This is a genomic window from Hymenobacter psoromatis (assembly GCF_020012125.1).
In the GTDB taxonomy this organism is placed as follows: Bacteria; Bacteroidota; Bacteroidia; order Cytophagales; family Hymenobacteraceae; genus Hymenobacter; species Hymenobacter psoromatis.
In genome coordinates this window covers 3,725,511-3,783,181 of the sequence record NZ_JAIFAG010000001.1, presented here as the reverse complement: position 1 = coordinate 3,783,181, position 57,671 = coordinate 3,725,511, and the positions used below count along the sequence as shown (strand labels likewise).

41 protein-coding genes, 1 pseudogene and 1 riboswitch (2 of these 43 cut by a window edge) are annotated in these 57,671 nt (G+C 60.9%); of the genes and pseudogenes, 13 read left to right on the top strand and 29 right to left on the bottom strand.

Annotated features, from left to right (window positions below):
* The 7 genes from rpoB to rpsJ all read left to right on the top strand — a co-directional run.
* On the top strand, positions 1 to 97 hold the end of the coding sequence (gene rpoB, locus LC531_RS16265; RefSeq protein ID WP_223653977.1) for a DNA-directed RNA polymerase subunit beta. 3,770 nt of this gene lie to the left of the window's left edge; the window shows 97 of its 3,867 coding nt (coding positions 3,771-3,867); the start codon falls outside the window, past its left edge; the stop codon is at positions 95 to 97.
* A 348-nt stretch (positions 98 to 445) separates the two neighbouring features.
* Positions 446 to 4,804 (top strand): DNA-directed RNA polymerase subunit beta', encoded by a 4,359-nt coding sequence (rpoC, locus tag LC531_RS16260; protein ID WP_223652113.1) that lies wholly within the window; start codon positions 446 to 448, stop codon positions 4,802 to 4,804.
* A 348-nt stretch (positions 4,805 to 5,152) separates the two neighbouring features.
* Complete coding sequence (locus LC531_RS16255) at positions 5,153 to 5,479, top strand: DUF3467 domain-containing protein (protein ID WP_223652111.1); 327 nt, start codon at positions 5,153 to 5,155, stop codon at positions 5,477 to 5,479.
* 137 nt (positions 5,480 to 5,616) lie between these two features.
* The gene (gene rpsL / locus LC531_RS16250) at positions 5,617 to 6,048 is read left to right on the top strand and encodes a 30S ribosomal protein S12 (RefSeq protein ID WP_068340417.1); all 432 of its coding nucleotides are present in this window, start codon (positions 5,617 to 5,619) and stop codon (positions 6,046 to 6,048) included.
* Positions 6,049 to 6,144: 96 nt separating this feature from the next.
* Positions 6,145 to 6,612: a 30S ribosomal protein S7 gene (rpsG, locus tag LC531_RS16245; protein ID WP_133656894.1), complete on the top strand. Its 468-nt coding sequence runs from the start codon at positions 6,145 to 6,147 to the stop codon at positions 6,610 to 6,612.
* A gap of 101 nt (positions 6,613 to 6,713) precedes the next feature.
* Positions 6,714 to 8,852 (top strand): elongation factor G, encoded by a 2,139-nt coding sequence (fusA, locus tag LC531_RS16240; protein ID WP_223652109.1) that lies wholly within the window; start codon positions 6,714 to 6,716, stop codon positions 8,850 to 8,852.
* A 47-nt stretch (positions 8,853 to 8,899) separates the two neighbouring features.
* Positions 8,900 to 9,205, top strand: a complete 306-nt coding sequence (rpsJ, locus tag LC531_RS16235; RefSeq protein ID WP_068340426.1) for a 30S ribosomal protein S10 — start codon at positions 8,900 to 8,902, stop codon at positions 9,203 to 9,205.
* A 64-nt stretch (positions 9,206 to 9,269) separates the two neighbouring features.
* On the opposite strand, the gene LC531_RS16230 is transcribed toward rpsJ, so the two are convergent.
* The 6 genes from LC531_RS16230 to LC531_RS16205 all read right to left on the bottom strand — a co-directional run bounded on the left by LC531_RS16230 (position 9,270) and on the right by LC531_RS16205 (position 17,813).
* On the bottom strand, positions 9,270 to 11,621 hold the full coding sequence (locus LC531_RS16230; protein ID WP_223652107.1) for a T9SS type A sorting domain-containing protein: 2,352 nt from the start codon (positions 11,619 to 11,621) through the stop codon (positions 9,270 to 9,272).
* A 247-nt stretch (positions 11,622 to 11,868) separates the two neighbouring features.
* Complete coding sequence (locus tag LC531_RS16225) at positions 11,869 to 12,840, bottom strand: hypothetical protein (RefSeq protein ID WP_223652105.1); 972 nt, start codon at positions 12,838 to 12,840, stop codon at positions 11,869 to 11,871.
* Between the two features lie 68 nt (positions 12,841 to 12,908).
* Positions 12,909 to 14,624, bottom strand: a complete 1,716-nt coding sequence (locus tag LC531_RS16220; protein WP_223652103.1) for a hypothetical protein — start codon at positions 14,622 to 14,624, stop codon at positions 12,909 to 12,911.
* Entirely contained in the window at positions 14,621 to 15,199 is a 579-nt protein-coding gene (locus LC531_RS16215) for an RNA polymerase sigma factor (RefSeq protein WP_223652101.1), read from the bottom strand. Before LC531_RS16215 ends, LC531_RS16220 begins: the two co-directional genes overlap by 4 nt.
* 218 nt (positions 15,200 to 15,417) lie before the next feature.
* Positions 15,418 to 17,196 carry a hypothetical protein gene (locus LC531_RS16210; protein ID WP_223652099.1) on the bottom strand — a complete coding sequence of 593 codons (1,779 nt, stop codon included), beginning with the start codon at positions 17,194 to 17,196 and terminating at the stop codon, positions 15,418 to 15,420.
* Between the two features lie 242 nt (positions 17,197 to 17,438).
* Positions 17,439 to 17,813, bottom strand: a complete 375-nt coding sequence (locus LC531_RS16205) for a winged helix-turn-helix transcriptional regulator (protein WP_223652098.1) — start codon at positions 17,811 to 17,813, stop codon at positions 17,439 to 17,441.
* 235 nt (positions 17,814 to 18,048) lie between these two features.
* Here LC531_RS16205 and LC531_RS16200 point away from each other — a divergent pair, with 235 nt between their 5' ends.
* The gene (locus tag LC531_RS16200; protein WP_223652096.1) at positions 18,049 to 18,645 is read left to right on the top strand and encodes an FMN-dependent NADH-azoreductase; all 597 of its coding nucleotides are present in this window, start codon (positions 18,049 to 18,051) and stop codon (positions 18,643 to 18,645) included.
* 132 nt (positions 18,646 to 18,777) lie between these two features.
* Here the strand turns inward: LC531_RS16200 and LC531_RS16195 are convergent, their stop codons facing one another.
* The 6 genes from LC531_RS16195 to LC531_RS16170 all read right to left on the bottom strand — a co-directional run bounded on the left by LC531_RS16195 (position 18,778) and on the right by LC531_RS16170 (position 25,662).
* Positions 18,778 to 21,060 carry a DUF4175 domain-containing protein gene (locus LC531_RS16195; protein ID WP_223652094.1) on the bottom strand — a complete coding sequence of 761 codons (2,283 nt, stop codon included), beginning with the start codon at positions 21,058 to 21,060 and terminating at the stop codon, positions 18,778 to 18,780.
* Positions 21,057 to 22,625, bottom strand: coding sequence for a BatA domain-containing protein (locus LC531_RS16190; protein ID WP_223652093.1), 1,569 nt, complete (start codon positions 22,623 to 22,625; stop codon positions 21,057 to 21,059). The genes LC531_RS16195 and LC531_RS16190 overlap by 4 nt, the downstream gene beginning before the upstream one ends.
* Before the next feature lie 126 nt (positions 22,626 to 22,751).
* Complete coding sequence (locus LC531_RS16185) at positions 22,752 to 23,627, bottom strand: DUF58 domain-containing protein (RefSeq protein ID WP_223652091.1); 876 nt, start codon at positions 23,625 to 23,627, stop codon at positions 22,752 to 22,754.
* Between the two features lie 118 nt (positions 23,628 to 23,745).
* Positions 23,746 to 24,723, bottom strand: coding sequence for an AAA family ATPase (locus LC531_RS16180; RefSeq protein ID WP_223652089.1), 978 nt, complete (start codon positions 24,721 to 24,723; stop codon positions 23,746 to 23,748).
* Positions 24,724 to 24,849: 126 nt separating this feature from the next.
* Positions 24,850 to 25,470, bottom strand: coding sequence for a DUF4159 domain-containing protein (locus LC531_RS16175; RefSeq protein ID WP_223652087.1), 621 nt, complete (start codon positions 25,468 to 25,470; stop codon positions 24,850 to 24,852).
* Positions 25,471 to 25,518: 48 nt separating this feature from the next.
* Positions 25,519 to 25,662 carry a hypothetical protein gene (locus LC531_RS16170; protein WP_223652085.1) on the bottom strand — a complete coding sequence of 48 codons (144 nt, stop codon included), beginning with the start codon at positions 25,660 to 25,662 and terminating at the stop codon, positions 25,519 to 25,521.
* Positions 25,663 to 25,667: 5 nt separating this feature from the next.
* Here LC531_RS16170 and LC531_RS16165 point away from each other — a divergent pair, with 5 nt between their 5' ends.
* Positions 25,668 to 26,297, top strand: coding sequence for a porin family protein (locus LC531_RS16165; RefSeq protein WP_223652083.1), 630 nt, complete (start codon positions 25,668 to 25,670; stop codon positions 26,295 to 26,297).
* Positions 26,298 to 26,371: 74 nt separating this feature from the next.
* On the opposite strand, the gene LC531_RS16160 is transcribed toward LC531_RS16165, so the two are convergent.
* From LC531_RS16160 to LC531_RS16100, 13 genes are all read right to left on the bottom strand, one after another.
* A complete protein-coding gene (locus LC531_RS16160; protein WP_223652080.1) occupies positions 26,372 to 27,697 on the bottom strand; it encodes a TldD/PmbA family protein in 1,326 nt (441 codons plus the stop codon).
* Between the two features lie 29 nt (positions 27,698 to 27,726).
* Positions 27,727 to 29,376, bottom strand: a complete 1,650-nt coding sequence (locus LC531_RS16155) for a TldD/PmbA family protein (RefSeq protein ID WP_223652078.1) — start codon at positions 29,374 to 29,376, stop codon at positions 27,727 to 27,729.
* 180 nt (positions 29,377 to 29,556) lie between these two features.
* Positions 29,557 to 30,891: a TldD/PmbA family protein gene (locus LC531_RS16150; RefSeq protein ID WP_223652076.1), complete on the bottom strand. Its 1,335-nt coding sequence runs from the start codon at positions 30,889 to 30,891 to the stop codon at positions 29,557 to 29,559.
* Positions 30,892 to 30,997: 106 nt separating this feature from the next.
* Positions 30,998 to 32,650: a TldD/PmbA family protein gene (locus LC531_RS16145; RefSeq protein WP_223652073.1), complete on the bottom strand. Its 1,653-nt coding sequence runs from the start codon at positions 32,648 to 32,650 to the stop codon at positions 30,998 to 31,000.
* Between the two features lie 74 nt (positions 32,651 to 32,724).
* Entirely contained in the window at positions 32,725 to 34,377 is a 1,653-nt protein-coding gene (locus tag LC531_RS16140; protein ID WP_223652071.1) for a TldD/PmbA family protein, read from the bottom strand.
* Positions 34,378 to 34,573: 196 nt separating this feature from the next.
* Positions 34,574 to 34,861 carry a T9SS type A sorting domain-containing protein gene (locus tag LC531_RS16135; RefSeq protein WP_223652068.1) on the bottom strand — a complete coding sequence of 96 codons (288 nt, stop codon included), beginning with the start codon at positions 34,859 to 34,861 and terminating at the stop codon, positions 34,574 to 34,576.
* Between the two features lie 76 nt (positions 34,862 to 34,937).
* Positions 34,938 to 35,633, bottom strand: coding sequence for a hypothetical protein (locus tag LC531_RS16130; protein ID WP_223652066.1), 696 nt, complete (start codon positions 35,631 to 35,633; stop codon positions 34,938 to 34,940).
* A 1,073-nt stretch (positions 35,634 to 36,706) separates the two neighbouring features.
* Entirely contained in the window at positions 36,707 to 37,276 is a 570-nt protein-coding gene (locus tag LC531_RS16125) for a hypothetical protein (RefSeq protein WP_223652063.1), read from the bottom strand.
* Between the two features lie 225 nt (positions 37,277 to 37,501).
* Entirely contained in the window at positions 37,502 to 37,711 is a 210-nt protein-coding gene (locus LC531_RS16120; RefSeq protein WP_223652061.1) for a hypothetical protein, read from the bottom strand.
* Positions 37,712 to 38,286: 575 nt separating this feature from the next.
* Positions 38,287 to 39,444, bottom strand: a complete 1,158-nt coding sequence (locus LC531_RS16115; RefSeq protein ID WP_223652053.1) for a DUF3103 family protein — start codon at positions 39,442 to 39,444, stop codon at positions 38,287 to 38,289.
* A 350-nt stretch (positions 39,445 to 39,794) separates the two neighbouring features.
* A complete protein-coding gene (locus tag LC531_RS16110) occupies positions 39,795 to 40,529 on the bottom strand; it encodes a LytR/AlgR family response regulator transcription factor (RefSeq protein WP_223652051.1) in 735 nt (244 codons plus the stop codon).
* A gap of 130 nt (positions 40,530 to 40,659) precedes the next feature.
* Complete coding sequence (locus LC531_RS16105) at positions 40,660 to 41,709, bottom strand: sensor histidine kinase (RefSeq protein ID WP_223652049.1); 1,050 nt, start codon at positions 41,707 to 41,709, stop codon at positions 40,660 to 40,662.
* 19 nt (positions 41,710 to 41,728) lie between these two features.
* Positions 41,729 to 42,451 (bottom strand): hypothetical protein, encoded by a 723-nt coding sequence (locus LC531_RS16100; protein WP_223652047.1) that lies wholly within the window; start codon positions 42,449 to 42,451, stop codon positions 41,729 to 41,731.
* 229 nt (positions 42,452 to 42,680) lie between these two features.
* On the opposite strand from LC531_RS16100, the gene LC531_RS16095 reads away from it, so the two are divergent.
* Positions 42,681 to 43,565, top strand: coding sequence for a DUF5694 domain-containing protein (locus tag LC531_RS16095; RefSeq protein WP_223652044.1), 885 nt, complete (start codon positions 42,681 to 42,683; stop codon positions 43,563 to 43,565).
* Between the two features lie 125 nt (positions 43,566 to 43,690).
* Here LC531_RS16095 and LC531_RS16090 read toward each other — a convergent pair whose 3' ends face one another.
* The 4 genes and pseudogenes from LC531_RS16090 to LC531_RS16075 form a co-directional block, all read right to left on the bottom strand.
* Entirely contained in the window at positions 43,691 to 47,026 is a 3,336-nt protein-coding gene (locus tag LC531_RS16090; protein ID WP_223652042.1) for a S41 family peptidase, read from the bottom strand.
* A gap of 162 nt (positions 47,027 to 47,188) precedes the next feature.
* Complete coding sequence (locus tag LC531_RS16085; RefSeq protein WP_223652040.1) at positions 47,189 to 47,989, bottom strand: AraC family transcriptional regulator; 801 nt, start codon at positions 47,987 to 47,989, stop codon at positions 47,189 to 47,191.
* Positions 47,990 to 48,092: 103 nt separating this feature from the next.
* A pseudogene (locus LC531_RS16080) lies at positions 48,093 to 49,130 on the bottom strand (SDR family oxidoreductase).
* A 199-nt stretch (positions 49,131 to 49,329) separates the two neighbouring features.
* The gene (locus LC531_RS16075) at positions 49,330 to 52,437 is read right to left on the bottom strand and encodes a T9SS-dependent choice-of-anchor J family protein (RefSeq protein ID WP_223652038.1); all 3,108 of its coding nucleotides are present in this window, start codon (positions 52,435 to 52,437) and stop codon (positions 49,330 to 49,332) included.
* A gap of 257 nt (positions 52,438 to 52,694) precedes the next feature.
* On the opposite strand from LC531_RS16075, the gene LC531_RS16070 reads away from it, so the two are divergent.
* From LC531_RS16070 to metH, 3 genes are all read left to right on the top strand, one after another.
* Positions 52,695 to 53,963: an OmpP1/FadL family transporter gene (locus LC531_RS16070; protein WP_223652036.1), complete on the top strand. Its 1,269-nt coding sequence runs from the start codon at positions 52,695 to 52,697 to the stop codon at positions 53,961 to 53,963.
* Between the two features lie 24 nt (positions 53,964 to 53,987).
* The gene (locus tag LC531_RS16065) at positions 53,988 to 55,385 is read left to right on the top strand and encodes an SGNH/GDSL hydrolase family protein (RefSeq protein ID WP_223652034.1); all 1,398 of its coding nucleotides are present in this window, start codon (positions 53,988 to 53,990) and stop codon (positions 55,383 to 55,385) included.
* 215 nt (positions 55,386 to 55,600) lie between these two features.
* Positions 55,601 to 55,710, top strand: a riboswitch (SAM riboswitch).
* Between the two features lie 73 nt (positions 55,711 to 55,783).
* Positions 55,784 to 57,671, top strand: partial view of a methionine synthase gene (gene metH / locus LC531_RS16060; RefSeq protein WP_223652032.1) — the start only. 1,907 nt of this gene lie beyond the right edge of the window; 1,888 of the gene's 3,795 nt are visible here — the first part of the coding sequence; its start codon is at positions 55,784 to 55,786; its stop codon lies beyond the right edge, outside the window.

Below are 57,671 nucleotides of genomic sequence, written 5' to 3'. Positions count from 1 at the left end.
GAAAGGTGATGTGCTGCCCAAGCCCAATATTCCCGAGTCGTTCAACGTGCTTATCCACGAATTGCGTGGTTTAGCACTAGAGATTTCGCTGGATTAAGTTGGTTAGTTGAGGCCGCTGGCTGCTGGAATATATTCGGCGGCCGGCGGCTTAAGCTAGGTTTCTAGTAAGCATTTGCTATTCAGCTAAATAAGTGCACCAGACCTGGCAGCGATTACCAAACCAGAAGAATAGTAGTTTATCCCTTTAGCCCAACCTCACGACACCCCTACTCCGAGACAGGTCAGGGTAGCATAAGGTGGGACGGCTTATATTATATAAAGTAGCAAAGACCTAGCGAAAACCTACTGCGCGGCGTACCTGTCTGACCCGCAGAGCACTTTTTGTAGTGTCGAACTGTTAGAGGAAATTCTAGCAGGTTAAAAATAACCGCTAAAACCATCGTCAATGGCTTTTGCAAAAAATAAGAAATTAGTACAGGACTTTTCTAAGGTCACTATCTCGCTCGCCTCGCCCGAAGCAATTCTGGAGCGTAGCACTGGTGAAGTAGTGAAACCCGAAACAATTAACTATCGCACGTACAAGCCCGAGATGGGTGGCCTGTTCTGCGAGCGGATTTTCGGGCCGGTAAAGGACTGGGAATGCCACTGCGGTAAATACAAGCGCATCCGCTACAAGGGCATCATCTGCGACCGTTGCGGCGTGGAGGTGACTGAGAAGAAGGTGCGCCGTGAGCGCATGGGCCACATCGAATTGGTGGTGCCCGTAGCCCACATCTGGTACTTTAAGAGCCTGCCGAATAAAATCGGCTACTTGCTGGGAATGCCCACTAAAAAGCTCGACCAGATTATTTACTATGAGCGCTACGTGGTGGTGCAGCCCGGCGTGCAGGGCGAAGAAGGTGTGCAACAGCTCGACTTCCTCACCGAAGACGAGTACCTGGACATCATCGACAAGCTGCCCCGCGAAAACCAGATGCTGCCCAACGATGACCCGCAAAAGTTCATCGCCAAAATGGGAGCCGACGCGCTGCAAATGCTGCTGGAGCGCATCAACCTCGATGAGTTGAGCTACTCGCTCCGCGACTCGGCCGCGCACGAAACTTCGCAGCAGCGTAAGGCTGAGGCGCTGAAGCGTTTGCGCGTGGTAGAAGCGTTCCGCGATGCGGCGACCCGCGTGGAAAATCGCCCCGAGTGGATGGTTATCCGCATGGTACCCGTGATTCCGCCGGAGCTACGCCCGCTGGTGCCGCTGGATGGCGGCCGCTTCGCTACCTCGGACTTGAATGACTTGTATCGTCGCGTTATCATTCGTAATAACCGCCTCAAGCGCCTGATTGAAATCAAAGCGCCGGAAGTGATTTTGCGCAATGAGAAGCGCATGCTACAAGAAGCCGTGGATTCGCTCTTCGACAACTCGCGCAAGGTAAATGCCGTGCGCGCCGAAGGCAACCGGGCCCTCAAGTCGCTGTCTGACATGCTGAAAGGCAAGCAGGGCCGCTTCCGCCAGAACCTGTTGGGTAAGCGCGTGGACTACTCGGGCCGTTCGGTTATCGTAGTAGGCCCCGAGTTGAAGCTGCACGAGTGCGGCTTGCCCAAGAACATGGCGGCCGAGCTGTTTAAGCCGTTCATTATCCGCAAGCTTATTGAGCGCGGGATTGTGAAGACGGTGAAATCGGCCAAGAAAATTGTGGACCGCAAGGATGCCGTGGTATGGGATATTCTGGAGAACGTGCTGAAGGGCCACCCCGTGCTTCTCAACCGGGCGCCTACCCTCCACCGTTTGGGTATCCAGGCGTTCCAGCCGCGCCTCATCGAGGGCAAGGCTATCCAACTGCACCCACTTGTTTGTACGGCTTTTAACGCTGACTTCGACGGTGACCAGATGGCCGTGCACGTGCCCCTCGGGCCGGCCGCTATTCTGGAGGCTTCGATGCTGATGCTGGCCTCGCACAACATCTTGAACCCGGCCAACGGCGCGCCAATTGCGGTGCCGTCGCAGGATATGGTGCTTGGGCTGTACTACGTGACCAAGGGTAAGCGCTCGACTGAGGACGAGAAAATTCAGGGTGAGGGCCGCGTATTCTACTCCGATGAGGAGGTAGTAATCGCCCTTAACGAGAAGCAGCTTTCTAAGCACGCTTACATCAAGGTGCGCACGATGGTGCGCGACGAGAACGACGACTTGGTGCAGAAGACTATCGAGACCGTTGCCGGCCGCGTACTCTTCAACCAGCTCATTCCGGCCGAAGTCGGCTTTGTGGACGAACTGCTGACCAAGAAAAAGCTTCAGCAGATTATCTCGCTGGTGTTCAAGCGCACCGGCATGGCCCGCACCGCGCAGTTCCTGGACGACATCAAGACTCTTGGCTTCCAGTCGGCCTACAAAGGCGGCTTGAGTATGGGTCTGGGTGATATCCAGATTCCGAAGGAGAAGGATATTCTCATCAAGCAGGCGCAGGCCGACGTAGCTGCCGTAATGCAGAACTACCAGATGGGTCTGATTACGAACAACGAGCGCTACAACCAGGTAATTGACATCTGGACCCGTATCAACTCGCAGATTACGGAGACACTCATGGGCCGCCTTGAAAAGGAGGACCAGGGTTTCAACTCCATTTACATGATGATGCACTCGGGCGCTCGCGGTTCGCGGGAGCAGATTCGCCAGCTCGGCGGGATGCGCGGCCTGATGGCCAAGCCACAGAAGTCGCTGCAAGGCTCGGTAGGCGAGATTATTGAGAACCCGATTCTGTCGAACTTCAAAGAAGGTCTGGATGTAATCGAGTACTTTATCTCGACGCACGGTGCCCGTAAAGGTCTGGCTGACACGGCTATGAAGACGGCTGACGCTGGCTATCTAACCCGTCGTCTGGTGGACGTATCGCAGGACGTTATCGTGAACGAGCCGGATTGCGGCACGTTGCGCGGTACCGAAACCTTCGCCCTCAAGGATAACGAGGATATTGTGGAGCCGCTCTCCGAGCGTATCCTTGGCCGCACGGCCGTGCACGATATCATAGACCCGCTAACCGAAGAGCTGATTCTGACCGCTGGCCAGCAAATCACGGAGGAAATTACCCGCCGCATTGATGCGACCAGCATTGAGTCGGTGGAGATTCGCTCGGTGCTGACTTGCGAAAGCAAGCGCGGCATTTGCGCCAAGTGCTACGGCCGTAACCTGGCGACTGGCCGCATGGTACAGAAGGGCGAGGCCGTGGGCGTTATCGCGGCGCAGTCTATCGGCGAGCCCGGTACGCAGCTGACGCTCCGTACGTTCCACGTGGGCGGTACGGCCTCTAATATTGCTGTGGAAGCTAATATCCGCGCCAAGTTCTCAGGCGTAGTTGAATTCGAGGATATTCGGGCCGTAGCTGGGGTCAACTCCGAAGGTGGAAAAACCAACGTGGTGATGGGCCGCTCGGGTGAGATTCGGATTGTGGAGAAAGGCACCGGTAAGGTGTTCATTTCCAATCACGTTCCCTACGGCTCATTCCTACTGGTAAAAGAAGGCCAAGAGGTAGAGAAAGGAGTGGAGCTGGTTAATTGGGACCCGTACAACGCTGTTATTCTGGCTGAGTTCGACGGTACTATTCAGTACGATGCCCTCACTGAAGGCATTACTTACCGCGAGGAAACCGACGAACAGACGGGCTTCCGCGAGAAGGTAATCGTAGAGTCGAAAGACAAAGCGCAGAACCCGTCGGTACTGTTGCACCCCGCAAAGGGTGCGGATGCCGATTCGCAGAAATCGTACAATATGCCGGTAGGCGCGCACTTGAACGTCGAAAACGGCGTGAAAGTGAAGGCTGGCCACATCTTGGCCAAGATTCCGCGGGCCGTGGGCAAAACCCGTGATATCACAGGCGGCCTACCCCGTGTAGTGGAACTGTTCGAGGCGCGTAACCCGTCGAACCCGGCCGTCGTGTCGGAAATTGATGGGGTAGTGACCTACGGCTCGGTAAAGCGTGGCAACCGTGAAATCTTCGTAGAGTCGAAAGACGGTGTAAAGCGCAAGTATATGGTGCCGCTGTCGAAGTTTATCCTCGTGCAGGACAACGACTTCGTGCGGGCCGGCTCGCCGCTCTCCGACGGTGCCATTACCCCGAGCGATATCCTGAACATTCAGGGTCCCAGCTCGGTGCAGCAGTACCTCGTGAACGAGATTCAGGAAGTGTACCGCTTGCAGGGCGTGAAAATCAACGACAAGCACATTGAAGTCATTGTTCGCCAGATGATGCAGAAGGTGCTCGTAATGGACGCCGGCGACACTAGTTTCCTCGAAAACCAACTCGTGGACAAAGTACTGCTGATGGAGGAAAACGACGTGGTAATTGATATGAAAGTCGTAATGGATGCTGGCGATTCGTCAGAGCTACGGCCCGGTCAGATTATCTCTTCCCGCAAGCTGCGCGACGAAAACTCGTCGCTTCGCCGCCGTGACCTCAAGCTTGCCGAAGTGCGCGACGCGCAGCCGGCTGTTTCGCGGCCTACCCTCCAGGGTATCACGCAAGCTTCGCTGGGCACGGCCTCGTTCATCTCGGCCGCTTCCTTCCAGGAAACGACTAAGGTGCTAAGCGAAGCCGCTATCCGCGGAAAGGCCGACGAACTGCTAGGCCTGAAGGAGAACGTGATTGTCGGTCACCTCATCCCGGCCGGCACCGGCCTGCGTGAATATCAGGGCATCGAGGTTTCCTCGAAGGAGGAGTATGCTACCCGCCAAGCCGCGCAAGCAGCCGAGCAGGCAGTTCCTACCCCAGCTAAACGCCCCAGCCGCGCCAAGCGTGAGACGACGGTGCAGGAATAACGATTGACGTAGGTTTGTAAAAGCAAAACCCCCGGTTGGCGTGCGCTGGCCAGGGGTTTTTGTTTGATTATCTCTAGTCAATAAAAAACCCAGTTGTCATGTCAAGTACTTGGTGGCTAAAGTTTTCGATTAGACTGACGATAAACGTTGTCGTATTTTTAGGGTTTGGTATACTATCTACCGCAACTGGTCTTTGGGCAGTAGAAGCGTTTAATAATTTTCAACCACAGAGGTATCACTTACAGACAGGAACTGCTTGTTTAATTATCTGTTTGATATGCGTGTTTATATGCTATGCAGCCATCTATTCTGTAGTGCGCCTGTGGCGGACACGCTTCAATAAATAATATGCAACCCAACCAACCCCTCAACCCTGACCCCAACGCCCTCAACATTGAGTTGAGCGAAGCCATTGCTGAAGGCGAGTACGCCAATCTGGCCCTGATTGCCCATAGTAGTAGCGAGTTCGTAGTGGACTTCATTCGCCTGCTACCGGGCGTGCCCAAGGCCAAGGTTAAGGCCCGCATTATCCTCACACCCGAGCACGCTAAGCGCCTGCTATCGGCGTTGGAAGAGAATATCCAGCGCTTCGAGCAGAGCTACGGCCCGATTAAGATGCACCAAGATGCACCGCAGTACCCGATGAACTTCGGCGGCGCGGTGGGGGAGGCGTAAGGCTCAGGATATGGCAGGGGGTAGGGCAGCACCAGAAGATTAACTTTTTCCGGAAGTTTGCTATTGCCAAACCAATTTCGTACCTTTGCAGGCCTGAAAATTTGGGAGCAAACGGCTCCTGTTCAACCAATCGCTAAATGCCAACCATCAACCAACTAGTACGGAAAGGCCGGGAAGCGTTGACTACCAAGTCAAAGTCGCCCGCTCTTGATTCGTGCCCGCAGCGTCGGGGCGTATGCACTCGCGTGTATACCACCACGCCTAAGAAGCCGAACTCGGCTATGCGCAAAGTGGCCCGTGTGCGCCTTACCAACGGTAAGGAAGTGAACGCATACATTCCCGGTGAAGGCCACAACCTCCAGGAGCACAGCATCGTGCTCATTCGCGGAGGCCGGGTAAAAGACCTGCCAGGCGTGCGCTACCACATCATCCGTGGTGCCCTCGACACGGCTGGGGTAAGCGGCCGCTTGCAGCGCCGCTCCAAGTACGGCGCCAAGCGCCCGAAGCCCGGTCAGCCCGCCGCAGCCGCTGGTAAAGGTGGCAAGGGCGCACCCGCTAAAAAGAAGTAATTTATTAGTTGTCAGTTGCTGAGTAAAAGGGGGGTAGGGCACCAGTTGCCCCGCACCTTTTTACTTGGCAGCTAACAACTGACAACTATATAAACCATGCGCAAGTCAAAACCCAAAAAGCGGATTCTCCTGCCGGACCCCAAGTTCAAGGAGACGCTCGTGACCCGTTTCGTCAACTACATGATGTATGACGGGAAGAAAAACCTGGCCTACACCATCTTCTACGATGCCGTAGAGCAGGTAGAAACCCGCACCAAGGAAAGCGGCCTCGAAATGTGGCGCAAAGCGTTGAACAACGTAATGCCGACCGTAGAGGTGAAGAGCCGTCGCGTAGGTGGCGCTACTTTCCAGGTGCCGATTGAGGTGCGCGCCGACCGCCGCATCGCCGTGGGCTCGAAGTGGCTGATTCAGTACGCGCGTCGCCGCGGCGAAAAAACCATGAAGGACAAGCTGGCCGGCGAAATCATCGCCGCTGCTAAAGGCGAAGGTGCTGCCGTCAAGAAGAAAGACGACACCCACCGCATGGCCGAGGCGAACAAAGCCTTCTCGCACTTCCGATTCTAATCAGGTGCGAATGAGCGAATGAGTGAATGGGTGAGTGGTTTCGGAAGCGGAACTGTTCAGCCGGTTCACTCATTCGCTTGTTCACTAAATCATTCACTGTAATGGCAGTCAACAAAGAGCTACAATACCTGCGCAATATTGGCATCATGGCCCACATTGACGCGGGCAAGACGACCACTTCGGAGCGTATTCTGTACTACACCGGCAAAACCCACAAGATTGGGGAGGTGCACGACGGAGCCGCGACGATGGACTGGATGGAGCAGGAGCAGGAGCGCGGTATTACCATTACCTCGGCGGCCACCACTACCTTTTGGAACTACCCAACGGATGCGCAGGGCAACTCGATTCCCGACACGCACCAGTATAAAATCAATCTCATTGACACCCCCGGTCACGTGGACTTTACGGTGGAAGTGGAGCGCTCGCTGCGCGTGCTTGATGGGGCCGTGGCCCTGTTCTGCGCCGTATCGGGGGTAGAGCCGCAGTCGGAAACGGTGTGGCGGCAGGCTGACAAGTACAGCGTGCCCCGCATCTGCTTTGTGAACAAGATGGACCGCGCTGGCGCGGACTTTTTCAAGGCTGTTGCTGAAATCAAGGATAAACTCGGTGCGAATCCAGTGCCGCTGCAAATCCCGATTGGCGCGGAGGATACCTTCAAGGGCGTGGTTGACCTCCTCACGGGCAAAGCCATTGTGTGGGACGACGCGACTGAGGGCAAGTCGTACAACGAAGTGCCAGTTCCCGAAGACCTCGTGGACACGGTAGCCGAGTGGCGCGAGAAGCTTATCGAGAGCGTAGCCGAGTACGACGATACTTTGATGGAGAAATTCTTCGAGGACCCGGAAAGCATTACCCGCGAAGAAATGATGGTCGTTATCCGCAAAGCGGTGATTGACATGAAGTTCTCGCCCGTATTGTGCGGCTCGGCCTTCAAGAATAAGGGTGTGCAGACGATGCTGGATGCCGTAATGGCCTACCTACCTTCGCCGCTTGATATGCCTGCCGTTATTGGTACTAACCCCGACACCGGGGCGGAAGTAGAGCGTCATCCCGATAATACGGAGCCGTTCACCGCGCTGGCATTCAAAATTGCAACCGACCCTTACGTGGGCCGCTTGTGCTTCTTCCGCTGCTATTCGGGCGTGCTGAATGGTGGTTCGTATGTACTGAACAACCGCACTGGTAAGAAGGAGCGGATTTCGCGCCTCATGCAGATGCACTCCAACAAGCAAAACCAAATCGACAGCATTCAGGCTGGCGATATTGCGGCGGGCGTTGGTTTCAAGGACATCAAGACCGGCGACACGCTGACTGACGAGAAGCATCCGGTGGTGCTGGAGTCGATGTCGTTCCCGGAGCCGGTAATCGGCTACGCGATTGAGCCTAAGACGCAGGCCGACGTGGATAAGATGGGTATGGCTATCGCCAAACTCATTGAGGAGGACCCTACCCTCCGCGTGAACACGGATGAAGAAACCGGCCAGACCGTATTGCGCGGTATGGGCGAGCTTCACCTAGAGATTATCATCGACCGGATGCGTCGTGAATTCAAGGTTGAAATTAACCAGGGTGCCCCGCAGGTAGCCTATAAGGAGATTCTGACCAAGAAAGTAGACCACCGCGAAACGTACAAGAAGCAGACTGGTGGCCGCGGTAAATTCGGCGACATCGTGTTTGAGTTGGGTCCGAAAGAGACCGAGCCCGAAAAGCCCGGCTTCGAGTTCGACAACGCCATCGTGGGCGGCGTAATCCCCCGCGAATTCATTCAGCCCATTCAAAAAGGCTTTGAGGAGGCGATGAAGCAGGGTCCGCTGGCCGGCTTCCCGATTGAAGGCATGAAAGTGCGCTTGTACCACGGCTCTTTCCACGACGTTGACTCGGACGCCCTGTCGTTTGAACTCGCCGCCCGTGGTGGTTTCCGCGAGGCTGCCCGCAAGGCTGGTCCGAGGTTGCTGGAACCCATCATGGCCGTCGAAGTAGTTTGCCCCGACGAGTACACCGGCCCGGTAACCGGCGATTTGAACCGTCGCCGTGGTCTGATGAAAGGCATGGATACCAAGGGCGGTGCCCAAGTTATCAAAGCTGACGTGCCCCTGTCGGAGCTGTTTGGCTACGTAACCGACTTGCGCACGCTGTCGTCGGGCCGCGCCTCGGCTTCGCTGACCTTCTCGCACTACGAAATGGTGCCGCAAAACATGGCGGATGCCATTATTGCCAAAGTAAAGGGTAGCAAATAGTTTTTTCTCAGCTTGTCATAACCTGAGGCAATCGGCCTCTTCCAACCATGAACCAGAAAATCAGAATCAAGCTGAAAAGCTACGACCACAACTTGGTCGATAAGTCGGCCGAGAAAATCGTGAAAGCGGTGAAGGCGACCGGTGCCATCGTGAGCGGCCCCATTCCGCTGCCTACGGAAAAAGAGAAGTACACCGTGCTGCGCTCGCCCCACGTGAACAAGAAGAGCCGGGAGCAATTCCAACTCTGCACTTACAAGCGTCTGGTGGACATTTTCTCGACCAGCAGCAAGACGGTGGACGCGCTGATGAAGCTGGAACTGCCCAGCGGCGTTGACGTGGAAATCAAAGTCTGAGGTTAGCCCAGAAGCTTGAAAGGCCCCGCCGGAATGTCCGGCGGGGCTTTTTAATGCTCTTAAGCTATTCCAGTACTACCGTGCGGGTGGCTACGCCGTCGGCGTACTCCACTCGCAGCAGGTACATGCCGGGGGGTAGGGCAGCTGTGTTGAGCGTTAGGTCTAGTCGGGAAGCGGGCTGGTTAAGTACTATTTCACCAAGGGTATTGAGTAGCAGTACTTGCTGGGGCCGGGCGGCGGCCGTAAGTGACAGGTGCAGCACGTCGTGCGCCGGTACGGGCCAAGCCTCCAGGCTGGCACTGCTACGCTTGGCTGGGGTGGTTGCCAAGGGAGTAGGGACCAGTAGCCGAACGAGCCCCGTCGCGGGCTGGCCACCGGCTGCTGAAAAGTAGCCACCCACTAAGGTGGTGCCATCGGGCTGAACGACCACGCTATTCACTTCATTGTAGCCATAGGCAGCGGAAGTGTTTGCAATGAATGTAGTTGAAAAAGAAGGGTCCAACTGGCCGTTAGCCTCCAGCCGCGCCAGTGCCGTGACGGGTGAGCTGAAGCTGGAGATGGAGCTTTGCCGCATGTGGCCACCTACCAGCAGCCGGCCGTTGCTCTGCGCTGCCACCGTGGCTACCCCCGATTCAGGGTCTGCGGGTCCTGGAATAGACTGAAAGGGGGTAGCAAATCCAGCTACGCTAGTGCCAGTTGCCGTGAGACGCCCTAGTACTTGGTTGGAGCTAAATACGCCGCTCGTTACGTAACCTCCCGCAGCGGGCACTTGAAAAACACCTTCCAAGTGAATATTGGTGGCAGGAGCTAATGGCGAGTAAGCAAAGGTTGGGTCGGGTGCGCCATTTGCTAGTAGGCGCTCAATAGTCTGGCTATAGGGGTAGTTGGTGGAGTTAGAAGCTGACACCGCACATACAATAGCGCCATTAGCCTGCACCAATCCGCTGTAAACAACCGGTTGGTTGGCTGGTGGCGAGAAGCTGGGGTCCACGCTGCCCGTAGCAGTGAGGCGAGTAAGGTTGGTCTTGCCCGCTACATCCGTTAAGCTTCCGCCTACCAGTATTTGCCCACTAGCTTGCTCGGCTAGTAGCCGAATGCCGCCTAGCGTAATGGCCGGGACAAAACTGGCGTCGGGCGTGCCGGTAGTAGTGAGCCGTGAAAAGAACGGCACATTGCTGCCGCCAATGTTAGAGGAGGCGGTGGAGCCAGCTAGCAGTAGTTGCCCATCGGCTTGAATAGCGGCGGCCGATAGGTCTAGGGTGGCGCTGGCAGGCTGCCGCCAAGAGAAGGACACGTCGGGCTGCCCAGTGGGCAGCAAGCGCGCTACGCAATCAGTTAGGTGGCCATCTACAGTGTTAAAAGCACCGGTGAGTACCAACTTGCCATCTGCTTGGCGCAAAATATTTTGCACGCGGCCAGGCTCTTGCAGCAGCGGAGCAAAGCTGGCGTCGAGCGCCCCGCTCGGCTGCAACAACGCCAGCGTGCGGCGCTGCCCATCAAAGTTGTGAAAGCTACCCCACGTCAGCAGGGTGCCGTTGGCCTGGCTGCGAATAGTAGCTAACGTGAAATCGGGCCCGCTGCCCGGCTGAAAGGTGGGGTCGAGGGCACCGCTGGGTAGCAGGCGCACGAGTTGGTCGCGAAAGGGATAATTGGTTATCGTGCCATTGGCGCTAGATGCATAAGTATCAAAAAGCGCCACGATTTGGCCACCAGGCTGCACGGCCAGGCGCGAGCAACTGCGGGGTAGCAGGCTGGCGTCGAGCGCGAAAGTTGGGTCGAGGGCACCCGTTGGCAAAAGGCGAAAAACGGCTTGCTTCCGGCCACCTACCACATTTATAGCTTCGCCTCCCACCAGCAGTGCCCCGTTTGCGTCGAGGGCAATGGTATTGAGGTAGAGTCGGTTGTTTGTGTACGCCGCAGGGTGGTAGCTGGCGTCGGTGCTGCCATCGGCATTGAGCCGCGCAAAAAAGAAAGCTTGGTTGCCATTTACCTGGCTTAAATCTCCGCACAAGATGATTTTGCCATCGGGCTGCAAAAGCATCTGTGGGTTTTGCGAAAATGTTTGCAGCGTTGTCGTGAAGCTGGGGTCACGAGAGCCATCGGGCAGCAGGCGGTATAGCTCGGCATTGCTGCTGTTAAAGGAGCCTAGCAGCAGCACGCGGCCGTCGGGCTGCGCCAGGGCCTGGGCCACGCCGGGGTAGGGGCCCAGCGGCGCGAGCGTGAACGTCGGGTCCAGCGTGCCATTGGCGTTGAGCCGGAAGAGGTTGTTGCGCTGCGTGGCCCCGGCCAAGTAGTTGCCCAGCACCAGCAGCTGGCCGTTGGCCAGCGGGTATACCTTACGGGCCTGCACCGCGGCTCCGCTCAGGTTTTGCTGAAAGCCGGCATCTATCGCACCTGTGGCATCGAGGCGAATCAAGTGGGCAATGGGCTAGCCATTTACCCGCGTGAAAGTGCCCGCCACCACATACTGGCCATCCGCTTGCCGGGCCGCGTCATTCACCGTAGCCTCCCGGTAAATGGCCGGAATGTGAAAGGCTGGGTCCAGCACCTGGGCCGGCAGCAGGCGCGGCAGCCCCAGCTACAAGGCCAGCAGCAGGGTAGGGTAACGCAAAAATATGGTCATAAGAAACAGCGTTGCTGAAAAACAGATTGCCAAAGGATTTTTATAATTGCCGGATAAACCGTACGGCATCGGTCTCACTCACAGCGAAGACGTTAGGCGTAAGACCTCTCCCACTTTGCACAATAAATTGCTGAGCGCCAAAGTATAACTGTCCACCAACAGACTGAAGGACAATAATCTGCATAGTCGCGCCCAGCGGTAGGGTAGCCTGCCAGTGCGTTTCGTCGTTGCTGGTGGGCACGAGGCGCAAAAGGCCAGTAGCCCCTACCGGCCGCACATACACTCGCGTTTCGCCAGCAGTCGTGGCTGGAGTAGCTATTGTTATGGTTGGTAGGTCAGGGGTGTCGTAGGCTGCCCAAGGGTGGGCAATGCTCCACCAGCCTACCGAGTCGGCCGGGATGGTAGCCCGGTAGAACTTCGTCATCGTTTGGACTGCCGGGTAGGCCGCCGAGGTTTGCCACCCTTGCAACGTGCCTTGCGTTACGGGCTGCTGCCAGAGCTGCTGCCGCTGCGTAGAATCCTGGCCGCTCAGCTTGGGTACCAGCAGTACGGGTAAGGAAGAAGCACTACTACTAGGGACAAGTCGCGTCGTGAGTTGCTGCACCTGAATATTGAATTCGCCACTTGAAATCAATAGATTTTGAGTCCCGTATGGACGGGTTGGCATATCGGCCAGCACCATATCCGGCACGGTGTATAGCTCCAGAACCCGCAATAAAGCTGAGTCGCGGGCCGGTGTGCCGTTAGGTAGGTTAAAGTAATTGGCCGGAAAAGTCAGTTTTGCACCTCCCCAAGTGTTAACAGTCTGGAAGTTTCCTAAATTAAAGCCATAATACTGAGGACGAGGACTGTAGCGGCGCGTAAACTCGGCTAGTGACAAGTCGGAAGTAGGCGGCGAAGGCGCTACTGGCGTGACGGGCGGCGTTGGCGGCTGGCAAGCTATAGGGTCGTCTTTGCGGCAGCTAGTTGCCAGCAGTAGCCCGGCCATGCCGAGCAAAAGAAAGCGTTTCATAGAAAAGTAAAAAAAGGAGGAAAAAAAGAGAGTAGCTCGAAATGAAGCTACCGGCCGGCCCTACTTCCCTAGCGGATATCCCAGGAAAAACCAGTCAGCAGGCCCAGGCTGAAGGGTTGGCGCGGTGAAAATCCCGCGCCCGGCCGCACGAACGGGCTGAGCACGTAGCGCCCGGTGGGCTGCACCACCCACTGCCAGCGCGAGGCCGGGCCGCCCACGCGGTAGCGCAAATCGAGCCCCAGGCTCAGGGCCAGGCTCCAGGGGCGGTAAAGGCTATCCGGGGCGGTATAGGTCTGCTGCTGGCAGCCGCAGTTGCTGCCCTCGGTGCTGCGGCCGCCCCGGTACCAGCCCACCTCGGCCCCGAGTAGCAGCGCCTTGGCCAGCCGGCCCCGCGGCGCACCCAGCGCGTAGCTCAGCTGCGCGGGCAGCGTCAAGAGTCGGTAGGTATCGCGCTGGTGAATGGGAGCCGAGCCAGAATCGGCGGGCTGTAAAGCCAGGCGGGTTGCGTATTCCTGATAGCCTACCCCCACGGCCAGCGCCCAGCGGCCCGACAGCACCCGCCGCGCCTGCACTTGCGCCCCCAGCCCGGCGGCGGGCCGCTCCAGGTGGGCAAAATCGGGGTAGCCGGTGGTAGTGACCGGGGCGGGGCCGATGGTGCGGTAGCTGAGCGTGGGCCCCGCCAGCGCCAGCAGGGACCAGCGCCGCACCGGGGGGTAGGGCATGCGCGGCGAGTCGGCCCCCGCCACCAAGGGCGCGGGCAGCCCCAGGCGCGGCATTAAGCCCAAAACAGTCCTAGCAAGCGTAAGAGAATCAACGGCTTGCCCAGAATGAGATAGGCTTGTGCTTGCCGCAGTTGTTACCTGGGAGCGCGAATTCTGTCCCGAAAGCAATGACTGACTGGTACTAGCTATTCTAACTATTCTAAAATTATCGGCGGAAGGTTTGCGCCGTTTAGCCGTCAGACGGGAATTTTGTGCCAGCAAAGATTTTTCCGAATCAAAAGCTACTTGGTGCCGGCCGTGGTGGGCAGCGCGCGGGGGTAGGGCACTGCGCGCGGGCCGGGGCTGGGCGGCAAGCCGCCGTGCCAATTGCCCACGCCGTGCAAACGGCCCCCGGCTGGTTGTTTCACTTGGCGACTGCTCCTCACGCAGAGGGGTAGGGAACTTGGTTCGGCGGCTACTGCCTGCCACTATTAATAGCTTCTGTTTCTGCGTGGCCTGCTGGCTCTGCGTAGCGCCCTGGCCGCGCCGCGCCAGGGAAGTAGCCCGGTCAGTTGGCCTGGCCGGACTGCCACTAGCTGCCCGGCTCGCCAGCGGGGAAGAAGGCAGCGTGGCTCCTACCCTGGCCGGGGAACTGGCAGTAGCGCGGGTTGAGGAAGAATTCTGATTAGATGAAAAGTTCTGATTATCAGTGTTTAATGAAGAAATTGCGCGCTGCGATTTGGTGCTGCCAGCGGTAGTGGTCTGGCTGCCAGCCGGAGTAGCCGGCCGGGTTTTCCCCATTATAGTACCAGCCGCCAGCGGTTGGCTGGCTGGCCGTGCCCGGCGCACGAGTAGCCCGGTAGTGGCCAGCAGCCCCAGCAGCACGGCCAGTAGCGGTAGCAGCCGGCGGGGCCGCCGCCACCAGGGCTGCGCCGCCACTGCCGCGGGCAGGCGCTGCCGAATGCCGGCCCAGGCATCCGGCGGCGGGGCCGCGCCGTAGTCGCCCAGGCGCTGCCGCAATGCGGTCAGCAATGGGTCGCTGGCGTCATCATCGGGGCGGTTAGGGGTGGGGTTTTCGTTCATGACGAGGACGAGGAGAGCTTGGAATGAGCCAGACCGATGCGGGAGGCAAGCAGCTGGCGGGCGCGAGCCAGCTGCGACTTGCTCGTGCCCTCCGAGATGCCCAGCAGCTGCCCGATTTCGGAATGCGAGTAGCCTTCAATGGCGTAGAGATTGAGCACGGCGCGGTAGCCGGGGGGTAGGGCCGCTAGGTGCCGGAGCAAATCGGCGACGGCAAGCTGGTCGAGGGCCGACGGGTCGGCGCTGGGTAGGTGGGCGGCGGAGCCGTCAAGGTCGGCGGCCCCGCCGCTGGTGGGGTGGCGCAGGCGGTGCTGCTCCACGGCGTGCAGGGCAGTGTGCACGGCAATGCGCCGCGCCCACGCTTCAAAGGGGCCATCGCCCCGGTACTGGTCGAGGCGGGTAAAGATTTTGACAAACGTGTTTTGCAGTGCGTCTTCCGCCTCCATCCGGCTGGGGCAGTAGCGCAGGCACACGCCCATCAGGCCATAGGCCAGCTGGTTGTAGAGTTGCAGCTGCGCCGCTTCCTCACCCCGGCGGCACGCCGCCAGTAAGGCTTCAGAAATGACAGCAACAGCCATACGCAATACTAATCGACGACTGGCCCGGTAGCGGCGGCGTTCGGGGGCTTGACCGGCCACCCGGCGCGGCGGTTGCATTAGCCTTAAAAAAATACCGATGACTTACGCTAAGTCATCGGTATAAAGCTAAAAGGATGGTGAAGCCGCTGGTGTTTTGAGCCCGCAGAAGCCGCTGAGGCTTGCGCAGAGGAAGCAGAAGCAGGCGGCGCTTTAGGCAGCTACAGCTTCTCTTCTAGCCACAAAAAGCCCGCTGCCAGCAAAAACAGCCCGAAAAACCAGCCCGCCGGCCACGGCTCTCGCACTAGGATGGTAGCCAGTGGCAGCTCCCTACCCCTGGCGGCGCGGGTAGCCAGCGCCAGCTCATTCTCCCGTAAAATAGGCCCGCGCCAGGCCGCTGAGTCGTACACGTAGAAGCTGTGCACCGTGCGGCCCGGCCCGCGCACCTGGTGCCAGCCCGCCGTGCTGGGCCAGTATTCGGCGGTGCTCCACTCGGGCAGGCGGGTGTCCTGGGCCAGGGCCAGGGCCACGGCGTGGCCGCCCGCCAGGGCTTGCGCCGTGGGCAGGGGGGTAGGGCGCGGCCCGGCCAGCCGCAGCGTGAGGGGCTGGCGCGGATGCGGCCAGCGGCTCAGCACCTGCCAGGTGGCGGCGGGCGCGGGCGGCGGCGTGGCGGCCGTCAGCAGCTGGCTCCAAAAGGAGACGTAGGCCGCCGACTGCCCCTGCAAGGCCCAGCGGAAGGTTTCGGGCACTACTGACACCACGACCGCGCCCAGGCCGTAGCGCCGGCCGGCCGCCACCAGCTCCCCGCCGGGCCCGGTGATGAGCGGCCGCAGCGCCGCCCCCGGCCGCAGCCGCGCCGGCAGCAGCGCCCGCACCGATGCCGGGGCATCAGGCCAGGCCAGCGGCTGGGCCGTGGCCCCGGCCACCGGCAGCGGCTGCACTACAAAGTCGGCGCGGGCGGGTACGGCCGCCGGCAGGGGGGTAGGGTCGGCGAGCAGCACCAGGCCCAGGCGGCCCTGCTGCACGGCGGCGCGCAGCGTCTGGCTTTCGCCGGGGGGTAGGGCGGCCAGGGTGGCGGCATCGGCCACCACCACGGCGTAGCGGGCCAGCAACGCCGGCGTGAGGTGGTCGAGCGGCTGCGGCGGCTGGTTCACGAATTCGGTCTGCACTAGGCTGCGGCTTACGGTGGTGCGCAGGGCCACGGCCCGGCCCTGGGCGACCAGGCTGTTTTTCAAAAATTTAAATTCGAAGCCCGGCACGGCGGCTAGCAGCAGCACGGCCGGCTTGGGCGTCGTGGTGATTTCCAACGGCAGCGGCTCCGTAGCCACGCTGCCCGCGCGGCGCAGCACCACGGCGTAGCGCGTCAGCCCGGCCACTCTGGGCTGGTAGCTGAGGTGAAAGCTACCCCCGGCCGCCAGCCGCACCGAGTCGCGCCCAGCGCCTTCGGCTTGCAGGCTAACCCAGGCGGGGCCGTCGCCTACCACCGCGCCTTCTACCTCAAAGCGCTGGCCCAGCGTGAGTTGCCGCGCCCAGTTAGCAGCCGCAAAGCCAACGTATTCCGGGCCAGCGTGGCGCACCACGGGCACCGCGCCCAGCGCCGGCAAATCGGCGGGGGGTAGGCCCGCGCCCAGCAGGTGCAGGCGGCGCAAGGCGGGGCGCTGCTCGGCCAGGGCCAGCAGGCTGCCCAGCGCCTTGGCGCGGGCGGGCGGCGGCGTGCCATAGGCCCAAACGGGCGTGCCCCGCCCCAACCGGCGCAGCAGTTGGCGCAGCGTATCGGGCTGGTAGCCAGGGGTGAGGACGATGGCTTCGGCGCGGGCGGCGGGCACCGACCGTTGGGGCGGGTAGGCCGTGAAGTATAGCGCCAGCGGGGCCGCCAGGCTGGCCAGCAGGCGCGGCACCAGCCGGCGGCGGTCGGCGCGCCGGGCGGCGATTGTGGCTAGCGCCAGGGCTAGTAAGCTGCAAGCCAGGGCAATGAGCAGGGGGTAGGAAACAGTCGGCAAGGAATCGAACGCAGAAATTCGCAGAAGTAGGTTATAAGTTTCTTTTTAAAAATTTCCTCGCAGAAGTTTGATGTTTATTTATAAAAATACATTTACTTATAAATTTTAATATCAGTCCAGAAACTACGCCTTTTAGAACCAGTAAGTACCTGGTGGCATAGTCCATTTATTGGCTCACTTAGTTGCACGCGATGCCACGGCTGCCGCCTCCGGGGGAATATCAGCCAGCGTTTCTTCCCGATTTACATTACCGGCGCGGCTCTTGGCGCAGCTTCCAGGGCTTCCAGGCGCTCCTGATGCTGCAGGCCCCACTCTTTTAAGACCGCGATAACGGGGTCGAGCGAGCGCGCATACGGCAAGGCGTGGTATTCTACCACCACGGGCGGGCCGGGATACACCGTGCGCGCGATGAACTGATGCGCTTCCAGGTCCTTTAACTCCTTGGCCAGCACTTTGGTAGAAATGCCGGGCACGCCCCGCTCCAGGCCGCGAAAATGCTGGGTGCCCGCCAGCAGCGCGACAATAATCTGGAGTTTCCACTTGCTGCTAACGACCAGCGAGGCGTGGCGCAAGGCTTGCATCGTGTGCGCGCATGAAGAGATTTCGGAGTTGGTCATGGGAGAGATGGGAGAAACACTGAGCGACCAAACCACCTGGTTACCAGCTGGTAATCAGGCTACCACCCGGTAATCTGCAGTTGGGGAAAGGCCCGAACAAACGGCTGGTTGGTTGCTTGAGGTAATCAGACTACCAAACCGCCTACCCGACCGCTTAGTTGGCGAGCCGCGGTGGAGGCCGGTAAGTCAAGCGGCAGTAGCTCGCCTGTCATTCCATCTTTTTACCCCTTATCTCATGCAGATTCTGCAAATAATTTCCAGCGCCCAGGGCACCAAGTCGCACAGCACGCAACTCAGCCAGGGTATCATCGACAAGCTCAAAAGCGCGCATTCTGGCAGCACGGTCGTCGTGCGGGACCTCGCCAAGGACCCGCTGCCCTACATGGAGGAAGCCCACCTACAGGCCTACTTCACGCCCGCCGAAGGCCGCTCGCCCGAGCAGCAGCAGGCCGTGCGCCATTCTGACGAAGCCATCGCGCAAATCATGGCGGCCGACACTCTCGTGATTGGGGTGCCGTTCTACAACTTCAGCATCCCCGCCTCGCTCAAGTCGTGGCTCGACCACCTGACGCGGGCGGGCATCACGTTCCGCTACACGCCCAACGGCCCGGAGGGGCTCATCACGGGCAAGAAAGTGTACGTGGCGGTGGCCAGCGGCGGTATCTACTCCGAAGGCCCGATGCAGCCCTACGATTTCGCCACGCCCTACCTGCGCTGGATGCTCGGTTTCCTGGGCCTCACCGACGTCACCGTGGCCCGCGCCGAAGGCGTGAAGCTACCCGAATTTCAGGCGACTGCCGTGCAAAAAGGCATTGACAGCGTAGCCGTATAAGCCAGGCGAACGGCTCGCAGACTGGTCCCAGTCGTTGCGCTCAGGTAAGAGGGTAGCGGCTGGGATTATTCGGTTTAAGCTCAGGGCCAGCAACTTCCCGCCGGGTGCCGGGTAGCAGGAAGTGGAAAACCCTCACCGCCCCAATTCCTCAAAGTAGCGGCGGGCCAGGCGGTCGGGCGTGGCCGCTGGCGCGGCCGTCGGCACGGGCGCGGGCAGCAAATCGGTGAGCGCGCGCTGAGCCGGCGCGAGGCAGCTGGCGCAGGGCACGCGGCCGGCGCGGGCGTCGGTGGCCAGCTGGCGTAGCGCCCGCAAAGCCGGCAGGTAGAGGCCGGGCTTTTGCAAAGCGGCTTGGGCAAGTGCCGCCCCGGCTTGCTCCAGCGCGGCGGCATCGGCGGGGCGGGCGGGCTGGCCGTGCTGGGTGGCCAGCCAGCGCAGGGCGGCCCGCACGGTGGGCTGCGTAGCTGGGGCCGCCACTGTTTCCCGGCGTTGCGGGGCCGTCGCGCCCTTCAGCTCGCCGGTGAGGCGCAGCGTGGCCTCGGGCAGGGGGGTAGGGGTAAGGCCGGCCTTCTTGACGTAGGCGCGGGTTTGCTGCTGCACCTGCTTGAGCAGCCGCAGGGCGCGGTACTCGAAGGGCCGGGCCGCCGCGGGCTGGCCGGTGCGCAGGCGCAGCTCGGCGGCCCACATCTCGTCGAGCACGGCGTGGAGCTTGGCCTTCACGGCGGGCTCCAGGAAGTCGGCGGTTTCAGCGTCGTCGTGCTTGTGGATGTAGGGGTCTGTCAGGGCGTCGGTGGCGGCGGTTTGCGAGGCATTGCGGCCGGCGGGCGCTTCGTGGTGGTCGTGGTCGTCATCGGCCTCGGTGGGGGGGGTAGGGACCTTAGCCTCAGCCGGCGCGTCGGCGGTCGGGGCGTCCGCCGTGGGAGACGCCGGCTCATCGGCGGTGGGCGGGCCGGCTGTCACGCCCAAGCCCTTTTCCGCTTCTTCCCCCAAAAACTTGCCGTAGCGCAGGCGCAGCGATTGCTGGTCGAAACCCAGCGCGTTGGCCCGGTTCGTAAACTCGGCGGCCGTCAGCTTGGGTTTCTCCGCAATCAGCTTTTCGGTATCGATAATTATCTGGCGCTCAGAGCGAAAGTAGGCCGGCGCGGTGTTCACGCCCAGGCCCATATCAATGGCGCTGGTGGCGGCGGCCGTGTCCTGCCACTGCACCAAAAAGGCATCGGAGCGCGCCGTTTGGCCGTTGTTATCGCGGGCTTGCAGGTAGAAATACAGCTCGTCGCCGTAGGTCAGCCCCAGCTTGGGCAGGTTTAGCAGGCTGCCCACCGTGGCCTCGCCCGGCTGGCCGCCCAGCGCCGCGCTCAGGTCGCGGCGCACCTCCCGGAACTTCACCGCCTCGCCCTGCCCCTGCGCCACGGTAATGACCAGCTCGGCGCGGGTCAGGCCGTAGTCGTCGCGCAGCGTGGCCTTTATCGGCACCTCGGGCCGGGTGCCTACTGCCGCAATAAGCGTATAGGGTTTAGGGGTTTGAATGCGAATAGTGGGTAGTTGGTCGGGCCGCACGTCGATGGCGTAGTCATCGGAAGTTTGCCCCGCGAAGCGCAGCCGGTACAGCGCCGAAGCACTCAACACCTGCTCAGCCATAAACTGCGCAGGCTGCCCCGCCACCGGCCGCAAAGTCAGTTTCTGGCTGCCTAATTCCAGCACCGGCGCGGCCCCGGCCGCCTTATTCACCCGCACCAGCCAGCGCACCCGCGACCCCTGCGGGCACTGAAACGAGGCCGCCGTCGGCACAAATGCCGGCCGCTGCGTGTAGGCCGGCGGCGTCACCAGCAGCTCGACTTTGGTAATGCGCGGCGCGGCCATCGGCACCGGCCGGCCCGCGTCGGGCGTGAAATGCAATGCCACCGCGGCTGCTGCCGCTGCCGCCGGTTGCCGCGCCGGCAGCCACCAAGCCACCGCGCCGCTAATCAATAATAAGCCACTGATTAGTAAAGAGCTTTTGAAAGAAACCGGCAGCAGTGGCGCTTGCGTCGCCGCCAGCTCACCGAGCCGCTGGCCCACCCGCTGCTGCTGCAGCTGCCCCAGAAATGGCAACTGCGCCGCCTCGTGCAGCAGCAGGCCAGCGCTGTCTTCCAGCTCCGAAAACAGCCGGTCGAGCTGCCGAGCCACGGTGGCCGGACCCAGCCGGCGCAGCGGCCACAGCTGCCAGGCGGCCACGGCCAGCACCGCCAGCGCGCCCACCAGCAGCCCCGGCTGGCCCGCCGGCCAGCGCGCCGCCAGCACACCCAGCAGCAACAGGCCCGCTAGCGTGGGAAGCGCTACCGCCGCCAGCCGCCGCCCCGCGTAGCTGCGCCCCGCCGCCCGCAAATGCTGCCGGGCGGCGCTCAAGTCCGTTGCTGTCTGATAAGCTACCTGCATCATGCTGAAAGAGAAGAAGTAGAAGCCGACCGCCGCAGCGCCAGCCAGCGCTCCAGGCCAAAGAGCACCGCCACCAGCAGCACCAGCCACGGCCGCAAATCAACGAAGCGATAGGCCACAGGCGGCGCGGCTGCTACGTTGGCCACCCGCACCGCCTGGGCTGGCAGCTGCGCCAGGTCGAGGCGGCGCTGGTCGTGCGCGGTCAGCGCAGAATCAACCCCCAAGCGGGTTTCGGGGGCCAGTAAATTCAGCAGCAGCGCCGGCAATTCAGGGCTATCGCCTAATTTACTCCAAGCCGGGTTCAGGCGCGTAGCCAATTGGTAAACCGCGCCGGCCGCCTGGGGCGTTTCGGAAAGAACGGCCCGGCCCCGGCCATCAGCCCAACGGATTTGGCCACCTATCGGCTTCTGGCTCCGCCGCAAGATGCGAATGGGCGCGGCGTCGGCAGTTTCGATGGTAGCCAGCGTAGCGGTGTCGGCTATGCCTGGCCCGGCGGCTTCCTGCCACAGGTGCAGGCCCCGCGGCACGCGGGCACGCCAGGCGGCCGGCACCGGGCTGTCGCTCAGCCAAAAAAGCCAGTCGGCGGCTTGGGCCGGGTCGGGGGGGGTAGGGCTGACGGTGAGCGCCAGCGGCCGGGCCAGGCCCGTCGCCGCCGCCCGCAGTGCCGCCCGCAGGTAGCGCGCATCATCGGCGTAGCCAGCCGTGGCGTAGAGGTACACCCGCAGCGGCCCGTCCACCACCGGCACCGCCGCCTGCGCCCGGCCCGAATCGGCCGCCACGGGCCGCAGCCGCGCACCGCCCGCCGTGGTTTCGTAGCGCAAGGGGGGTAGGCCGGCCACGGCCACCGACGCGCCCGGCCGGGGCCGCACCACGCGCACCGTGCGGAAAGTCGTCTGCTTCTCATCGCTGTGGCCCAGCAGCAGGCGCAGGCTATCGGCGCTGGCGTTGGCCGCCTGCAGCCAGTTGGTAGCCGTGCGCGCCGGGATAGTTTGCCAGGTCAGGTTAGCCGGCAGTGCCGGGTGCGCGCCGCCGAAGCCGCGCAGCGCGGCCGGCGTCACGGCGTACAGCGGCTGGCCCGGAAACGAATCCGCCGCCTGCTGCAAGCGGGCCCAGTAGTGGTTGTCAGCCAGCGCAATAGCGACCGGCCGGCCCAGCGAGTCGCGCTGCCACTCGGTGGCCGTGAGGGGGGGTAGGCCCGCCGCCAGCCAGCGCAACTGGTAGCCGCGCCGCCGCAGCGAGTCGAGGGTGGGGCGCACGGCCGCCAGGCTGCTGCCATCGGCCAGCGTGGGGCTCACCAGCACCTGGCCCCGGCCGGCCGGCCGCACCTGCCGCCACGCCGGGCCGGCCAGCGCCACGGCCAGCACCGCCAGCACCGCGGCCCGCAGCAGCAGCAGCCACAGCTGTTCCAGACGCAGGTTGCGCAGGCGGCGGTTGGCCCCGGCGGCCAGCCAGCGCAGGCTGCCCACCGCCACCTCGCGGCCCGGCCGCCGGTTCCAAAGGTGGATGGCCAGCGGCACCAGCAAGCCAAGGAAGGCTAAGAGCGCAGATGAGTTGGTGAGGGTAAGCAAGGAGTTCTACTAGGTAAGTGCTAAGAGGCTTTACCGCGGAAGACGCGGAAGACTTTCGCGGAAGGTGCGGAAGAACAACATCCGCGACTTCCGCGAAAATCTTCCGCGTCTTCCGCGGTAGAAAGGTTAGCTCATCAACTGACGTCGTTTCAAAAACACGCGCAGCGCACCATCCAGCGGCTCAGCGGTGCTGAGCTGGTGGTAGTCGAGGCCCTGCTGGCGGGCGGCCTGGGCCGTGTCGCGCAGCCACTGGCGCAACTGCTGCTGGTAGCCGGCGCGCTGCTGGTCAGCATCGAGTTGGAGCGTCTGCCCGGTTTCTAGGTCGCGAAAAGTCACGGGGCCTTTGTAGCTAAAGTTCAGCTCATTGCCCGCCACCAAGTGCAGCAGCAGCACGTCGCCACTAGTGGCACGCAGGCGGGCCAGCAGGTGGTTTATCTCGCCGGCTTCCTCATATAAGTCGCTCACGCACACCGTGAGGGCGCGCTGCCGCCGGGCCGTAAGCGGGGCCAGCGTGGCCGTGTCGGGGAAGGTGCCGGTGGCCTCAGCCGTGGCTAGGGCGTGGTAGAGGCGCGGCAGCTGCCGGGTGTCGGCGCGGGCGGGGTAGTGCTGCAAAGCGCCGGGGCGCAAGATGGTGAGGCCCACGGCGTCGCCCTGCTTCTGGGCCAGGTAGGCCAGCGCGGCCAGTAGCAGCCGGGCGTAGTCGAGCTTGGTGAGGCCGTTGTCGTCGCGGTGGTTCATGCTGGCGCTGGCGTCGAGCACGAGGTTCACCACCAAGCTAGTATCGACTTCCGATTCGCGCAAGTAGTATCTATCCGAGCGCGCCGCCAAGCGCCAGTCGAGGCGGCGCAGGTCGTCACCGGGCTGGTAGGGCCGGTACTGGCTGAACTCCATGCCCGCGCCGTGCCGCCGGCTGGCGTGCGCGCCGGCCAAAAAGCCCTCGGCCGCCTGGCGGGCGGCCAGCGGCAGGTTGCGCAGCGCGAAAAGGAGTTCGGGAGAAAGCATAGAATAATTGTCATTGCGAGGAGGAACGACGAGGTAATCCTTCCTTCGCATTTGCGAGCGTTGGCCAAGGGTGAAGGAAAGATTGCTTCGTCGTTCCTCCTCGCAATGACAAACGAGTTTAAACTTGCACAGCCTTCAGCAACTCCGCCACGGCATCATCGGGCGTCAGATTCTCCGCCTCGGCATTGAAATTCAACAGGACCCGGTGGCGCAGCACCGGCGGCGCGAGCGCCCGAATATCATCCAGCGTGGCGGCGAAGCGGCCTTGCAGCAGTGCCCGCGCTTTGGCGCACAATATCAGCGCCTGGCCGGCCCGCGGCCCCGCGCCCCAGCGGCCATAGTCCTTAATAAACTTGACTTCCGACGTGGCCGGGCGCGTAGCGCGCACCAGCCGGTTCACGAAGCTCAGCAGCTCGGGGCTGAGGCTGACTTGCCGCACCAATTGCTGCAATTGCCGGATGTCCTCGCCGCCCAGAATGGGCTGCACCTCGGGCCGCGCCGTGCCGGTGGTGCCGCTGAGCACCGCCATTTCTTCCTGCTCAGAGGGGTAGCCGATGCGCACGTACAGCAAAAATCGGTCGAGCTGAGCCTCGGGCAGGGGGTAGGTACCGCTCTGTTCGATAGGGTTTTGCGTGGCCAGCAGGAAGAACGGCTTGGGCAGCGCGTGTTCCTGGCCGGCGTAGGTTACGTGGCCTTCCTGCATGGCCTCCAGCAGCGCGGCCTGGGTTTTGGGCGGCGTGCGGTTTATCTCATCGGCCAGCACCAGACTGGCGAAAATGGGGCCAGGGTTGAACTTGAACGAGCGGTGCCCGGTGCCGTGGTCTTCCTCCAAAACTTCGGTGCCGAGAATATCAGTCGGCATCAAATCGGGCGTGAACTGGATGCGGCGAAACGACAAATCGGTGGCCGAGGCCAGCGTGCGCACGAGCAGCGTTTTGGCCAGGCCCGGCACGCCTTCCAGCAGGGCGTGGCCGCCGGCCAGCAGCGCCACCAGCACCTCGTCGAGCACCGCCGACTGGCCCACGATAACCTTGCCAATCTCGGCTTTGAGGATAGGCAGCTTGGCGAGCAGCGTTTTTACGTCTTGTTCGGTCATGTTGTGTAGCTTGTTCGTCCTGCAGAGTGTAGCGAAGCATCTCGCGTGGGATAGTAATTCAATCGTGCGAACGACTTCCAGCGAGATGTTGCGCTACGCTCTGCAGGACGTTCTTATTTAATCAGCTCAACTCAGCGCATACAGCAAAATATTAACCCCAAACTTGGTATTATCCTCAGCCAGAAAGCGCTTGTTTCGGAAGTCGTAGTCCCACTCGCAGCCGTAGTCTTTGTTGGAATACAGCACGCCCAAGCGGTTATGGATGGTGATGCCCTTGAGGTAGTCGTGCACCAGGTCGTCGCCCCAGCCATTCAGTTCGAAGCCCGTGTTAGGTGGGCCGTCCTTGAACTTGAAAAACTGCGTGTAAATCGGGTGGGTTTTCGGGATTTTCTGCAGCGCATTAGCCCCGAAGCACACCCGCATCTGCTCCTCAAAGGAGCGGGCGAACAGGCCGTCGATGTCGTGGTTGCAGTCGTCCACGAACACGAAGCCGCCGTTGCGCACATACTGCGTGAAGTTCTTTTTTTCCTGGGCCGAAAACTGCACCAGCCGGTGGCCGCTCAAATAGCAGAAGGGGTAGCCAAACAGCTCGGGGCTGTCGAGGGCCACCACTTTTTCCTGCGGTGCCACGGGCACCGTGGTATACTCCACCAGCGAGTGCAGCAGGTTGGCGGGCATGCGCTCGTCCACGGCATCCCAGTCGCCGGAGTGGTAGCTGAGGCGCACGAAGGTGAAGGGGGTAGGCATGAGCGAAAATAGGCGAAAAAAGGGGGGGTAGGGTTGCACCACCGGCGTTCACGGCGTGCTCACGGCCGCCGTGCCAAACTTGCGGCTGCAACCTTTGTATACCCCAAAAGCGTCTTCCCCCGCGTTAGGGTAGGGCCGCTGCCCCGGCAGGCGCGGGCATCTCAACTTGTTTAGCTCATTTAACTTATTCATTTTCAATGCAAACCAAATACATTGCCCTGGCTGCTACGCTACTGCTCGCTACCCAGGCCCACGCCCAGTTCGGGGTTAAAGGCGGCCTGAGCGAGGCCGTACTCAGCGGCCGCGTCGGCGAAAATGCCACCTACAAATCGTATTTCCACGCCGGTATTTTTTACCAGGCGCACTTGATTGGGCCGCTTTCCATCCAGCCCGAGCTACTGTATTCCTTGCAGGGCTCGCAGTTGAAGGGTGCTTTTACCGCCACCAATTATACCACGCGTCTCAATTACGTGGCCGTGCCGATTCTAATCAAGGCCACCTTCGGGCCGCTCTACGTGGAGGCCGGGCCGCAGTTTGGCCTGCTGGTGGGAGCCAATGAGCAGGGCACCGTGCAGATACGCGGGGCCAGCGGCCAAGTGCTGTTCCGCGACGTGGACCAGTCCGCGACCGACAACTATAAGCGCGGCGACTTTGCGCTCTGCGGGGGGGTAGGGCTCAAGCTCGGTCCCATCGTGCGGGTCGGCGGCCGCTTCATCGCGGGCCTCAACGACATCAACAAGGCAGAATACCTGCAAGGCGTGAACGACCCCAGCCTCCACAACCGGGTGTTCCAGTTCTACGCCGCCTTCCAGCTACCCAAACTGTAGGTGAGTTTGGTTGAATCGTGCACAGAAAAAGAACGTCATGCAGAATGGTCTGCATGACGTTCTTTTTTTAGTTTTTAAATAGCGTCCGACAGGCTTGTGAACGTGAAATCCCGAATTTTGAGCGGGGGCACCAGGCAGCCGGCCAGGCGCACCGGCCGGCCGATGGCCTCAATATTATTGAGCATAATAATCGGACTCTCGTTGAAGCGCAGGTTTTTGATGGGGAATTTAATGGCCCCGTTTTCGATGTAAAACGTGCCGTCGCGGGTGAGGCCGGTGTAGAGCAGCGTCTGCGGGTCCACCTCGCGGATGTACCACAGGCGTGTCACCAGAATGCCCTTGGCAGTGCCCTTTATCAGCTCGGCGGTGCTCTGCGTGCCGCCCGCCATGATGAAACCACTGGGGAAGGCGTTGGGTACCACGTTGTTTTTCTGGGCCCAGAAGCGCGAGTAATACAGGTTTTTTACGACTCCCTTCTCCACCCAGCTCATGCGCTGCGTGGGCAGGCCGTCGCCGTCGAAGGCCTGGCCGGGCACCTCGGCATTCATGGGGTCGGAGTAGATGTTGATGCGCTCGTCGAAGAGCTTTTCGCCCTTGCGGTTGCCGCCGCCTTTCTTGGTCAGAAAGCTGCGGCCCTCGTCGGCCTCCCGCGCGCCCATGCTGTACATCAGCCCGCCGAGCAGCGAAAGGTCGTCGCCGGCCATCAGCGCGGCCGGCTCCAGAATGACGGTGTACTTGCCCGGCTCAATGGCCTTGGCACCCAGCGAGCCGGTGGCCTTATCGGCAGCGCGTTGGGTCAAGGCCTTGGTATTCAGCTTGGCCACGTCCGTCACGTCGGCAATGGCGTAGCCCGAGCCCCGGCCGTCGGGCGTGCGCACCGTCACCGAAAAATCGGTATTGGTCGACTGCTGGTAGGCCTCCAGGCCCTTCGAATTGCGCAGCGCCGTGAAGCGCGTGCCGCCATCGAGAAAGCCGGCGGCGGCCAGGTTTTTGGCCGCGCACAGCGCCATGCTATCGGCGGCGGCCTGGGCGCGGCCGGCCGGCGTGAGGGGGGTAGTAGCCGACGAGGGCGGGCTCAGGTACGTCTGCGGCTCGAGCGGCGGCATGTACTCGGGGCTTTCGGGGGCGAGGTGCGCGATTTCCTCGGCCCGCTGCACGCAGCGGCGCAGCGTGGCATCGTCAAACTCATTGCAGGTGGCAATGCCCGAGCGCTTGCCAAAGCTCGACTCCACGGTGAGCGACACCGAGTCCTGGGCACCGGCCGTGCTCACGCTGTTGCGGGCGTAGCGGATGTTGCCGGCCGTGCGCCCGCTCAGGCCCACCGTGCACGCGTCGGCGGTGCTGTAGCTCAGCACTTTCTTCAGAATAGCCTGGGCGTCGTCTTTGGAGAAAATAGCCATGATAACAAGATGCTAAAGGGGGGTAGGGACTAAACTTTCCGCGCCGTGTTAATGACGTTCACGCCGTTAAAGCGCGTGGTGGCCGAGCCGTGGCTCACCGACGATACCTGGGCCGGCTGGCCCTTGCCATCGAAGAAAGTGCCGAACAGGCGGTAGTCGCGCTGGTCGCACGAGCCCTGGCAGGCACCCCAAAACTCCTGGGTGTTCGACTGGTAGGCCACGTCTTCGAGCGGCTCCGTGATTTTGCCCTTCTCAATGGCGAAGAACAACTGCCCGCCAAACTGAAAGTTAAACCGCTGCTGGTCAATGCTGAATGAGCCCGCGCCGGCAATGTAAATACCTTTGTCCACCTTGCTCACCATCTCATCCACGCTCAGGGGGGTAGGGCCGGGCTTGAGGCTGATGTTGGCCATGCGCTGAAACTGCACGTCCTCCCACGACTGCGCGTAGCAGCAGCCATCCGACGCCTTCTGACCCACAATGTGCGCCTGGTCCCGGATTTTCTGGTAGTCCACCAGCTTACCAGCCTTGATGATGTCCCACTCCTTGGTTTTCACGCCCTCGTCATCGTAGCCCACGTTGCCCACCGAGCCGGTTTGCAGCTTATCGGCTACGATGTTGACCTCTTTCGAGCCGTAGGGCAGGCCTTTGGCCTTCCACTCCAAGGTAGCGAAGCTGGTGCCGGCGTAGTTGGCCTCGTAGCCCAGCACGCGGTCGAGCTCGGTGGGGTGGCCCACGCTTTCGTGGATGGTCAGGCCCAGGTGTCCGGGGTCAAGCACGAGGTCGTACTTGCCCGGCGTCACCGATTTCATGCCCAGCTTGGCCTTGGCCTGCTTGCCGGCCAGCGCGGCATCGGCCAGGATGTCGTAGCGCAGCTTATAGCCCACGGTGTCAGTGCCCTGCGGGCCGCGCACCTGCTCGGTGGCGCTGGGCGTGAGGTATTCGTAGCCCAGGCCCACCGGCGCACTCAGCGCCTCGCGCGAGCGGAACTTGCCGCTCTTGGTATCTACGGCCGTTACGCTGAACGTGGGCCACAGGCGGTGCACGTCCTGGTCGATGTACGAGCCATCGGTGCTGGCAAAGTACTTCTGCTCATTCACTTGAAACAGCGCCGAGTTGATGTAGTTGGCACCCGCGTCCATCGCCGCCGCGTTGGCGGCCAGCAGCAAGTCGGCCTTCTGCTTCACCGGCACCTCGAAAGCGCTCTGCTGAATAGGCGTTTTCCAAGTCACTTCGCCGTAGCCCTGCTGCGCGGCCAGCTGCACGGGTTCCTTCTGTACCTTGGCATCGGCCTTGGCGATTTCGGCGGCCAGGCGCGCGGTGGCAGCCAGGCTGGCCTCGGTCACGACGCTCGTGGAGGCAAAGCCCCAGCAGCCGTTCACCAGCACCCGAATGCCCACGCCGTAGCTCTCGGTGCTCACGATATTCTGCACCTGCTTCTCGCGGGCAAACACGTACTGGTTGAGCGAGCGCCCGATGCGCACGTCGGCGTAGCTTGCCCCGGCGCTTTTGGCGGCGTTCAGGGCCGCGTCGGCCAGGCGCTTTTTGAGGATGGTGTCGGCACCCGGCTCCAGCAAGCGGCTGGGGTCCACAAGCTTAGCCCCGAAGCCCGGCAGCGAGGGTAGCAGCAAGGCAGTAGCGCCTAGGCCGGTGAGGCCCACAAAGTCGCGTCTGTTCATAGCAGAAAAAAGTAAGGTGGCTGGTTAGGAAAAGGTTGCCGCGAAGCTACTCGCCGCAGATGCAAAAAAGAGCGGCCTGGTTGCCCGGCCGCTCTTTTTTGCGCGTCGGAGCTGCTTCGCTCCGCAACAGGGGGTAGGGCTGGCCCGGTACTGCCGGGTATTGCCGTTCCGCCCCAAACGTTACACCGCGTCTGACAAGCTGGTGAAGGTGAAGTCGCGGATTTTTAGCGGCGGCACTAGGTTGCCGCCCAGGCGCACCGGCCGGCCGATGGCCTCCAAGTTGTTGAGCATGATAATCGGGCTCTCATTGAAGCGGAAGTTCTTAACCGGAAACTTGATAGCGCCGTTCTCAATGTAGAACGTGCCGTCGCGGGTGAGACCGGTGTAGAGCAGCGTTTGCGGGTCCACGGGACGGATGTACCACAGGCGCGTCACCAAAATACCTTTTTTAGTGCTTTTGATAAGGTCGGCGGTGCTCTGGGTACCGCCTTCCATGATGAAGTTGCCGGGGTTGGGTAGCGAAGGAATCCCGCTTTTCTCAGCCCAGTAGCGCGAGCTGTATAGGTTCTTTACTACCCCCTTCTCTACCCAGGTAGTGCGCTGCTGCGGGCGGCCATCCTGGGCGAAAGTTAGGTCAGGTACCTCGGCATTCAGCGGGTCCGAATAGATGGTAACTCGCTCATCGAACAGCTTTTCGCCCTTGCGATTGCCGCCGCCTTTCTTGCTCAGGAAGCTGCGGCCCTCGTCGGCGGCGCGGGCGTCAAACGACTGCGCCAGCGCGCCCAGCAAAGAGGTGTCAACGGCCGAAACCAGCGCATTAGGCTCCAGAATAACGGTGTACTTGCCCGGCTCAATGGCCTTAGCGCCCAGCGAAGAAGACGCTTTGCCAGCCGCCACCGCCGTAAGGCGTGCCGCGTCGAACTTCGCCACGTCGGTGAAATCGGTAGCCGCGTAGCCCGAACCCATGCCGTCGGGCGTGCGCACCGTGATGCTAAAATCGAGATTGGTAAAACGTTGGTAGGCTTCGAGGCCCTTCGAGTTGCGCTTGGCCACGAAGCCCGCCGAGTCGTTGAGAAAGCCCGCCGACGACAGCTTTTTGGTGTCGCAATACTGCATGCTGGCCGCCATCTGGCGGGCGCGGTAGTCGGGCGTAATGGCCGCCGTGTTGGCCGCGTATGAAAGCGGCGACGACAGGTAATTCTGCGGCCCCAGCAGCGGCATGTGCTCGGGGCTTTCGGGGGCCAGCCGGGCGATTTCCTCGGCGCGCTGCACGCAGCGGCGCAGGGTAGCCTCGTCAAACTGGTTGCACGTGGCAGTGCCCGAGCGCTTGCCGAAATACGACGTCACGGCCAGCGACACGTTGTCCACGGCCCCGGCCGTGCTAATGGAGTTGCGCGCCGAGCGCACGTTGCCTTCGAGGCTGCCGTTGAGGTTGGCCTCGCACTCGTCGGCGGTGCTGAAGCTGAGGACTTTCTTGAGAATATCCTGGGCTTCGGTTTGGGAGAGAATTGCCATTATCGTTGAATTGTCAATTTTTCGTAAAACTTAATCGCTTGTCCTTGCGAGCGCTTCACCTCTGCTTGATGCGCAGAATGTTGCGTTCGCAAGGACAGACGATTTGTTACCCAATCTTGCGGGCCGTGTTAATAATATTGACCCCATTAAACCGCGAGGTAGCCGAGCCGTGGCTCACTGCCGAGCTTTGTGAAGGCTGGCCCTTGCCATCATTAAAGAAACCCGCGAAGCGGTAGTCCGACGCATCGCACGAGCCGGCACAGGCACCCCAGAATTCGAGCGTATTGGTCTGATAAGCCACGTCTTCGAGCATTTCGGTGATTTTGCCGTTCTCGATGGCGTAGAATACCTGGCCGCCAAACTGCGAGTTATAGCGCTGCTGGTCAATCGAAAACGAGCCGTTGCCGGCGATGTAGATGCCTTTCTCTACCCCCTTCACCAACTCATCGGGCGTCATCTTAGCGGTGCTGGGGCGCAGGCTTACGTTGGGCATCCGCTGGAACTGCACGTCGCGCCACGACTGTGAGTAGCAGCAGCCATCCGACGCATCTTGACCCACGATGTAAGCCTGGTCGCGAATTTTCTCGTAGTCAATGAGTTTGCCCTGGTCGATGAGCGTCCACTCCTTGGTTTTCACGCCTTCATCGTCCCAGCCCACCGCGCCCAGCGAGTTGGCTTGCAGCTTATCAGCCACAATATTCACCTGCTTCGAGCCGTAGGGTAGGCCCTTCTTGCGCCAATCGAGGGTAGCAAACGAGGTGCCCGCGAAGTTGGCCTCGTAGCCCAGCACACGGTCCAGTTCCAGCGGGTGGCCCACCGATTCGTGGATGGTCAGGCCCAGGTGGTGCGGGTCGAGCACAAGGTCGTACTTGCCCGGCGTCACCGACTTGGCGGTAATCTTGAGCTTGGTTTGCTTGGCGGCCAGGGCCGCGTCTTCCAGAATATCGTAGCTGTTTTTGTAGCCAATCACGCCCGAGCCGGTGGGGCCGGCTATCTTGTCGGCGGCCTTGGGCGTGAGGTACTCGTAGCCCATGCCCATCGGTACGCTCAGCGCCTGGCGCGAGCGAAATTTGCCGCTGGCCCGGTCCACTACCGTGACCGAAAACGTGGGCCAGATGCGGTGAATATCCTGGTCGATGTACGAGCCGTCGGTGCTGGCAAAGTACTTCTGCTCATTCACTTGAAACAGCGCCGAGTTCACGAACGACGCGCCATTTTCCAGCGCCGCGCCGTTGGCGGCCAGCAGCAAGTCCACCTTTTCCTTCACCGGCACCTCAAAGGCGTTTTTCTCAATCGGTGCCTTCCAGCTCACCTCGCCGTAGCCCTTTTGCGGAGCCAGCTTCACAGGCTCCTTCTGCACTTTCGAGTTGGCTTTGGCGATGGCCACGGCCTGCTGCGCGGTTTTGGCAATGCCCGCGTCGCTCACATTATTGGTCGCCGCGAAGCCCCAGGTGCCGTTGGCAATCACCCGAATGCCTACCCCAAAGCTCTCGCCGCTAGCGATGTTCTGCACCTGCTTCTCGCGGGTGAAGATGCCCTGGTTGAGCGTGCGCTGAATGCGCACGTCGGCATAGTTGGCACCGGCGGCCTTCGCCGCGTTCAGGGCCACGTCGGCAAGGCGCTTTTTCTGGGCCGCGTCGAGGCCTGGCTCCAGCAGCTGGGCCGGGTCCACGAGGTTGCCGGCCAGGCTCGGGAAGCTCGGGAGCCACAAGGCCCCGGCGGCCAGGCCGGTGAGGGTAGTGAAGTCGCGTCTGTTCAAGGGGGTAAGAGTTTTAGAGGTTTGAAGGAATAAGAATGTTGCGCTCGCAATGACAGGCGGTGCTAGCAGAAAAGCTACCCAATCTTACGGGCCGTATTAATGACATTAACCGCATTAAACCGCGAGCTGGCCGAGCCGTGGCTCACGGCCGACACCTGCGAAGGCTGGCCCTTGCCATCGAAGAACGAGCCGAACATTCGGTAGTCCGAGGCGTCACACACGGCCACGCACGAATTCCAGAATTCTTGGGTGTTGGCCTGGTAGGCCACATCGTCGAGCATGCCAGCAATTTTGCCTTTCTCAATGGCGTAAAACACCTGGCCGCCAAACTGGAAGTTATAGCGCTGCTGGTCAATGGAGTAGGAGCCCCGGCCGGCGATGTAGATGCCCTTGTCCACGCCACTTATCAGGTCGTCCACGCTCATTTTGGCGGTACCGGGGCGCAGGCTCACGTTGGGCATCCGTTGAAACTGCACCGCATCCCAGGAGTCGGCGTAGCAGCAGCCATCGGAGGCATTCTGGCCCACGATGTGCGCCTGGTCGCGAATCTTCTCGTAATCAACGAGTTTGCCCTGGTCGATGAGCGTCCACTCCTTGGTTTTCACGCCTTCATCGTCCCAGCCCACCGCGCCCAGCGAGCCGGGTTGCGTCTTGTCGGCGATGATATTGACCTGCTTCGAGCCGTAGGGCAGGCCCTTGGCCCGCCACTCCAGGGTAGCGAAGCTGGTGCCGGCGTAGTTGGCCTCGTAGCCCAGCACGCGGTCCAGCTCCAGCGGGTGGCCGATGCTCTCATGGATGGTGAGGCCCAAGTGGTTAGGGTCCAGCACGAGGTCGTATTTGCCGGCCAGCACTGAGGTGGCGGTGAGCTTGGCCTTGGCCTGGCGGGCGGCCAGGGCGGCATCTTCCAGGATGTCGTAGCTGTTGCGGTAGCCGATGAGACCGGTGCCGGCGGGACCCGCCACTTTGTCCACGGCGAGGGGGGTAAGGTACTCGTGGCCAAGGCCCATCGGCGAGCTGAGCGCATCGCGGGTCTTGAACTTGCCGCTAGCCCGGTCGATGGCCGTGACCGAAAACGTGGGCCAGATGCGGTGGATATCCTGGTCGATATACGAGCCGTCGGTGCTGGCAAAGTACTTCTGTTCGTTTATCTGAAACAGGCTGGAATTGACGAAGTTGGCGCCGTTGGCGAGCGCCGCCGCGTTGGCAGCCAGCAGTAGCTCGGCCTTCTGGGCTACGGGCACCTCAAAAGCATTTTGCTTGATGGGCGTGCGCCAGCTCACCTCGCCGTAGCCCTTTTGCGGGGCCAGCTGCACCGGCTCCTTCTGGGTTTTGGCGTTGGCCTTGGCCATTGCCACGGCCAGCTGCGCGGCTTTGACCAGGCCCTTGTCACTCACGTCGTTGGTGGCACCAAAGCCCCAGCTGCCGTTGGCAATCACGCGCACGCCGGCCCCGAAGCTCTCGCCGCTGGCAATGTTCTGCACCTGCTTTTCGCGGGTGAAAATGCTCTGGTTGAGGTAGCGGCCGATGCGTACGTCGGCGTAGCTGGCACCGGCGCTTTTGGCCGCGTTTAGGGCCGCGTCGGCGAGGCGCTTTTTGGCGGCCACGTCGAGGCCGGGCTCCAGCAGGCGGGCGGGGTCCACGAGCGTGCCGGCCCGGCCGGGAAAGGGGGGTAGGAGCAGGGCTCCGGTCGCCAGGCCGGTGAGGCCCACAAAGTCACGTCGTTTCAAAAGCAGGAAAGATTAGAGGCCGCCAGATAGGTTCAACTGGCAAGATGCAGCTTTTTCCTGAAAAAGACATAATCGCCCGCCCGGCGTTGCAGCGGTTGGCGGGGGTAGGGAGTTTTTAATCAGTGGGCAGCAATAAAAAGAGGCTCCGCTGTGACAGCGGAGCCTCTTAAAAAGTCAATGTTAAAATTATTGCTGGTCAGTGTATTACCTGAATATGTTCGGTCACTAAGCCCTTGCCGTGGCCCGTGCGCAGGTGGTAGAGGCCGTTGGGCAGGTCGCGCACATTGAGCATGGCCTGACCGTGTGCACTGTGCTGCGTCTTCACCGGCCGGCCGTAGTTGTCATATAGCGTCGTTTCAAGCGCGGCGCTATCGGCGGTGAGACTACTAAGGCGGGCGGGCGCGTCGGTGGGCTGGTCGGGGTCGGCGGCCGTTACCAACAGCTCGTCGCTCACCGGGTTGGGGGCAGAGCGATAGGAGTACATGTTGCGGGGGGGCAAACGCGAAACTGCCGGCCAGCGCGCATGGCGAGCCAGGCGCGGACACGTTGATTTGCACGCCCTACCCCGCCGGCAGGTAAAAAGAAGTAGAGCGGCCAGAGTAGCTGCTGAGCTGAATGGCAGGCGAGCTGGAAAACGTGAAATTAGCGCCCTCGTTCAGAAACATACTTATCTGCCCACCCGTCACGTATTGCACAGTTTGTAGTGTCTGGCTACTGCTGACACCGCCGCCGTAGAAGTAGCCGCTCGGCTCCGAGCCTACCCGCACGGTTTTGGTCACGCTCGGGACGCAGGCTCCGGGCAAGGTGCCCGTGATGGTGCCCGTCCCCGCCGCCCCCGCCGCCGCCGCTGTAAATAGCTGACTACCATAACTAGAGCTGTTGGTAAACAAGCCAGCCGGGGTAGCCGCCCACACCAGCGTCGTATTAGATTGGAACAAAGCCGTTTGGGAGCATACTTGGTCGGGACCGGTTAACGAGGGATTAATTACGGTCGGCACCTGCGTCACGCTTGGGTCCGTCGTCAGCCAGTCCGAGAGCCGCGTTTGCGGGGTGCCGCCCCCGGTCCAGGAGAGGTCGAAGCGGCCGTAGTCGCCATCGTGCTTGTCGCAGTACGGGCGGGTGTCGTTGGTTGCATCACCGTATAGCTGTCCGACTACTAAATGGTTCTGGTCGAACAGCGCTGCGCCCGATGAGCCGGGCTGCGTAGTACCAACCGTAAAGTTGGTGTGCCAATAAGTAGCTAAAAAGGGTTGCACACCGCTTGGCGCAAGCGAGATTTTCATCACGTCACCCGCCGCGTGGTGCAAGCTAGCCGCGCTGGTAGCCGGAGTAGTTGTCCGATTCCAGCCCGCGTAGGTAATGGGACTGCCAGTTGGCGGACGCTGATTAAGCCTGAGTAGCGCAAAATCAGTAGACTGATAAGAAGCAACTACCTGCGCGCCTGAAAAGGAAAGGTAATTAGTTGGTTCAGCTCCGGCGCAGGTAGAACTCTTGTACTGAAAGCGAAATACCATTCTGTTCGCGTCCATACCATTGATGCTGTGGTAGGCGGTTAAAAAATTAGGAATTAAACTTTTGCAATTGTCATTTAACAAAGTGCCGGTGGAATATTGGCCGTTAGGCAAGAGTATCAGAGCAACAGCATTAGACTCTGTTTGCCAGTCCCTGCCGGCTGAGCAATTGATGTCCACGTTGCAGGGGGCTGATTGCCCATAACCAGCGTAGGGCTGGCCGGGCAAGTCTTGGTAGCCATGCACTACCTGGTCCGCGTGTAATATGCTCTGCCCTCGAAACGCAGTTGGCTCAAACAATTCAAATGTTACTACTTCACCCTTGAGCAGGTCAGTAGCGAATATTCTGGCTTCTGTGTTCTGAGCCGCGGTGATGGGACCCATTACTACGCTCCGGTCGGCGTTGTAGAGATATAACTCGGCCCCTGGCGGCAGGAAAAACTTATCAAACACAAAGTTGAGCGAGCGGGCACCCGGTGAAGTTAAGGATAGCCTCCACCGCCGGCCACCCGTCGCCGGCTCCCAGCTCCCGGCAGGTAACAAGTTGACTGCCAGGGATACCGGCTTGCCAAAATGCGGTAAAACTCCCTGTCGTACTCCGCACTGGTCTTCCTTCACCAGCGCCGACACATCAGGAGCCTGAAGCCGTAGAACGGGCAAAGCAGTTGAAAATTTACTGGCTGGGTGTTCGGCTGGTTGGGTCAACTGTTGAACACTTCTGACAGGTATCTGCGCTTCCGCAACCCGGCCAATAATGCTCATAGACAAAAAAAGGTAAATGTATTTCATAAGAAAAGTGGAAAAGAAATAGAAAAAGATTATTGCACGTCAAACTCCCGCACCATAGTTGGTGGGGCAGTTTCGGTAGTAGCAACGCCATCCTGATACCAGACGAACGACGCGGAAAAGGAAGCGTAGTAGTGACCTTTAGGTAGAGTAGTAGTGGCCGCGTGCGTACAAAATGGCTCGTTCTCAAATGAATTAGCAGGCTTGGTTGGTTCTAGCCATTTGATGGTGAATTGCAGTACATCATGCGCGGGCAAGGGATGAGGGCCACCCACATAGTTCACGCACAGGCCATCGTAAGGCCGGCCCACTAACTGCGGAACACCTTTGGTAAAGCTATAAATGCTTGGTAGCCCCTGGTAGTCCAGGTTCCGAAGGTCAGTGAGCAGAAACATCGTCTGGTCCGTATTATTCCGCGCCTCGAAATGAAAGGTAATATTCTGGCCCTCCGCGAAAACGCTGGTTTCCTGGCCTTGCTCATTGAGCAACTGAAAGGAAAAGGTCAGCGGCTCGGCAGGAATTGGCTCTTCCTTCTTCTGGCAGCCCAGCAGCCCACCAAGTAGGGCGCAGAAAATAAGCCCGGAAATGAAATGAGTTTTCATCGGTAAATAGGTTATAAATCCAGCAATGAGTTGTCTGCGTTGGGGCATAATTCGCTAGCCCCTGCCCGCCGCCGGAAAAGCAGCCCCCCACGATAAATTAGTTTGCAGCCCTGATGGCGCGGTAGCCCCTGCCGGGCCGGCTGCCAGAACCTGACGCGCATGGCGACAGGCAGGTAGCCGACCCGGTATTGAAGCTCACTTTGCCGGAACAAGCCGCGCCGGTCCTTACTCCCGGCCGGGCGCGGGCTGCGGCTTGGCCTTGTAGAGTAGAAAGCCCGCCGTAGCCAGCCCTTGCCGAATTTGCTGCCGGTAGCCGTAGGTGCTACCGTCGAACGTAAAGCGGCGCGTGTAAGGGGTCAGGCTCTGCTCCAGGCGCAGATTGAAATCGAAACGGCCGAACGTAACCCCTACCCCTAGTTGACCAAGTAGTTGCACTGGCTGTACACTTTGAAATAGGCTATTAAAAATGGCAGCTGAGGCTGGATAGCCAGGTGTCACTTCCAGTAGATTCTCTCGTTGATTAAAGGTTAGTACCGGACCGAGTAACACGTAAGTGTGTCGCCCAGTATGTAAGCCCCCCAAAGCAGCTATTTCCCACCGTCGGATATGGTGACCAAAAGTAAAATAATAAGGGCCAAATGAAATAGGAACTGCGTCGTAAAACACTAGGTAGGGTTGCCCTTTGGTTGAGGTGTAGCCTACCTCTGGCTGAATAAACAGGCGCGACCGCTTTATTTGCCAGCGGGCATATGCGGCAAATCGATAGCCAATGTCATCGTATCGAGTCCCTGTAACATTGGTTGCGAGGGTATAAGGCGATAGGGCTATGACATTTGGAGAGACTGAAGTTTGGGTTACATTCAAGCTCATTTCTGCCCCTACTACTTCTAACCGTTGACAATTGCCAATGATTGGAAGCAGTAAAAGTGACAAGCAAACAATCCAAAGAAAACTGCCTGTCTCTTTGCCTTTGCAAAAAATGCATAGGTCATTGATAAGCACTTGCATGGCTAAGGACGGTTTTCGAGAGTCCAGCGAAAGGCTCTGCTACCAGCTGTTCCACCAGTATAATATTTTTCTGAGGGACAGAAATCAAAATTCATCGGACTAGTCGAAATGACATCGTCCTTATTCTTGATTTTAAACGTTACCTCGGTTGAGGCGTTCAGGCCTTTGTCGCTTTTGTAGCCGATGGTTAGTTTGACATCGATTGAACTGTCGCCTTCATCCTGCTCATACCATAGATATCCTACGGAATTGCTGACTGTACTTTTGTCCCAGTAGTAGAGACCCGTGTTGCAGTACCAAGTATCTTCAATAGCACCTCTAGACATGGTATACATGGCATCGAGTAGCGTACTACCGGAGGCCCCACCTATCGGGGACATTATAATGAGATGAATTTCGGGCTGGCCTAAAATCCAAGCCTCATACTCGCTCACATCCTTCATCCACAAGCTGCGCAAATACTCCGTCTGGTTATCCGTGCGGCAAGTAGTATACGGTTGGCCTATCGGGGGTGGGGGCATATAAGGAGCACCGCCGCCACCATCATCAGGAGGAAGCAACTTATTAGTGCCCTTCCCGCCCGGCACGCCGTTAGCTTCCTTGCCCTGGTTTTGTCCCTTGCCTGGCCCAAAGTATTCGCTCGTCAGGGCGGTGCCTTTGACGCGCTCGCTGGGGCCGATGACGACTACCGGGTAATCCGGGGCCTTTTTCGCGTCGAGCAAGTGGACCTGGCCATCCTTATCGTAGGCTTGCAGGGGCTTGGTGTAGGTTTTCTCGTCGAAGTCGGCCGGGATGAACAGTACCAGCGGGCTGTAGGTGTCGGCGCTCCACTTGTTGATGTTGACCGGCACTGAGATGTTGAGGTTAGGTACGTGGGCCAGCACGTCGGCCATGCCCGTGAGCGCCTGGCCGGTGGGGCTTTGCGCCACCAGCTCATCCATGCGCTGCCCGAAGGTGGGCTGTAGGTCGGTGAAGGCCCGGTAGAGCACGTCGTAGTCGCCATCGAACTGCTTGAGGGCTTCCGCCTTCAGCAGCTGCCGGTAGGCGGCCTCGGTGCCCAGGGTGCGGGCCAGGGCTTTGGCCACGGTGGCCAGCTCCTGGTTGGTCTGCGTGACGGCGGACGGCGCGGCGGGCACCACCTGGTCGCGGTTACAGCTCATGACGCTGGCGGCCAGCGCGGCGGCGGTTAGCGCCGCCCGGAGCCGGGAGCCGCTGTGTTGCGGGGGGGGGGGTAAGCATCTTCATAAATGAAGGAAAAGGATTAAAATAGCTAGACCTAGCGGCTTTTATTAGCTGCTAGCCTTAGCTTATTTCAAAGCTAGAGATTTATTTCCAATGAACATATTATGAAGAAGAAAATTTTTGATGAAGAAGAACAAAAAATACCTTGAAGGTCAGCTACGTGGCAAAAAATATTTTTACCTGAACTGCAATAATGCACTTTATCGGTAGAGTTGCGTCGGCGGCACACGTAGCAGTGCCGCCACCCGAAAATTGCCTGAAGCCCGGCCTACCCTTTCTCCCGAATCAGCCGGAAAAAGTCCTCGCGGTAGGTGTCGCCCACCAATATTTCTTCCTGGCCCACGTGCAGCGTGTGGCCATCCACCAGCCGCAGGTGGTCGAGCGAGATAATGAACGACTTATGCACTCGCACGAAGGGCGGCTGCGGCAGCTGCGCGGCCAGCTCGCGCAGCGTGAGGTAAGTGATAATGCGCTGGCCGGCCGTGTGAATGGACACGTAATTCTTTAGCCCTTGAATGTAGAGAATATCCGCGTAGTTGAGCTTGAGATACTTGTTCTTGCTGTCGCCCTTCACGAACAAATAATCGGGGGTAGGGGCCGCCGGCGCGCCTGGCGCGGCCGGGGGGGGTAGGGCGGGCGGCGCGGCGGCGGGCAGCAGCGCCTGCGCCTTTTGCACGGCCCGCACAAAGCGGTCGAAGGCAATGGGCTTGAGCAAGTAGTCCACCACGTCGTGCTCGTAGCCCTCCAGCGCATACTCGGGGTAGGCGGTGGTGAGGATGACCTTGCAGCGGTGGCCGCAGATTTTCAGGAACTGCAACCCCGTGAGCTCGGGCATCTGGATGTCGAGAAACACCAGGTCGGCGCGGCCTTCCTGCACCCATTGCAGGGCTTCGAGCGGGTTGGTGGTGGTGCCGGCCAGCGCCAGGCCCGGCAGCTTCTGGATGTAGCTGGCCAGCAGCCGGGTCGCAAAAGCTTCATCATCAACGGCAATACAGCGCAGCATAGGGGGGTAGGGGAAAGTAGCGCGAAGCTTCTGCTTCGTGCGCGAGCAACGCGAGCAGGCGGAACCAAGCGGTGCGAACGACCATGCTCGCTCGCGCTCGCGCACGAAGCGGAAGCTTCGCGCTACTAACCTACAAGCTCAGTTCCAGATGCGCTTCATACGTAATCCCATCATCGTGCACGCGCAGCGCGTGGCGGCCGGGGTACAGCAGCGCCAGCCGCCGCCGGATGTTGGGCAGGCCCACGCCGGTGGTGGCGTCCTTCTGGTGCTGATGGATGCGGTTACGCACCGTGAAGCGCAACTGCCCCGGCGCGGCCAGCGTGAGCTGAATATCCACCGGATGCGCCGCCTGGTTCACCACGCCGTGCTTGAGCGCGTTTTCGACGAACGGAATGAGCAGCAGCGTGGCCACCCGCTGCCCGCCGGGGGGTAGGCCGGCCTGCTCGAAATTCACGAAGAAATTCTCCTCGAAGCGCAGCCGGTGCAGGGCCAGGTAATTCTCCACGTACTCCACTTCCTGGCTCAGCTCTACCTGGCCATCGGGGCTGTCGTGCAGCAGGTAGCGCATGAGGTCAGAAAGGCGCAGCACCGCCTCGGCCAGTGGCTCCGACACCTCGTAGGCCGTGGCGTAGAGGTAGTTGAGGGTGTTGTAGAGGAAATGCGGGTTTATCTGGCTGCGCAGAAACGCTAGCTCGGCCTGGGTTTTGGCCTGCTCCAGCAGCTGAATTTGCAGCTGGTTTTCGCGCTCCTTTTCGCGCACAAAGGCGTCGCGCACCAGCACCGCCGCCCCGGCCAGCACGATGGTGGGGGGGAGGAAATAGGCATTGTCCTGCACGTAGTACAGCAGAGTAACATCGGGGTTGTAGTTGCGAAAGCCAAACAGAAGTGGCATTAGCACCTCATCCAGTAGGTAGCGGGTGCCCGCGAATACCATCGGTGTACCTAGTATTCCCAGCACCAGCACCAGCCAGCGTCCCGGCTGTAGCCCCCGCCCGAATACGAACAGGTAGCAGTAGTAAAACAAGCCCGTGGTGGCCAGCCAGAGCGTGAACTTTACCAGTAGTAATTTAGTCAGGCTACCTTTAGCCGGGTTGAAGTTGACGCTGGTAAAAAACAGGTCGTAGCTGATTATCAGCGCCCAGCCTAGCACCTGGTAGAAAAGGATTCGGTGGCGGTTCATGGTCGAAAATAACAACGGGCTAAGCCGGCAACAGTGAACTTTGGCGCGGGGCCGCGGCCCCTGGCTGCCCCAGGGTGAAGAGCGCCCGGTACGTCAGGCCCAGGCTCACCAGCACCAAAGCCGTCCAGCTAGTAATCAGCAGGGGAGAGCCTAAAATCCAGTAGGTAGCCAGGAAGCCGCTGGCTAGCAACGAGTTCATGCCGCCCAAAATAACGATGAAAAGCAGCGCGGTCGGCAGCAGAAAGAAGCCCAGGAAAACCCAGATTCGCCCCCGCGGTTGCAGCGCCCCGTAGGCTCGCACTAGCGGCGGCACCGTGGCAAGTAGCACCGCCGCCCCGCCCACCACCCAGGCAGCATAGTAGGGCATCACTTTGCTGAGCGCGTACACCTCATCGTTGCCGCCCATAAAAACGGCCCCCAAAATGCGGGCAAACGGGATATTGGCAAACACCAGCGCGAAGCCCAGCGACCGGTACCCCACCGAATGGCGCGGGGCCAGCAGGAAATAGCCTGCCCACATCAGGGCGAAGCTGAACAGCGGGCCAGCTAGCGTAGCCGCCAGGTTTTGCAGCGGCTTATGGGCGCAGGATTCGCACAGGCTCCACACGTTGAAATTGCGGGTGCCCCAGCAGCCGCACAGCAGCCGGCCCAGGCCGGTGTGCACCAGCTCGTGAGTTTCGCCGGCTACGAAGAGCAGCGCGATGAACGCGGCCAGCGACCGCCAGGTAAGGGTAATTCTCATGGGTAGGGAGGAGCTGAGAGCCATTCGTTCGGCCGGTCAAAGATGCCCGGCTGGCCGCCCTGTTAGAATTCTATTATCCCAACCCGGCCGAATATTACCCCAATGCCCGCCCGGCCCGGACGACCGCCCGCTCCGGCGTTGGGGTAATATTCGGCCGGGTTGGGATAATAAATTTTCGGGGGGTAGGGCGGGCGGCCACCTTTGCCGCATCACTTTCAAGCCCCCGATTATGACGCTTTCTGCCTGCTGCCGCGCCCTGCTAGCCCTTGGCGCGCTGCCCTTTGCCCAATTCGCTGCTGCCCAGGAGCCGGCCATGCCTACCACTAAAATCAAAGTATACATCGTGGGTACATTTCACTTCAATGCGTCGGCGGCTGACCTAATCCACGGCAAAGCGGTGGATATGCGCACGCCACAAAAGCAGCGCGAACTGGATGAGTTGGTGAGCAAGCTTCAAAAAACGCAAGCTGATAAGGTGTTCGTAGAATACCAATTGCAGGACCAGCCGCATGTGGATAGCACTTACGCGCTGTATCGCCAAAAGCGGCTCAAGGCCGGTAATAATGAGGTGTACCAGCTCGGCTACCGGCTGGCCGACAAGTTGAACCGGCCGCGGGTGTACTGCGCCGATGCCCAACTAGGGCTGGATTTCGATGCAACTCAGGCTTACGCCAAGCAACACGGGCAAAACGCCATTATAAACGGTTTTATGGAGGTGCAGCCCGGCGACAGCGTGGGCCAGTTGCTGGCGTCGCGCAACCGCCTGCGGAAAGTAGCCTTGCCGGCCGGAGGTGAGTTTCCGGGCGCTACACTACTGGAGCAGTTTAAAGTGGCTAATTCGGCGGCTTTTGACCGGGCCAATATGGATGGCTACCTGCTAACGTTGGCCCGAATTGGGGGCGGCAATAACTACGTGGGGGCCGATGTGGCCGGCGATTACTTCAAGCGCAATGTGCGCATTTACAGCAACTTGCTGCGGCAGGTAGATGTAAAGCGAGATAAAGCCATCGTCCTCATCATCGGGGCCGGGCACGCCTCGCTGCTGAAAAGTATTCTACGCTATAATTCGCTGTTTGAGGTAGCTGAAGTGCTGCCGCTGCTGGAAGAGAAGTAGTTTTTTTGAGGATTGAAGAAATAAAACTGAACGTCATGCTGAGCTTGTCGAAGCATCTCTACCGCTTCATCCAACGGCGCGGTAGAGATGCTTCGACAAGCTCAGCATGACGTTCTAGTAAAACGCTACTTCCCTACCTCCCCCAGCAGCTCCTTTACCGCCGCATCGAGCTGCGCGTCGTGGCTGGTGTAGCTCTCGCCGATGGGCCGGGTCACGGGAATATCCACCGGGCGGGGGTTCATTTCCATCACTTTGCCATCGCGCACGGCGCGGATGGTGCTGGTGGGCAGGCGCAGGCTGGAGCCGTCGAGCAGGGCCGTGCCGGAGGTGAAGATAATCCAGCCGCCGGTGGGCTCGCCCACTATTTTACCCAGCTTGCTGGCCCGGTAGCCTTCGCTAAAGTCCTCGGCATCAGAGAGTGAGTGCTGGTTGGTGACGAGCACCGTGGGCAGCTCCAGGCTGCGCTGGCCCAGGGCGCTGCGGGCCGGTACGGGGGCGGCCATGCCCCGGCTCATCATGCTGAGGTAGCTGCGGCGGGCCAGCACATCAATGGCATACACGTTCACGAAACCGCCGTTGTTGTTGCGCACGTCTACCACCACGCCGTCGCGGGTCATGTTTTCGGCGTCGAGGTCGAGGTAGAGCTGGGCCAGCGCGCCGGCGCTCATGTCAAACATGTGCACGTAGCCGAGGCGGCCGCCGCTGGCCTGGGCCACGTAGGCGCGGCGCTCCTCCACCCACTGGCGGTAGTCGAGCGCCTTTTCGGTGTCGCGGCTGAGGGGGCGCACCACCACGTCGCGCTCCTTGCCATCGGCCGACACGCGGAGGGTAGTGCGGCGGCCCACCTGGTATTGCAGCAGCTCGTCGAGATTGGTGCTGCCCGAAATCGCGTGGCCGTTTACGGCCAGCAGCACGTCGCCGGGCTTGAGGCCGGCCAGCGCGGCGGCACCCAGCGGCAGCACCGAGGTGAGGCGCAGGCGGCCATTCTGCTCATAGTCAGCGGCGTCGAAGCGCATGCCCAGGCGGCCGGTGGCGGGGGCCACGGTGCCGGTGGGCGGCGCAGCCGGGCCCATGCCCGAGTGCGAGGCGTTGAGCTCGCCAATCATCAGGTTCACCAGGCGGCGTACCTCGTCGGGGGTGCGGGCGCCGGCAATGTAGGGCGCGAATTTCTCGCGCTGGGCCGGCCAGTCGGTGCCGTTGAAGGTGGCGTCGTTGAAGAAATCGCGCAGGTAGCTCCAGGCCTCGTCAAAAACCACCAGCTTCTCCTGCTCGAAGTCCACGTCCAGCTCGGCGGCCACGGCCACGGCGCGGGCCGCCGGGCCCTTAGCCTCCACCGGCACCACCTGAATGCGGCCCTGGTCCAGAAAATACACCTCCTTGCTATCGGGCGAAAACTGCGCCTCGCGCTTGGCCCCGGCCGTGGACGTGAGCTGCCGCGCCGTGGCGGGGTCCTTGCTCAATTCATCGAGCGGATAGATGTACAGATTGGTCTGGTTCGACACCGTGGCCGTGAGCAGCAGCCACTTCCCATCGGGGCTGATGGCCAGGCTGCGCACGTCCACGCCCACCGGCACCAAACTCAGCCGCCGCCGAATATCCTCAAAATTGATAGTTACTGGCGGCTTGGCAGGAGTTGCGCTGGCCGTGGCCGCGCCCTTTTTGCCCTTCTTCTTTTTGGTCGAAACTCCCTTGGCGCGGGCCGAGTCGGCTTGGGCCAAAGGGAGGGGGGTAGGGGCCGTGGACTTGGCCGGCGCCAAGGGCGGGTTCTGGTTTTTTTCGGGTGAAATCGGCCCCGGTACCGTCTCCTTAAACAAGTCGCGGAACTGGTCTTCGCGGAAGCGCGGCGTGCGCAGCTGCAAGTCGATGCGCGCCACCTGGGCATCCTCGGTGCGCTGGCCGGTGTCGAAAAGCAGGTACTTGCCGTCGGGGCTCCAGCTCAGCGTGTTGCTGTTGGAATTCGCCAAAAAGCTGACCGGCCGCGCCGTGCCGCCCGCCGCGGGCACCACCTGCACGTTGGTGAAACCGCGCGCGCCGTTGGGCGCAAACGCCAGCCAGCGCCCATCGGGCGACCACACAAACGAGCGCTCGGCGCTGAGCGGCGGCCGGCCAAAGCGGCCGGTGCCCGCCACGCGCTCCTGCTTGCTGGCTAGGTCCAGGATGCGCAACTCCCGGGCGTCGCGCTCAAAGGCCAGCAGCTTGCCATCGGGCGAGAAGCGGGGCTGCGCGTCGCTCACGGCCGCGTTGGTGAGGCGCGTTTCCTGGCCGGTGGCGAAGGTGTAGCTGTACAAATGCTTGGCGCCGTCGCGGGCCGAGGCGTACACCAGCCGGCGGCTGTCGGGGGCCCAGGCCAGGTCGGTTTCGGCGGCCGTGGTGGTGGTGAGGCGGGTGGCGTCGCCGCCATCGGCGGCCGAGGCGGCAAACACTTCGCCGTGCACAATGAAGGCCACTTTCTTGCCATCGGGTGAGAGCGCCAATTCCTGCAGGCGGTCGGTGAAGCGCTGGCGCTCCACGCCCGGCCCGGCCGGCGCGCCCCGCCGCTGAATACGCACCGGCTGCGCCTGCCCGTTCTCAGTATTCAGCGTCCAAATGCCAAAATCGCGCTCAAACACGATGAGCTTGCCATCGGCCGAAGCGCTGGGCCACAGCACCCTACCCTCCTTAAAATTGGTGACCTGCTGCGGCGCGCCGCCGCTCGGGGCCACGGCCCAAATGTTCTCCGGCCCGCCCTGGTCGGAGGTGAAAAACAGCTTCTGGCCGCCCGGCCCCCACATGGGCCACAGCGCCTTGCTACCCCCCTGCGTGAGGCCGACGTAAGCTGGCCCGACTTTGCCCGCCCGCCGCAGCCAGATTTCGGACTCATCCAAATGGCTGTGGCCGTGGCGCCACCACTGGTTGGAGGCGATGCCGCGGGCGGCAAAGGCCAGCGCCTGGCCGTCGGGGCTGGGCGCGGCGAAGAACTCGTTGGCGTAGCGGTCGGCTGAAACGGGGGTGGGCGTGCCGCCGCCCACCGGCACGCGGTAGATGTCGTTCATGCCCGCGATGTCGCGGCTGGTGCTCGAATAATAGAGGTATTTGCCATCGGCCGACCACCCGTCGAGCTGGTCCAGCGCGTCGTCAAACGTCAATCTTTTCAACTCGCCGCTGGCAAAATTCAGCAGATAAATATCGCCGTTGCCGCTGCGCGTGGAGATGAAGGCCAGCGACTTACCATCGGGTGCGTAGAGCGGGCGGCTCTCGGTGGCGGGGTGGGCCACCAGCAGCCGGGCCTCGCCGCCGGCCACCGGCACCGTCCAGATATCGCCGCCCGATACAAAGGCGATTTCCTGGCGGTCGGGCGACACGCCCGGCTCCGAAAAGGAGGGTAGGGCGGTGGGCGGCGCGGCCAGCCCGGGCGCGGCGGTCAGCAGCCAAGCCGTCAGGCCGGCCAAGTGACGGTTTCTCGGAAAAGTAAAGAACGGCATACGCGGCGGCGAGAGGGGGTAGGGGCAGGGCCGCCGCAAAGTAGAAGGAAAAGCAGTAAATGTTGCACTAGCGCGACTGGCCACGCAATGATTGACTGCGCGAAGCAGCAGTTATCCTGTTTCGGTAGCTTATCGCAAAATAAAAAACTATCGATTGCTATATTATTTTTTCGCTAAGGCAGTTGGGGTACGCCCAAAAAGCTTTCTGAACGCAAATGAAAAGTGCGATAGGTTCTCAAAACCTAAATCCAGATAAATATCGGTCGGTTTTTTATTTTGCTTCTCAATAAGAAAATACGCTTCCTGCAAGCGCTTCTGCACCAGCCAACGATTAGGTGTTTTGCTAAATATTTTCTGAAAATCCCGCTTGAATACGGATAAGCTACGCCCAGTTAGGAAAGCAAAACGTTGAACGCTTATATTGAAAATATAATTCTTGTTCATAAACTCCTCCAGGTTTACTTTGCCAGGAGTACTGTAAGTAAAAAGTATTCCAGCAAGTTTTGGCTGAATCTGTAGCAAAATAATGAGCAACTCCTCATATTTCACAGCACTAAATGCCTCATTTATTTTTCCTAAATTATCATAATAAAGCTTCAAAGAACAGATAAAGTCAGGAATTATTTTATTTTTTGGTACACTAATAAAAGCATCGTCGGAATTAAAATAATTTACCTGGATGTTATGTTTTTCTTGAAAAGCTTTTAGAAATGCTTCCTCAAAGCAGATGACTATCCGCTCGAATTCAGGATTCTCTTTGTCGTAGCGCACTAAATGGTTTTTGCGTACCAAGCAATATTCGTCAGCTTTTAGGGTGTAATTTTTGTTGCCGTCATACGCGCGTAATTCCCCTTTTGTAACATATACAAAAACGTGGTCCGGGACGAAATGCTCCGGCGAGATTTCGGCTCTGGCCGGCTGAGCATTCGGCCCGGAGGTATTTACTTCCCTATTCGCATCCATTTTTTAATCATTATAAGAACAGGAAAGCTTCAGTAAATTCTTGTCCCCAACGTGCCGGCGTTTATTTTTATGTCGCAGCTGAGGCTGACGGGTAACTGCGCATTTACTTCACGATAGCGTATTCCAGGAGGCTCCGCATCGCGGCCAGGACGGCTTCCTGGTTGTTCGCAATTGGCGTCCAGCTCAGTATTCTGCGGGCTTTCGCATTGCTCACGTTGCGGCTTACTTGCAAAAGCATGGCCGCCGTTTTTGCTTGCGCATTGACTAAGGACGCCACCCGAACAACCCAACCGGGCACCGTTTTGGTGGAAACCTGTGCAGTCGCTGCGGGGAATTTCTCCCGCAGCAACTGCGCAATCTCCGGCATGGTAATCTGCCCATCGGCCGAGGCAATGAAGCGCTGTCCCTTCGCGCCGGGAGTAGTCATGGCGCGCAGGTGCAAATCCGCCACATCGCGCACGTCCACCACGTTTAACGTAATCGGGGGCACCACTTTGATGGAGCCGTCCAGCAGATGCTGGAGGATGCCGAAGCTGCCGGAGACGTGCGTGCCCAACGACGGACCCAAAATAGCTACGGGGTTGATAACGCTCAATTCCAGGCTGCCGCCTTCCTGCTCGATAAAACTCCAGGCCGCCCGCTCGGCCAGCACTTTCGATTTTTCATAGGTAGAGAGCCCCTTTAGGGCTGGGTCCGTCCAGTCAACTTCGGTGGTTTCGGTTCGGCTATCGGTGTGGCTGAAGCCCACCGCGCCGAAGCTCGACGTCAGCACCACGCGCTTCACGCCCGCGTCGCGCGCCGCCCGCAGTACCCGCAGCGTGCCTTCCACCGCGGGTTTTAGCTACTCGTTTTCATCCTTGGGAGGCGTGAAGAAAATGGGAGATGCTACGTGCAGCACATACGCGCAGCCCCGCGCGGCCTCGTCCCAATTCGCGTCGTTGGTCAGGTCGGCTTCCACCAAGGCCAAGTTAGCCAGCGCCGTACTACCGTTGGCCCGGAGCGTATCAAGCACCTCATTTTTCCTGTTTAATGAGCGAACGGTGGTCCTGACGTAGTACCCCTTTTGCAGTAGCTGCAAGATGCAATACAGGGCCACAAAGCCGGTGCCACCCGTTACCAAGACTGTTTCTGACGTTTGCATGGTCTAAATTTTATACTGCAAAATTCGGCCTTAAAACGCATCTGTAGCTTTGTTGAAAAGTCCAAGTTTGTTGTGTTGAAAGGTCCAAATTCTGAGTATGTTCTGACGGTTACTCCGACCTGCCCGCCATTATTCAACCAAAAAGCGCCCCGACTAACCTGCCGGAGCGCTTTCAACATAAGTTACTTATAAAGCCTTTTTACAGCTTCTGAAAACGGCTCACGTAGGTTTGCTGCTTACCCACCACGCGCACCACGTAGAGGCCGGCGTTGAGGCCGCCCACCCGCTGCGCGAGCTGTTGGTTCAGCTGCTCGGCCGAGCCGGTGCTGTTGAGCACCACCTGGCCGGTGGTGGTATACACGCTGAGGCTCAGGCCGGTGTCGGTTTCGGGAATGTCGAAGCGCACGGTGTTGGTTACCGGGTTGGGGTAGAGGCCCAGCGCGGCGGTGGCGGCGCTGCGGGCGGCCAGGGGGGTAACGCTGAACGAGTAGCGCGTGAACACCGGGTAGTGGTCGGAAGTGGTGGTGCCGTAGTCAGCGATGCTGGCGGCCAGGTCGGTGCGCACGGCGGCCGAGCCACTGATGTAGTAGGCGGCCATTGGCTTGGTGGCAATCACGTTGTCAATTACCGTGTTGAAGCTCACCGTAGACTGCGCCCCGGACTTAGCCAGCGGTAGGGTCAGGGCTACGTAATCTGCCGAGTCGGCCACGAAGGAATTGTACGACGACACGGCCGGCGTTACGCCCGTGGCGATGGTACCGTTCAGCACGTCGTTGTAGTCGCCCAGCACCAGGGTGTTAGTGCCCGCGTAGCTCGTGTCGAGCAGGTTTTTGAGCAGGTCAGCCCCAGTCTGGCGGCGGGCATAGTCGTCGGGCGAGGTAGTCGTGGCGTTGGCCTTGGCGTGAATACCCACGAAGTTGATGCGCTTGGTCACGCCGTCGAGCGTCACGTCGGCGGCCATCAGGTAGGGAAAGCGGCCCGAAGCCCAGGCACCCCAGGCCGGGCAGGCGTCGGCCTGCGTGCAGCGCAGCAGCCCCTGAAACAGCACTGGCTTCACCACATCCTGGCGGTAGATAAAGGTAACTTTCTGGTCGCCGGGGTAGTCCGCGTCGCCGATATTATCACCATACGACCCAAAATCCGCGATTTTGTAGCCGTAGGTTACGCCCAGCCGGGTCGAGAGGTCGGCCGCCACGTTGCGCAGACGCACCGTGTCCACTACTTCTTCCAGCACGTACACGTCGGCCGCCAGGCCCTGGAGCACGGTCGTGGCGTTGGCCTGCTGCAAGGCCACGTCGGTTGGCCCCTGGCCCGAGGCCGTCGAGCCAAACCACTCCATGTTCCAGTTCGCTACTTCCAGCGTCTTTGCCACATCGTAGGTGTTGCCGCTTAGCCGCAGTGCCTGCGGACCCACGCCGGCGGTGGTGGCGGTCGTCGTGGTGGCGTAGTTGGTTTCGGCCTGGGTAGGCAAGAAGCGCACCCGAAGAAGTAGCTGCTGGTTGCTGGCTTCAATCTGGCTAAGCATCAGTGAGGGGCTATAGGTCAGGCTGTCTTTGCCGAGCTGAAACGCGGCGTTGGGCGAGGTGATAGTCAGCGGGCCGGTCAGGTTGCCGGTCGTCAGCGAGATAATCTTATAAGCCGCCGTGTTCACCGGCTGGTAGCCGAAGTTCAGGTCCGTCAGGCTCAGGCGCAGGGTAGGCGGGGCGGGCGTGGCCGAGTTGGTCAGCACCACGTCGTCCACGGTCCAGCGGGCCGCCGCATTGGTAGTCGAGTTATACACGAAGGCCACATACACGGTGCCCGCTTTGTAGCCGCTCAGGTCCACAAAGCTGGTTTGCCACACGTCGGAGCCTTGAGCCGGAAATTCGGCGTTGAGGTCGGTCCAGGTTACGCCGCTGGCGTTCGGGTCGCCGGTGCCGGAGTAGTTGGTTGAAACCCGCAGGCGCAGCGCCGGGCCGTTGAAGGCCGTGCGCGTCCAGTACGAAAGTAGGGGGTAGGTGGTGCTGGTTAGGGTCAGGGCGGGCGAAATCAGCCAGTCTTCGTTGGCTATATTGCCGCTGGCGTAGCCGTTCATCTGCACGGCGTTGGGGTAGGCGGTGGTGCCGCTGGGGTTGCCGGGGTCGCGGCCGAACGTGGTGCAGGCCCAGGTTTGCGGGCCGGTTACGCTATATTGTATCCAGCCATCGGAAAGGGTAGCGCCGCCGGTGCAGGCGTTGAAGTCGTATACCGTCTGGGTCGGGTCGTTGCCGGTGCCGGTTACGGTTACGGTGCGTGCAGTGGCCCCCGCGCTGTAGTTGATAATGCCGCCGGTAATAACGCCGCTCGCCTGGCCCAGCCGGTTGGCCGTGAAGCGTACGAACACCTGCCGGGGCTGCGCCAGCTCGGCCACCGTGTAGAGTACGCTGTCACTAAACGCGGTACCATCCTTCGACACGGTAAACTCGCCGCGGGTGTTGCGCGCCACCACCGGATTGGTCAGGTTGGTACCAGTTAGGGTGTAGGTTTTAGCGGCCGAAGGCTGATTAATCGTCTGCTTGCCAAAATCCAACGCGCTGGGCGCTACGGTCAGGGTAGGGGCATTAGCGTTGGCGTTCCAGCTTAGCGAAAAGTCATCAATGGCCGACGAGGGTCGGCTGCCGCTGCCCGTGGTGCCGGCCGGGGCCACAATGCGAATCCAGACCGGCCCGGCCAGGTTATCCAGCGCCCCGCCGAAGCTGGCCGTCAGGGTCGCGTTGGAAAATACCGGCCCGGTCGTGGCCGTCGAGCCCACCTGGGTAAAGGCTGTGGGCGTGGCCCCGAGGCCGTAGTCTACTCGCCACACGGTGGTGCGGCCGGTGGCGGTGGCCGTCATAATTGTGCTGTCCAGCGATTGGAGCTTGAAGCTGAGCGCAAAATCCGTCTTGCCGGTCGTGTTGGCCAGCTGAAAGACGAAGGCTGGCCCCACGTTGGTGCCGTCGCCGAAGCTGCCGGTCTGGCGCACGCCCAGGGCGCGGTTGGGGGCCGCCGTTTGGGTGGCCACATCGGCATTTTGATTGAGGCCAGTGGCCGAGGCGTAGTTCTTGAAGCCGCCCGTTACGCTGTTCCAGGCGGTGGTGGCGCTAGGCGTCAGAAACAGCTGCGCGGCCGTGGGAGCCGTGCCCAGGCTGGTGGCCGTGGCCGCCGTGTACACGCTGAAGCCGGCGGGCAGGCCGCTGGCCAGGTTGTCAAAAGTCTCGACGTAGGGGCTGATACCGAGCGTAGCTTGGGCGTGCGCGCCCAAAACACGCAAGGCCAAACCTGCCGAGAAAGCGAGGAGTCGTTTCGTCATGCGAAAAAGGAAAAAAGAGAGTGAAGGAAAGGAAGAAAACCCTTGTTATTTAGGACAAAATTAACAGCTAAGCTCATAAGCTAAAGTTACGCCAATGTTTCTAAACGAATTAGTTACCAACGGTATCCGTCCAGGCAGCCGTTGCTTCCTGCTCGCGCTGGGGTAGTAAGCGGGCTAAATAGTCGGCGTGCCGAGTAGTTATTAAAAAAAAGCGGTACATTTAGCCCCTAAATTCCTCACCTACTATTTTGCATTCTATGCAAGTCAAATCCTTACTCCTCGCGGGCGGGGCGCTGCTGGCGGCTACGTCGGGCGCACTAGCCAGCGGCTTTCAGGTTGGCCTGACCGGCGCTAAGAACGTTGGCATGGGCAATACCGGCACCGGTCTTTACCTCGACCAGGCTTCGCAGTTTTTCAACCCTGGCGCGTTTGCCTTTGCTCCCATCGGGGCGCAGGTAGGCGGCAACATTGCCATCCCACGCATCAGCTTCCGCTCGGGCGGGGCCGACCTGGGCCAGCAGCAACTGGCAAATAAGGTGGTACTGCCTTTCAGCGGCTTCGTGGGCTTCGGGCCCAAGGAGGGCAAGTGGCGGCTGGGCGCGGGCATTTATACGCCCTTCGGCAGCGAGCTGCACTACCAGTCGGGCTGGGCTGGCCGCTACGCGCTCACCGACATTAATCTGCGCTCGGTGTTCGTGCAGGGCACGGCGGCTTACGCCATCACTCCGCAGCTGGGCGTGGGGGTAGGGGTAGTGGTGCTGGCCCTCGGCGACATAGACTTGCAGCGCGACGTGCCCGTGCAGGGCCAGAGCAATACCCAGCCGTTGCACGCGCAGCTCACGGGCAAGGCCGACCACAAGGTGGGCTATAACCTGGGCATCCTGTTTAAGCCCAGCGACAAGCTGAGCGTGGGCGTCAGCTACCGCTCGGCCCTCGACGCGCACGTGGCCAACGGCGACGTGACGCTCACCAACGTGCCGGCCTCGGCGGCCGGGGCTTTCTCGGCCAAGAATTTTGATGTGACCCTACCCCTGCCCGACGTATACAGCTTCGGCATCGGGGTGCGCCCTTCCGAAAAGCTGCTCCTCGCCTTCGACGCCAACCTCGTGGGCTGGAGCCGCTACCAGTCGCTCAACTTCACCTACTCGGGTGGCGTGCTGGGCGGCGCGGCTTCCTCTTCCTCCAAGCGTCAGTACCAGGACGCGCTGGCCTTCCACCTGGGCGGCCAGTATAAGGTGACGGATAAGTTTGCGCTGCGAGCCGGCACGTTCTACGATTTCAGCTGCGTGCGCGACGGCTTCGTGACCCCCGAAACGCCCGATGCCGACCGCATTGGCGTCACGGCGGGCTTCACCTACGCCATCACCGACCGGTTTGGCATTGATGGCTCGTTTCTGTTTGAAGACTTTATGCAGCGCAGCCAAAGCCAGGACGACCTCATCAGCAACGGTACCACCGACCGCGTGGCCGGCACCTACAAAACGACCATCGCCGTGCCTGGCGTGCAGCTGTACGTGAAATTCTAAGCCCGCCTTTTTCCTACCCAATCGATGACTTCTTTATTTTCTCTTCAAAAGGCCACCCGGCCGGCGCTGACGCTGCTGGGCCTGGGCCTCGGCCTGGCGGGCTGCCAGACCAATATTGATGCGCCTTCGGCCTCGCCGGGCACGCTCGACTTCACCAGCTACGTGGCCGTGGGCAACTCGCTCACCTCGGGCTACACCGACGGCGGCTTGTATAATTCGGCGCAGGCTACGTCCTACCCCGCCCTGCTGGCCCAGCAGTTCGGCAAAACCGGCAAAGGCCCGGCCACGTTCGTGCAGCCCGCTTTTTCGGCCGGCAAGGCCGATGGCTCGGGCTACATTAAGCTGCTAGCCGCCAACGGCGCGCTGGGACCGGTGGTGCCCTCGCTGGCCAATCAGTTTCTGGGCGAGCAGGTGGCCTACACTGGCCAGGCGCTGCTCAGCGGTCAGCCGCAGCTGGAGGCGTACAGCGGCGCGCAGCCCGATAACCTGGGTGTGCCGGGCATTTCGGTGCTCAGCAGCTATGCCCCGCTCACCGGCGGGCTGGCCCCTTACGGCCTGCTCAACCAGTTTTATGAGCGACTGCTCACGCCCGCCGAAAAGCCCACCAAGGACTACGTGACCTATATCGGCCAGAAAACGCCGACGTTCTTCACCTGCTGGATGGGTAATAACGATGTGCTGACCTACGCCACCAACGGGGGGGTAGCCTCGCCGGCTGACCCTTTCAGCGACCTCACCGATACCCTGCGCTTCGGTATCGGCTACCGCGCTATTCTGACCACGATGACTAAGAACGGCACCGTGAAAGGGGCGGTGGCCAACATTCCCGGCGTCACGGGCGTACCGTACTTCACCACCGTGACAGTGGCGGCCGTCAACGCCAGCATCAAGGGTAACGCCGCGCTGCCCAACGCCGCCACCGCCGGCCTCTACATCACGACGGCCAAGGGCGTGCGGGCCGCCACCGCCACTGACTTGCTGACGCTGACCGCCCAGGGTGCGATTGGCCAGCCCAGCACGACCCCCGGTAACCCCTTCCCGGTGGGCGTGGGCTACTCGGCCACGCAATCCAACCCACTGCCCAGCAAATACGTGCTCGACCCCGACGAAGTAACGGCCCTTACGGCCCGCACCACGCAGCTCAACGCCATCATCGCCAAAACGGCCCGGCGCTTCAACGTGCCGGTGGTGGATATGAACGCCTACTTCGCCAGCGTGATTGCCAGTGGGGCCGTGAGCAACGCGGTGAGTAACAACGCCACGTTCGTGACGGGCAACGTCTTCGGCCTCGACGGCGTGCACCCCACGCCCCGCGGCTACGCCCTGATTGCCAACGAGTGGCTGCGGGTTATCAATAATTACTACGGCTCGACCATTCCGGGCGTGAACGCCAACGACTACCGCGGCGTGCTGCTACCCTAAGCGCAGCAATTTGTTGAGTAACTTAAAAAGCGCCTTCCCGGCCGGGAAGGCGCTTTTTTGATAAAAAAGGTAGGGTAAGCTTTAGCTTACCACCGGGGGTAGGCACGGCGCAGAAAGGTTTAGGGCGCTGATTTTCAAAGATTACTGCCTTTGCGCGGGCGGCGGCAGGCTAAAGCTTACCTTATACTGCTGGCCGGCGCGTATCTTCGCCCCTGCTGCTATCCAGAAAGACCGAGGGACCAGGCCCGATGACGTCTTGGCAACCGCCCCCGAGGCCGGTGCCAACTCCTGTTCAACCACTTAATGAGGTTGAAGAAGATATCAGCCGGAACCTGCGCCGCTTGGCGTGGCTTTCTTTCTGGATAGGGGCCGCCCGCCCTGCTTTTTTCCGAAAGAATATGCCCGCCACCGCCACGCTCCCTACCCCCCCCGTTCTCGCCGACCCTGCCTGTTGCTCACCGCTGCCCGCGCTGCTGCGCCAGCGACTGCTGATTCTGGACGGCGCAATGGGCACCATGATTCAGCGCTACCCCCTGGAAGAAGAGGACTTCCGGGGCGAGCGGTTTCGGGACCACCCGCGCCCGCTGCGCGGCAACAATGACCTGCTGAGCCTGACGCGGCCCGACATTATCCGGGCCATTCACGCCGAGTATTTCGCGGCCGGGGCCGACATGGTGGAAACCAATACCTTCAGCGGCACCACCATCGCGCAGGCCGACTACGCCCTGGAAAGCGTGGTGTACGAGTTGAACTATGAGTCGGCGCGCCTAGCCCGTGAGGTAGCCGACGAGTTTACGGCCCAAAACCCCGCGCAGCCGCGCTTCGTAGCCGGGGCCATCGGCCCCACCAACCGCACCGCCTCGCTCTCGCCCGATGTGAACCGCCCCGGCTACCGCGCCGTGACCTTCGACGAGCTGGCCGCCGCCTACCTGGAGCAAACCCGCGGCCTCGTGGACGGCGGCGTGGATGCGCTGCTCATCGAAACCATCTTCGACACCCTCAATGCCAAGGCTGCGCTCTTCGCCGTGCAGCAGTTCTTCAACGAGGGGGGTAGGGAAGTGCCCGTCATGATTTCGGGCACCATCACCGACGCCTCAGGCCGCACCCTGAGCGGGCAAACGGTGGAGGCGTTCTGGCACAGCATCAAGCACTTGCCGCTGCTGAGCGTGGGCCTCAACTGCGCTCTCGGGGCTGACCAGCTCCGCACCTACGTGCGCGAGCTGGCCCGCCTGGCCGACGTGCCCGTGTCGGCCTACCCCAACGCCGGCCTGCCCAACGCCTTCGGCGGCTACGACGAGAGCGCCCAGGAGTTCGCCGCGCTGGTCGAGGATTATCTCAAAGAAGGCCTGCTGAACGTGGTGGGCGGCTGCTGCGGCACTACCCCGCAGCACATTGCCGAGCTGCGCAAGCTGGCCGTAAAATACCCGACGCGCCCGTTGCAATTGCACAAAAAAGCCGAGCTGAAAGAGCTGGCAATTGATGGCATTATCGACAGCGATGCGCCGCTTAATCCGCACGCTTCCCTGAGTCTGGCTGGTTTAGAGCCGTTTAATATCACCCCGGCCAGCCTGTTCGTCAACATCGGCGAGCGGTGCAATGTGACGGGCTCCCGCGCCTTTGCCCGCCTCGTGCGCTCGGGCGATTACGAGGCGGCGCTGGCCGTGGCCCGCGCCCAGGTGGAAGGCGGCGCGCAGGTGCTCGACATCAACATGGACGAGGGCATGCTCGACTCGGAGGCGGCCATGACCACCTTTTTGCACCTCATCGCCTCGGAGCCCGACATTGCCCGCCTACCCCTCATGATTGACTCCAGCAAGTGGAGCGTGATTGAGGCCGGCCTGAAGTGCGTGCAGGGCAAGAGCATCGTCAATTCGATTTCCCTAAAAGAGGGGGAGGAGACCTTCAAGCGCCACGCCCGGCTGGTGCGCCAGTACGGCGCGGCGGCCGTGGTCATGGCCTTTGATGAAAACGGCCAGGCCGACAGCTACGAGCGGCGCATTGAAATCTGCCAGCGCTCGTATAATATTCTTACTGAAGAAGTTGGCTTCCCGGCCGAGGATATCATCTTCGACCCCAACATCCTGACCGTGGGCACCGGCCTGGACGAGCACCGCAACTATGCGGTGGACTTTATCGAATCCGTGCGCTGGATAAAGGCTAATCTGCCCGGCTGCCGCACCAGCGGCGGCGTGAGCAACGTGAGCTTCTCGTACCGGGGCAACGACGTGGTGCGCGAAGCCATGAACGCGGCCTTCCTCTACCACGCCATCCGGGCGGGGTTGGACA

Bases quoted from the DNA above. Each gene is read 5' to 3' on its own strand.
- rpoC (WP_223652113.1), top strand. From the start codon at position 446: ATGGCTTTTGCAAAAAATAAGAAATTAGTACAGGACTTTTCTAAGGTC.
- LC531_RS16255 (WP_223652111.1), top strand. From the start codon at position 5,153: ATGCAACCCAACCAACCCCTCAACCCTGACCCCAACGCCCTCAACATT.
- rpsL (WP_068340417.1), top strand. From the start codon at position 5,617: ATGCCAACCATCAACCAACTAGTACGGAAAGGCCGGGAAGCGTTGACT.
- rpsG (WP_133656894.1), top strand. From the start codon at position 6,145: ATGCGCAAGTCAAAACCCAAAAAGCGGATTCTCCTGCCGGACCCCAAG.
- fusA (WP_223652109.1), top strand. From the start codon at position 6,714: ATGGCAGTCAACAAAGAGCTACAATACCTGCGCAATATTGGCATCATG.
- rpsJ (WP_068340426.1), top strand. From the start codon at position 8,900: ATGAACCAGAAAATCAGAATCAAGCTGAAAAGCTACGACCACAACTTG.
- LC531_RS16225 (WP_223652105.1), bottom strand. From the start codon at position 12,840: ATGAAACGCTTTCTTTTGCTCGGCATGGCCGGGCTACTGCTGGCAACT.
- LC531_RS16220 (WP_223652103.1), bottom strand. From the start codon at position 14,624: ATGAACGAAAACCCCACCCCTAACCGCCCCGATGATGACGCCAGCGAC.
- LC531_RS16215 (WP_223652101.1), bottom strand. From the start codon at position 15,199: ATGGCTGTTGCTGTCATTTCTGAAGCCTTACTGGCGGCGTGCCGCCGG.
- LC531_RS16205 (WP_223652098.1), bottom strand. From the start codon at position 17,813: ATGACCAACTCCGAAATCTCTTCATGCGCGCACACGATGCAAGCCTTG.
- LC531_RS16200 (WP_223652096.1), top strand. From the start codon at position 18,049: ATGCAGATTCTGCAAATAATTTCCAGCGCCCAGGGCACCAAGTCGCAC.
- LC531_RS16195 (WP_223652094.1), bottom strand. From the start codon at position 21,060: ATGATGCAGGTAGCTTATCAGACAGCAACGGACTTGAGCGCCGCCCGG.
- LC531_RS16185 (WP_223652091.1), bottom strand. From the start codon at position 23,627: ATGCTTTCTCCCGAACTCCTTTTCGCGCTGCGCAACCTGCCGCTGGCC.
- LC531_RS16180 (WP_223652089.1), bottom strand. From the start codon at position 24,723: ATGACCGAACAAGACGTAAAAACGCTGCTCGCCAAGCTGCCTATCCTC.
- LC531_RS16175 (WP_223652087.1), bottom strand. From the start codon at position 25,470: ATGCCTACCCCCTTCACCTTCGTGCGCCTCAGCTACCACTCCGGCGAC.
- LC531_RS16170 (WP_223652085.1), bottom strand. From the start codon at position 25,662: ATGAATAAGTTAAATGAGCTAAACAAGTTGAGATGCCCGCGCCTGCCG.
- LC531_RS16165 (WP_223652083.1), top strand. From the start codon at position 25,668: ATGCAAACCAAATACATTGCCCTGGCTGCTACGCTACTGCTCGCTACC.
- LC531_RS16160 (WP_223652080.1), bottom strand. From the start codon at position 27,697: ATGGCTATTTTCTCCAAAGACGACGCCCAGGCTATTCTGAAGAAAGTG.
- LC531_RS16155 (WP_223652078.1), bottom strand. From the start codon at position 29,376: ATGAACAGACGCGACTTTGTGGGCCTCACCGGCCTAGGCGCTACTGCC.
- LC531_RS16150 (WP_223652076.1), bottom strand. From the start codon at position 30,891: ATGGCAATTCTCTCCCAAACCGAAGCCCAGGATATTCTCAAGAAAGTC.
- LC531_RS16135 (WP_223652068.1), bottom strand. From the start codon at position 34,861: ATGTACTCCTATCGCTCTGCCCCCAACCCGGTGAGCGACGAGCTGTTG.
- LC531_RS16125 (WP_223652063.1), bottom strand. From the start codon at position 37,276: ATGAAAACTCATTTCATTTCCGGGCTTATTTTCTGCGCCCTACTTGGT.
- LC531_RS16115 (WP_223652053.1), bottom strand. From the start codon at position 39,444: ATGAGCTGTAACCGCGACCAGGTGGTGCCCGCCGCGCCGTCCGCCGTC.
- LC531_RS16110 (WP_223652051.1), bottom strand. From the start codon at position 40,529: ATGCTGCGCTGTATTGCCGTTGATGATGAAGCTTTTGCGACCCGGCTG.
- LC531_RS16105 (WP_223652049.1), bottom strand. From the start codon at position 41,709: ATGAACCGCCACCGAATCCTTTTCTACCAGGTGCTAGGCTGGGCGCTG.
- LC531_RS16100 (WP_223652047.1), bottom strand. From the start codon at position 42,451: ATGAGAATTACCCTTACCTGGCGGTCGCTGGCCGCGTTCATCGCGCTG.
- LC531_RS16095 (WP_223652044.1), top strand. From the start codon at position 42,681: ATGACGCTTTCTGCCTGCTGCCGCGCCCTGCTAGCCCTTGGCGCGCTG.
- LC531_RS16090 (WP_223652042.1), bottom strand. From the start codon at position 47,026: ATGCCGTTCTTTACTTTTCCGAGAAACCGTCACTTGGCCGGCCTGACG.
- LC531_RS16085 (WP_223652040.1), bottom strand. From the start codon at position 47,989: ATGGATGCGAATAGGGAAGTAAATACCTCCGGGCCGAATGCTCAGCCG.
- LC531_RS16075 (WP_223652038.1), bottom strand. From the start codon at position 52,437: ATGACGAAACGACTCCTCGCTTTCTCGGCAGGTTTGGCCTTGCGTGTT.
- LC531_RS16070 (WP_223652036.1), top strand. From the start codon at position 52,695: ATGCAAGTCAAATCCTTACTCCTCGCGGGCGGGGCGCTGCTGGCGGCT.
- LC531_RS16065 (WP_223652034.1), top strand. From the start codon at position 53,988: ATGACTTCTTTATTTTCTCTTCAAAAGGCCACCCGGCCGGCGCTGACG.